Origin of the sequence: Methylobacterium sp. Leaf117, from assembly GCF_001422985.1 — a bacterium.
Taxonomy (GTDB): Bacteria; Pseudomonadota; Alphaproteobacteria; order Rhizobiales; family Beijerinckiaceae; genus Methylobacterium.
Window position 1 is genome coordinate 673,497 of record NZ_LMNL01000034.1, and the last position, 56,050, is coordinate 729,546.

48 protein-coding genes (1 of these 48 running past the window's edge) are annotated in these 56,050 nt (G+C 70.8%); 16 read left to right on the forward strand and 32 right to left on the reverse strand.

From position 1 onward, the window contains the following. The 8 genes from ASF57_RS17765 to ASF57_RS17800 all read right to left on the reverse strand — a co-directional run. On the reverse strand, positions 1-1,850 hold the 5' portion of the coding sequence (locus ASF57_RS17765; RefSeq protein WP_082504103.1) for an NADP-dependent malic enzyme. The gene continues 421 nt to the left of window position 1, outside the view; only the first 1,850 of its 2,271 coding nucleotides appear in the window; it begins with the start codon at positions 1,848-1,850; its stop codon lies off the left edge, out of view. 164 nt (positions 1,851-2,014) lie between these two features. Continuing rightward, entirely contained in the window at positions 2,015-3,865 is a 1,851-nt protein-coding gene (gene lpdA, locus ASF57_RS17770) for a dihydrolipoyl dehydrogenase (protein ID WP_056485516.1), read from the reverse strand. 43 nt (positions 3,866-3,908) lie between these two features. Beyond that, a complete protein-coding gene (gene aceF / locus ASF57_RS17775; protein ID WP_244477021.1) occupies positions 3,909-5,387 on the reverse strand; it encodes a dihydrolipoyllysine-residue acetyltransferase in 1,479 nt (492 codons plus the stop codon). After that, a complete protein-coding gene (gene aceE, locus ASF57_RS17780; RefSeq protein ID WP_056485523.1) occupies positions 5,375-8,038 on the reverse strand; it encodes a pyruvate dehydrogenase (acetyl-transferring), homodimeric type in 2,664 nt (887 codons plus the stop codon). The genes aceF and aceE overlap by 13 nt, the downstream gene beginning before the upstream one ends. Positions 8,039-8,470: 432 nt before the next feature. Continuing rightward, complete coding sequence (locus ASF57_RS17785) at positions 8,471-9,199, reverse strand: amino acid ABC transporter ATP-binding protein (protein WP_056187987.1); 729 nt, start codon at positions 9,197-9,199, stop codon at positions 8,471-8,473. Positions 9,200-9,291: 92 nt separating this feature from the next. Continuing rightward, positions 9,292-9,984: an ABC transporter permease subunit gene (locus ASF57_RS17790; RefSeq protein ID WP_056187403.1), complete on the reverse strand. Its 693-nt coding sequence runs from the start codon at positions 9,982-9,984 to the stop codon at positions 9,292-9,294. Positions 9,985-10,025: 41 nt separating this feature from the next. Then, complete coding sequence (locus ASF57_RS17795) at positions 10,026-10,748, reverse strand: amino acid ABC transporter permease (RefSeq protein WP_056187406.1); 723 nt, start codon at positions 10,746-10,748, stop codon at positions 10,026-10,028. Positions 10,749-11,220: 472 nt separating this feature from the next. Next, positions 11,221-12,579, reverse strand: coding sequence for an MFS transporter (locus ASF57_RS17800; RefSeq protein WP_056485526.1), 1,359 nt, complete (start codon positions 12,577-12,579; stop codon positions 11,221-11,223). Between the two features lie 98 nt (positions 12,580-12,677). Here ASF57_RS17800 and ASF57_RS17805 point away from each other — a divergent pair, with 98 nt between their 5' ends. Then, positions 12,678-13,106 carry a MarR family winged helix-turn-helix transcriptional regulator gene (locus tag ASF57_RS17805; protein WP_056187412.1) on the forward strand — a complete coding sequence of 143 codons (429 nt, stop codon included), beginning with the start codon at positions 12,678-12,680 and terminating at the stop codon, positions 13,104-13,106. 208 nt (positions 13,107-13,314) lie between these two features. On the opposite strand, the gene ASF57_RS17810 is transcribed toward ASF57_RS17805, so the two are convergent. Further along, positions 13,315-14,046 carry a YggS family pyridoxal phosphate-dependent enzyme gene (locus ASF57_RS17810; protein WP_056485528.1) on the reverse strand — a complete coding sequence of 244 codons (732 nt, stop codon included), beginning with the start codon at positions 14,044-14,046 and terminating at the stop codon, positions 13,315-13,317. A 306-nt stretch (positions 14,047-14,352) separates the two neighbouring features. Between ASF57_RS17810 and leuS the strand changes: the two genes are divergently transcribed. The 3 genes from leuS to holA all read left to right on the forward strand — a co-directional run bounded on the left by leuS (position 14,353) and on the right by holA (position 18,697). After that, positions 14,353-16,959: a leucine--tRNA ligase gene (gene leuS / locus ASF57_RS17815; protein ID WP_056485531.1), complete on the forward strand. Its 2,607-nt coding sequence runs from the start codon at positions 14,353-14,355 to the stop codon at positions 16,957-16,959. Between the two features lie 120 nt (positions 16,960-17,079). Then, positions 17,080-17,655, forward strand: coding sequence for an LPS assembly lipoprotein LptE (gene lptE / locus ASF57_RS17820; RefSeq protein WP_244476993.1), 576 nt, complete (start codon positions 17,080-17,082; stop codon positions 17,653-17,655). Between the two features lie 13 nt (positions 17,656-17,668). Then, on the forward strand, positions 17,669-18,697 hold the full coding sequence (gene holA, locus ASF57_RS17825) for a DNA polymerase III subunit delta (RefSeq protein WP_056485533.1): 1,029 nt from the start codon (positions 17,669-17,671) through the stop codon (positions 18,695-18,697). A 37-nt stretch (positions 18,698-18,734) separates the two neighbouring features. Here holA and ASF57_RS17830 read toward each other — a convergent pair whose 3' ends face one another. From ASF57_RS17830 to ASF57_RS17870, 9 genes are all read right to left on the reverse strand, one after another. Further along, positions 18,735-19,634 carry a ParB/RepB/Spo0J family partition protein gene (locus ASF57_RS17830; protein WP_056486133.1) on the reverse strand — a complete coding sequence of 300 codons (900 nt, stop codon included), beginning with the start codon at positions 19,632-19,634 and terminating at the stop codon, positions 18,735-18,737. A 69-nt stretch (positions 19,635-19,703) separates the two neighbouring features. Continuing rightward, a complete protein-coding gene (locus tag ASF57_RS17835; RefSeq protein WP_056187421.1) occupies positions 19,704-20,552 on the reverse strand; it encodes a ParA family protein in 849 nt (282 codons plus the stop codon). Continuing rightward, positions 20,549-21,184 (reverse strand): 16S rRNA (guanine(527)-N(7))-methyltransferase RsmG, encoded by a 636-nt coding sequence (gene rsmG, locus ASF57_RS17840; protein WP_056486134.1) that lies wholly within the window; start codon positions 21,182-21,184, stop codon positions 20,549-20,551. The genes ASF57_RS17835 and rsmG overlap by 4 nt, the downstream gene beginning before the upstream one ends. Next, positions 21,177-23,057, reverse strand: a complete 1,881-nt coding sequence (gene mnmG, locus ASF57_RS17845; RefSeq protein ID WP_056485536.1) for a tRNA uridine-5-carboxymethylaminomethyl(34) synthesis enzyme MnmG — start codon at positions 23,055-23,057, stop codon at positions 21,177-21,179. Before mnmG ends, rsmG begins: the two co-directional genes overlap by 8 nt. 127 nt (positions 23,058-23,184) lie before the next feature. Continuing rightward, complete coding sequence (mnmE, locus tag ASF57_RS17850; protein ID WP_056485539.1) at positions 23,185-24,507, reverse strand: tRNA uridine-5-carboxymethylaminomethyl(34) synthesis GTPase MnmE; 1,323 nt, start codon at positions 24,505-24,507, stop codon at positions 23,185-23,187. 146 nt (positions 24,508-24,653) lie between these two features. Further along, positions 24,654-25,994 (reverse strand): transcription termination factor Rho, encoded by a 1,341-nt coding sequence (rho, locus tag ASF57_RS17855; RefSeq protein WP_056187430.1) that lies wholly within the window; start codon positions 25,992-25,994, stop codon positions 24,654-24,656. Positions 25,995-26,233: 239 nt separating this feature from the next. Beyond that, on the reverse strand, positions 26,234-26,917 hold the full coding sequence (locus tag ASF57_RS17860) for a Smr/MutS family protein (protein WP_056485542.1): 684 nt from the start codon (positions 26,915-26,917) through the stop codon (positions 26,234-26,236). Further along, entirely contained in the window at positions 26,914-28,164 is a 1,251-nt protein-coding gene (locus tag ASF57_RS17865; protein WP_244476994.1) for a murein transglycosylase A, read from the reverse strand. Before ASF57_RS17865 ends, ASF57_RS17860 begins: the two co-directional genes overlap by 4 nt. 49 nt (positions 28,165-28,213) lie before the next feature. Further along, positions 28,214-28,945 (reverse strand): Tim44/TimA family putative adaptor protein, encoded by a 732-nt coding sequence (locus ASF57_RS17870; RefSeq protein WP_056187439.1) that lies wholly within the window; start codon positions 28,943-28,945, stop codon positions 28,214-28,216. A 563-nt stretch (positions 28,946-29,508) separates the two neighbouring features. Between ASF57_RS17870 and secB the strand changes: the two genes are divergently transcribed. The 4 genes from secB to hisS all read left to right on the forward strand — a co-directional run bounded on the left by secB (position 29,509) and on the right by hisS (position 34,032). Continuing rightward, complete coding sequence (secB, locus tag ASF57_RS17875) at positions 29,509-30,018, forward strand: protein-export chaperone SecB (protein ID WP_056187442.1); 510 nt, start codon at positions 29,509-29,511, stop codon at positions 30,016-30,018. Positions 30,019-30,520: 502 nt separating this feature from the next. Next, complete coding sequence (locus ASF57_RS17880) at positions 30,521-31,780, forward strand: MFS transporter (RefSeq protein WP_056187445.1); 1,260 nt, start codon at positions 30,521-30,523, stop codon at positions 31,778-31,780. Between the two features lie 127 nt (positions 31,781-31,907). Then, a complete protein-coding gene (locus ASF57_RS17885; protein ID WP_056187998.1) occupies positions 31,908-32,399 on the forward strand; it encodes a DUF3429 domain-containing protein in 492 nt (163 codons plus the stop codon). Positions 32,400-32,493: 94 nt separating this feature from the next. Then, a complete protein-coding gene (gene hisS / locus ASF57_RS17890) occupies positions 32,494-34,032 on the forward strand; it encodes a histidine--tRNA ligase (RefSeq protein WP_056485548.1) in 1,539 nt (512 codons plus the stop codon). Positions 34,033-34,246: 214 nt separating this feature from the next. On the opposite strand, the gene ASF57_RS17895 is transcribed toward hisS, so the two are convergent. Next, positions 34,247-34,669 (reverse strand): organic hydroperoxide resistance protein, encoded by a 423-nt coding sequence (locus ASF57_RS17895; RefSeq protein WP_056187450.1) that lies wholly within the window; start codon positions 34,667-34,669, stop codon positions 34,247-34,249. A gap of 181 nt (positions 34,670-34,850) precedes the next feature. On the opposite strand from ASF57_RS17895, the gene ASF57_RS17900 reads away from it, so the two are divergent. Beyond that, positions 34,851-35,381, forward strand: coding sequence for a MarR family transcriptional regulator (locus ASF57_RS17900; RefSeq protein WP_082504156.1), 531 nt, complete (start codon positions 34,851-34,853; stop codon positions 35,379-35,381). A 106-nt stretch (positions 35,382-35,487) separates the two neighbouring features. Here ASF57_RS17900 and ASF57_RS17905 read toward each other — a convergent pair whose 3' ends face one another. Further along, positions 35,488-35,853 carry a cytochrome c family protein gene (locus ASF57_RS17905; RefSeq protein WP_056187453.1) on the reverse strand — a complete coding sequence of 122 codons (366 nt, stop codon included), beginning with the start codon at positions 35,851-35,853 and terminating at the stop codon, positions 35,488-35,490. A 297-nt stretch (positions 35,854-36,150) separates the two neighbouring features. Between ASF57_RS17905 and ASF57_RS17910 the strand changes: the two genes are divergently transcribed. Next, a complete protein-coding gene (locus ASF57_RS17910) occupies positions 36,151-37,584 on the forward strand; it encodes an FAD-linked oxidase C-terminal domain-containing protein (protein WP_056485551.1) in 1,434 nt (477 codons plus the stop codon). A gap of 12 nt (positions 37,585-37,596) precedes the next feature. On the opposite strand, the gene rlmJ is transcribed toward ASF57_RS17910, so the two are convergent. The 4 genes from rlmJ to ASF57_RS17930 form a co-directional block, all read right to left on the reverse strand. Then, positions 37,597-38,442, reverse strand: a complete 846-nt coding sequence (gene rlmJ, locus ASF57_RS17915; RefSeq protein WP_056485554.1) for a 23S rRNA (adenine(2030)-N(6))-methyltransferase RlmJ — start codon at positions 38,440-38,442, stop codon at positions 37,597-37,599. A gap of 63 nt (positions 38,443-38,505) precedes the next feature. Next, positions 38,506-39,126, reverse strand: coding sequence for a ribonuclease T2 (locus ASF57_RS17920; protein WP_056486137.1), 621 nt, complete (start codon positions 39,124-39,126; stop codon positions 38,506-38,508). Between the two features lie 62 nt (positions 39,127-39,188). Next, positions 39,189-39,656 (reverse strand): hypothetical protein, encoded by a 468-nt coding sequence (locus ASF57_RS17925; protein ID WP_056485557.1) that lies wholly within the window; start codon positions 39,654-39,656, stop codon positions 39,189-39,191. Positions 39,657-39,830: 174 nt separating this feature from the next. Further along, on the reverse strand, positions 39,831-40,883 hold the full coding sequence (locus ASF57_RS17930; RefSeq protein WP_056187462.1) for an extensin family protein: 1,053 nt from the start codon (positions 40,881-40,883) through the stop codon (positions 39,831-39,833). Between the two features lie 111 nt (positions 40,884-40,994). Here ASF57_RS17930 and ASF57_RS17935 point away from each other — a divergent pair, with 111 nt between their 5' ends. Together ASF57_RS17935 and ASF57_RS17940 are read left to right on the forward strand one after the other, a co-directional pair. Next, on the forward strand, positions 40,995-42,227 hold the full coding sequence (locus tag ASF57_RS17935) for an amidase (protein ID WP_056485560.1): 1,233 nt from the start codon (positions 40,995-40,997) through the stop codon (positions 42,225-42,227). Between the two features lie 82 nt (positions 42,228-42,309). Beyond that, on the forward strand, positions 42,310-43,071 hold the full coding sequence (locus ASF57_RS17940) for a methyltransferase domain-containing protein (RefSeq protein ID WP_056485566.1): 762 nt from the start codon (positions 42,310-42,312) through the stop codon (positions 43,069-43,071). Between the two features lie 62 nt (positions 43,072-43,133). Here ASF57_RS17940 and metW read toward each other — a convergent pair whose 3' ends face one another. Continuing rightward, on the reverse strand, positions 43,134-43,820 hold the full coding sequence (metW, locus tag ASF57_RS17945) for a methionine biosynthesis protein MetW (protein WP_056188009.1): 687 nt from the start codon (positions 43,818-43,820) through the stop codon (positions 43,134-43,136). A gap of 11 nt (positions 43,821-43,831) precedes the next feature. Continuing rightward, positions 43,832-45,049, reverse strand: a complete 1,218-nt coding sequence (locus tag ASF57_RS17950; RefSeq protein WP_056485568.1) for a homoserine O-acetyltransferase — start codon at positions 45,047-45,049, stop codon at positions 43,832-43,834. A 271-nt stretch (positions 45,050-45,320) separates the two neighbouring features. Here ASF57_RS17950 and ASF57_RS17955 point away from each other — a divergent pair, with 271 nt between their 5' ends. The 4 genes from ASF57_RS17955 to ASF57_RS17970 all read left to right on the forward strand — a co-directional run bounded on the left by ASF57_RS17955 (position 45,321) and on the right by ASF57_RS17970 (position 49,636). Continuing rightward, a complete protein-coding gene (locus ASF57_RS17955; RefSeq protein ID WP_056485571.1) occupies positions 45,321-46,184 on the forward strand; it encodes a chorismate mutase in 864 nt (287 codons plus the stop codon). 123 nt (positions 46,185-46,307) lie between these two features. Beyond that, positions 46,308-47,297 carry an Ldh family oxidoreductase gene (locus ASF57_RS17960; RefSeq protein WP_056485574.1) on the forward strand — a complete coding sequence of 330 codons (990 nt, stop codon included), beginning with the start codon at positions 46,308-46,310 and terminating at the stop codon, positions 47,295-47,297. 226 nt (positions 47,298-47,523) lie between these two features. Then, positions 47,524-48,672, forward strand: a complete 1,149-nt coding sequence (locus ASF57_RS17965; RefSeq protein WP_156376215.1) for a histidinol-phosphate transaminase — start codon at positions 47,524-47,526, stop codon at positions 48,670-48,672. 1 nt (position 48,673) lies between these two features. After that, complete coding sequence (locus ASF57_RS17970) at positions 48,674-49,636, forward strand: prephenate/arogenate dehydrogenase family protein (protein WP_244477022.1); 963 nt, start codon at positions 48,674-48,676, stop codon at positions 49,634-49,636. 27 nt (positions 49,637-49,663) lie between these two features. Here the strand turns inward: ASF57_RS17970 and ASF57_RS17975 are convergent, their stop codons facing one another. From ASF57_RS17975 to rlmN, 6 genes are all read right to left on the reverse strand, one after another. Then, positions 49,664-50,746, reverse strand: coding sequence for a DUF2125 domain-containing protein (locus ASF57_RS17975; RefSeq protein ID WP_056485577.1), 1,083 nt, complete (start codon positions 50,744-50,746; stop codon positions 49,664-49,666). Between the two features lie 190 nt (positions 50,747-50,936). Further along, positions 50,937-51,383, reverse strand: coding sequence for a hypothetical protein (locus ASF57_RS17980; RefSeq protein ID WP_056187485.1), 447 nt, complete (start codon positions 51,381-51,383; stop codon positions 50,937-50,939). 112 nt (positions 51,384-51,495) lie between these two features. Next, positions 51,496-52,305: a lysophospholipid acyltransferase family protein gene (locus ASF57_RS17985; protein ID WP_056485580.1), complete on the reverse strand. Its 810-nt coding sequence runs from the start codon at positions 52,303-52,305 to the stop codon at positions 51,496-51,498. A gap of 109 nt (positions 52,306-52,414) precedes the next feature. Further along, positions 52,415-54,196 (reverse strand): gamma-glutamyltransferase, encoded by a 1,782-nt coding sequence (gene ggt, locus ASF57_RS17990; protein WP_082504106.1) that lies wholly within the window; start codon positions 54,194-54,196, stop codon positions 52,415-52,417. Position 54,197: 1 nt separating this feature from the next. Further along, the gene (locus ASF57_RS17995; RefSeq protein ID WP_056485585.1) at positions 54,198-54,728 is read right to left on the reverse strand and encodes a hypothetical protein; all 531 of its coding nucleotides are present in this window, start codon (positions 54,726-54,728) and stop codon (positions 54,198-54,200) included. A gap of 3 nt (positions 54,729-54,731) precedes the next feature. After that, positions 54,732-56,021, reverse strand: coding sequence for a 23S rRNA (adenine(2503)-C(2))-methyltransferase RlmN (rlmN, locus tag ASF57_RS18000; RefSeq protein ID WP_056485588.1), 1,290 nt, complete (start codon positions 56,019-56,021; stop codon positions 54,732-54,734). Between the last annotated feature and the right edge of the window lie 29 nt (positions 56,022-56,050).

Sequence of the window (56,050 nt, forward strand, 5' to 3'; positions counted from 1 at the left end):
TCCGCAGCGGCCTGCACCGTCATGTCGGCGATCTCCGCGGCGCTCGGGTCGCGGTGGATGTAGGGATCGCAGATGAACAGCGTGTGCCGGGGCAGTTGCAGCAGGCCCATGGCGGCGAGCCCCTGCGCGCCCGGCTTCAGGCCGATCGCCCCGGCCACCTCCGCGAGGTGGGCCGGATAGGTGCCGGTGGTGCCGCAGAGCAGGCCGTCGACCGCGCCGGCGGCGAGGAGCCGGGCCGCTTGAACGGTGGCGCGGGCCTCAGACGCCGTCTCGGGCGCTGTCTCGGGCGCGGTCTCGGCGACGTGCACGTCGGTGCCGATGCGGATGCGCAGGCCGAGACCGGCGATCTTCCGGGCGATGGTCTCGGCCCGTCCGACCAGGACCGGGGTGGCGAGGCGCTCGTCGACCACCACCTGGGCGGCGCGGAGCACGCGGTCCTCCTCGCCCTCCGCATAGGCGATCCGTTTCAGGCCCGTCTCGGAGGCCGCGGCGAAGACCGGCTGCATCACCGTGCCGGAGGTGTAGACCAGGCGCTCCAGGGAGCGGCGGTAGGACTCGACGTCCTGGAACGGCCGGGTGGCGACGCCGCTGTCGATGGCGGCCTGGGCCACCGCCGGGGCGACGGTGGTGATCAGGCGCGGGTCGAACGGGCGCGGGATCAGGTAGTCGGGCCCGAAGCGCAGCTCGTGGCCGCCATAGGCCGCCGCGACCACATCCGACGGCTCGGCATGGACGAGGTCGGCGATGGCGCGCACGGCGGCGCGCTTCATCGCCTCGTTGATCTCGGTGGCGCCGACGTCGAGGGCGCCCCGGAAGATGAAGGGGAAGCACAGGACGTTGTTGACCTGATTCGGGTAGTCCGAGCGTCCGGTGGCGATGAGGCAATCCGGACGCACCTGCTTGGCCAGCGCCGGCAGGATCTCCGGGTCGGGGTTGGCGAGCGCCAGGATGATCGGCCTGTCGGCCATGCTGGCGACCATCTCGGGCTTGAGCACGCCGCCCTGGGAGACGCCGAGGAAGATGTCGGCATCCTTGACCGCATCGCCGAGGGTGCGTGCCTCGGTCTCGCGGGCATAGGCGCGCTTCTGCGCGTCGAGGGAGGCCATCCGGTCGGTGGAGACCACGCCGCGGGAATCGCAGACGACGATGTTCTCCTTGCTCAGGCCGAGGCCCACCAGGATGTTGAGGCAGGCGATGGCGGCGGCGCCCGCGCCCGAGCAGACGAGGCGGGCCGTCTCGATCGGCTTGCCCACCACCTGGAGGGCGTTGATCAGGGCGGCGGCGGCGACGATGGCGGTGCCGTGCTGGTCGTCGTGGAAGACCGGGATCTTCATGCGCTTGCGCAGCTTCGTCTCGATGACGAAGCATTCGGGGGCCTTGATGTCCTCGAGGTTGATGCCGCCGAAGGTCGGCTCCAGGCGGGCGACGGTCTCGATGAACTTCTCCGGGTCGGTCTCGTCGATCTCGATGTCGAACACGTCGATGCCGGCGAACTTCTTGAACAGGCAGCCCTTGCCCTCCATCACGGGCTTGCCGGCGAGCGCGCCGATATTGCCGAGGCCCAGCACCGCCGTGCCGTTGGTGATGACGGCGACGAGGTTGCCGCGCGAGGTCAGGCTGTAGGCCTCGTCGGGCGCGTGGTGGATGGCCATGCAGGCGGCCGCGACGCCGGGGGAATAGGCGAGCGCGAGATCGCGCTGGGTGCTCATGTCCTTGGTCGGCTGGACCGCGATCTTCCCCGGGGTCGGAAAGCGGTGATAGTCGAGGGCGGCCCGGGTCAGGGCGGCCTCGGTGCCGGCATCGGCGTTGGCGGCGGCGCCCGCGGTGCGCAGGTCGGTGTCCTTGCTCATGGTGTTCGTTCCACAGATCGGTTGCTAAGGGGTCCGCGACGGGGCCGGCGCGTGCCTCGTCCGGGCATCGGCCGGCCGTTCCCGGTCCGCGTGGCCCGGGGTCGGGTCGTCGCCTGGGCGGTCCCCGGAGACGGGGCCGCGCGGTTCGCAGGCGGTCAGCGAGCCTATTTCGGCCCGTCCTTTTTCGGCCCGTCCTTTTTCGGCATGTAGAGGTCGGTGATGGTGCCTTCGAAGGCCTCCGCCGCCAGCCCGATCGTCTCCGACAGGGTCGGGTGCGGGTGGATGGTCAGGCCGATATCCTCGGCATCCGCCCCCAGCTCGATGGCCAGCGCCGCCTCCGCGATGAGGTCGCCGGCCGAGGGGCCGACGATGCCGCAGCCGAGAATGCGGTCGGTCTCGGGATCGAACAGCACCTTGGTCAGGCCCTCCTCGCGCCCGAGCGCCAGCGAACGCCCGGAGGCCGCCCACGGGAAGACGCCCTTGCCGAGCGTGATCCCCTTCGCCCGGGCCTCGTTCTCGGTCAGGCCGACCCAGGCCACCTCGGGGTCGGTATAGGCCACCGAGGGGATGACCTTGGCATCGAAGGCGCTGGGCTTGCCGGCGGCGACTTCCGCCGCGACCTTGCCCTCGTGGGTCGCCTTGTGGGCCAGCATCGGCTGGCCGACCACGTCGCCGATGGCGAAGATGTGGGGCACGTTGGTCCGCATCTGCCGGTCCACCCCGATGAAGCCGCGCGCGTCGACGGCGACCCCCGCCGCCTCGGCGCCGATGCGATGGCCGTTGGGGCGCCGCCCGACCGAGACCAGCACCTTGTCGAAGGTGTCGGTCGCCGGCGCGCTGCCGCCCTCGAACGAGACCTTCAGGCCCTCGGACGTGGCCTCGACGGCGGTGACCTTGGCCTTGAGGTGGATCGCCTCGTATTGTTTCTGGATGCGCTTCATCAGCGGCGTGACCAGGTCCCGGTCGGCGCCGGGGATGATCTGGTCCATCAGCTCGACGATGGTCACCTGGGAGCCGAGGGCGTGATAGACGGTCGCCATCTCCAGCCCGATGATGCCGCCGCCGATCACCAGCAGGCGGGCCGGGACGCCGTCGAGTTCGAGCGCCCCCGTCGAGTCGATGACCCGCGGGTCGTCATGCGGGATGAAGGGCATCTGCACCGGCTCGGAGCCGGCCGCGATGATGGCGTGGTCGAAACCGATCACGCGGGTCCGGCCCTCGTGCTCCACCGCGACCTGATGCGGTGAGACGAAGCGGGCCTCGCCCATCACCACCGTGACCTTGCGCTGCTTGGCGAGGCCCGAGAGGCCCCCGGTGAGGCGCTTGACCACCCCGTCCTTCCAGGCCCGCAGCTTGTCGATGTCGATCTGCGGCGCCGTGAAGCTGATGCCGTGCGCCGCCATGGCGTGACTCTCGTCGATGACCTTGGCGGCGTGCAGCAGGGCCTTCGACGGGATGCAGCCGACATTGAGGCAGACGCCGCCGAGATTCGGCCAGCGCTCGACCAGCACCACCGACTGGCCGAGATCGGCCGCCCGGAAGGCGGCGGTGTAGCCGCCGGGACCCGCGCCGATGACGAGCACCTGGGCCCGCATCTCCTCGCCGGACACGGGGGCCGCGCCCTTCGGAGCCGGAGCGGGCGCCGCCCCGCCGGTCGCGGTGGCCGAGGAGCCGTAGCCGGCCTGACCCTCGCCCGGGGCGTGGCCGCCCGGGGAGGCGGATGCGGCACCGGATGTCGTCGTGTCGGTCACCGTGGGCTTCGGCGTGCCGGTGCCGGCCGCCTCGGCCATCACCAGGATCAGGTCGCCCTGGCTGACGCTGTCGCCGGGCTTGATCCGCACCTCGGCCACCGTGCCGGCCACCGGAGACGGGATGTCCATGGTGGCCTTGTCGGATTCCAGCACGATGATCACGTCGTCGACCGCGATCACGTCGCCGGGGCCGACGCTGACCTCGATCACGGGCACGTTCTGGAAGTCGCCGATATCCGGCAGGTGGACGTCGTTGCTGCTCATCAGGTCACCTCACTCGTTGGGTCGCGCGGGCCGGGCTCCGTCGTCAGACGACGAGGCGGCGGACGTCCTCCAGGACGTGGGCGAGGTGGCGGGCGAAGCGCGCGGCGAGCGCGCCGTCGATGACGCGGTGATCGTAGGAGAGCGAGAGCGGCACGATCAGGCGCGGCTCGAACGCGGTGCCGTTCCAGACCGGGCTCATCTTGGCGCGGGCGACGCCCAGGATCGCGACCTCGGGGGCGTTGACCAGCGGCGTGAAGGACGTGCCGCCGATGCCGCCGAGGCTGGAGATCGAGAAGGTGGCGCCCTGCATGTCGGCCGCCCCGAGCTTGCCGTCGCGGGCTTTCGCCGAAATCGCCCCGAGGTCGCGGCTGATCTCGATGATCCCCTTGCGGTCGGCCTCCTTGATCACCGGCACCACGAGGCCGTCCGGCGTGTCGACCGCCACGCCGATGTTGTAGTAGCGCTTGAGGATCAGCGCGTCCTTCTCGGGGCTGAGCGAGGCGTTGAATTCGGGGTGCTTGCGCAGGGCCGAGACGGCGGCCTTGATCAGGAAGGCCAGCAGGGTGACGCGGTAGCCGTTGTCCTTCAGCGCCTTGCCCGCGTTGTCGAGCTCCTTGCGGTAGGCGTCGGTCTCGGTGATGTCCGACTCGTCCTGGTGGGTGACCAGCGGCACGTTGAGCCAGGACCGGTGCAGGTGCGCGCCGGAGATCTTCTTGATCCGCGACAGCGGCTGGGTCTCGATCGGGCCGAACTTGGAAAAGTCCACCGCCGGGATCTCCGGGATGCCCATGCCGCCGCCGGCAAACGCGGCCGTGCCGGAGGCGCCGGCGGCCGGCGCGGCCGCGCGGGTGAGATGCCCCTTCACGTCCTCCTTGGTGATCCGGCCCTTCTCGCCGGTGCCCTTCACGGCGGTCAGGTCGAGGCCGAGTTCGCGGGCGAGGCGGCGCACGCCGGGGCTGGCATGGACCTGCGAGAAATCGGGGAGGGTGCCGACCGGCGCCGCAGGCGCAGTCGGGGCGCTCGGGCGGGAACTCGAGGCAGAACTCGGGGCTTGCTCCTGCTTGGCCAGGAGCGCGGCGCTGTCGGCGCCGGCCGGGGCCTCGGCGGCCTTGGCTGGGCCGCTGGAGGCCTTGGCGGGGCTGGTGGCCGCCTCGCCCTTGAACACCAGGAGCGGCGAGCCTTCGCTGACCTTGTCGCCCAGCTTGACCAGGATTTTTTCGACGACGCCGGCGCTCGGCGAGGGCACGTCCATGGTCGCCTTGTCGGATTCCAGCGAGACCAGCGGGTCGTCGGGTCCGATCGTGTCGCCCTCCTTCACGTGGATCTCGATGATCGGGATCTCCTTGAAGTCGCCGATATCCGGAATCTGGATCTCGATGCCCATTGCGCATTCTCCCTGGCTTGAGTCGGAGCCTCTCGCGGGCTCCCTCGTCCGGTGATGTGTTCGGTGAAAGGTCGGGGATTCGGGGGCGCCGGCCGCCCGGATCGGGCCGCCGGCGCCGGGCCGGATCAGACGGTCCAGGGTGCCGGCCGGTCCGTATCGATGCCGTACTTGGCGATGGCGTCGGCCACCGTCCGGGCGGGGATCACGCCGTCCTCGGCGAGGCTGTGCAGGGCCGCCACCACGACCCAGTGCCGGTTGACCTCGAAGAAGTCGCGCAGGCGGGCGCGGTAGTCGGAACGGCCGAAGCCGTCCGTCCCGAGCACGCGGTAACGGCCCGGCACCCAGGTGCGGATCTGGTCGGCGAACAGGCGCATGTAATCGGTGGCGGCCACCACCGGGCCGGTGCGCCCGGTCAGGCAGGTCTCCACATGGGAGAGGCGCCGGCCCTCGAGCGGGTGCAGCAGGTTCCAGCGCTCCGCCGCCATGGCGTCGCGACGCAATTCGGTGAAGCTCGGGCAGCTCCAGATGTCGGCGCTGATCCCGAAATCCTGCGCCAGCAGGTCGGCGGCGGCGATGACCTCGCGCAGGATGGTGCCCGAGCCGAGGAGCTGCACGCGCAGACCCTCGGTCGTTTCCTTCGGGCCTTCCTTGAAGAGGTACATGCCCTTGATGATGTCGGCCTCGGCGCCCTCGGGCATGCCGGGGTGCTCGTAGTTCTCGTTCATCACGGTGATGTAGTAGAACACGTCCTCCTGCTCGGCATACATCCGGCGCAGGCCGTCCTGCACGATCACCGCCACTTCGTACGAGAAGGTCGGGTCGTAGGAGACGCAGTTCGGGATGGTCGACGCGATCAGGTGGCTGTGGCCGTCCTCGTGCTGCAGGCCCTCGCCGTTGAGGGTGGTGCGCCCGGCGGTGCCGCCGATGAGGAAGCCGCGCGCCCGCATGTCGCCCGCCGCCCAGGCGAGGTCGCCGACCCGCTGGAAGCCGAACATCGAGTAGTAGACGTAGAACGGAATCGTCGGCGCGTCGGAATGCGAGTAGGAGGTCGCGGCCGCGATCCAGGACGACATCGCGCCCGGCTCGTTGATGCCCTCCTGGAGCATCTGACCGTTCTTGTCCTCCTTGTAATACATGAGCTGGTTCGCATCCTCCGGCCGGTAGAGCTGGCCGACCTGCGAGAAGATGCCGAACTGGCGGAACATGCCCTCCATGCCGAAGGTGCGGCTCTCGTCGGGCACGATCGGCACGATGCGGTGGCCGATGGTCTTGTCGCGCAGCAGCGTGTTGAGGATGCGCACGAAGGCCATGGTGGTGGAGATCTCGCGACCCGCGGTCTCCTTGAGCTGGGCCGAGAAGGCCGAGAGCGGCGGGATTTCGAGAGCCTGCGACTTGCGCCGGCGCGCGGGCAGCGGTCCGCCCAGGGCTTCCCGCCGCGCCATCAGGTAGCGGTGCTCGGGGCTGCCCTCGGGGAACTTGATGAAGGGGATCTCCTTCAGCTGGTCGTCGGTCAGGTCGATCTGGAAGCGGTCGCGGAACTGGCGCAGCACCGCCTCGCCCATCTTCTTCTGCTGATGGGTGATGTTCTGGCCCTCGCCGGACTCGCCCATGCCGTAGCCCTTGACGGTCTTGGCCAGGATGAGGGTCGGCTGGCCCTTGTGCCGGGAGGCGGCGCTGTAGGCGGCGAAGACCTTGCGCGGGTCGTGTCCGCCGCGGGTGAGGCGCCAGATGTCGTCGTCGCTCATGTCGGCCACCAGGGCCGCGGTCTCGGGGTAGCGCCCGAAGAAGTGCTCGCGGATATAGGCGCCGTTCTTCGACTTGAAGTCCTGGTACTCGCCGTCGACGCATTCCTCCATCAGGCGCGCCAGCATACCGGTGCTATCCTTCTGGATCAGGGCGTCCCAGCCCGACCCCCACAGCACCTTGATGACGTTCCAGCCGGCGCCCCGGAAATCGGCCTCCAGCTCCTGGACGATCTTGCCGTTGCCGCGCACCGGCCCGTCGAGGCGCTGGAGGTTGCAGTTGATGACGAAGACGAGGTTGTCGAGTTTTTCGCGCGCCGCGAGCGCGATGGCGCCGAGGCTTTCCGGCTCGTCCATCTCGCCGTCGCCCATGAAGGCCCAGACCTTGCGGCCATCCGTCTGCGCCAGGTTGCGGTGGTGCAGGTAGCGCAGGAAGCGGGCCTGATAGATCGCCATCAGGGGGCCGAGGCCCATGGAGACGGTGGGGAACTGCCAGAAATCCGGCATCAGCCAGGGATGCGGATAGGACGACAGGCCCTTGCCGCCGACCTCCTGGCGGAAGCCGAGGAGCTGGTCCTCGGTGAGGCGCCCCTCCAGGAAGGCGCGGGCATAGATGCCGGGCGAGGAATGGCCCTGCACGTAGATGAGGTCGCCGCCGTGGTGGGCGTCGGCCGCGCGCCAGAAATGCATGAAGCCGGTGTCGTAGAGGGTCGCGGCCGACTGGAAGCTGGCGATGTGCCCGCCGAGTTCCGACGAATCCTTGTTGGCCCGCAGGATGATCGCGATGGCGTTCCAGCGGATGGCCGAGCGGATGCGGTGCTCGATGATCCGGTCGCCGGGATGCGGGTCCTGCTTCTCGGGCAGGATCGTGTTCAGGTAGGCGGTGTTGGCCGAGTAGGGGACCGGAGCGCCCTTCTTGCGGGCCCCGTCGATGACCTGCTCGATCAGGTAATGCGCCCGCTCCGGCCCATCGACGTCGAGGACGCCGTCCAGCGAATCGAGCCATTCCTGCGTCTCGACGGGATCGAGGTCGCGGCTACGCTCCATGGCATCCTCCTGAAGGCTTTTTCTGCGGGCCTTGGGACCCGCTTATGTGGCTGATCCCCGCTGAGCAGCGTTCGTGCCACCTGCAACCAAGCCCGGTTCTCCTTTCGCCGCAATGGCTTCGGGGAATCACCCCGTATTTGGTCTGCGAATTTTGTTACGGGTTTCAGTTTTTTTGTCTGGGTTTCCGGACATGCGGCGGTCTGGTGCGAGGCCCCCCCGCGAGCTGACGCACCCGCCATCGCCGGCCGCACCCCCTCCCCCCGACAGTCCCGATCCCGGCGACCGCCGGGGCGAGGCCGTGGGACGAGGCGAGCGTCGCACGAGAGATTCTGGAGCGAGGGGCTTCTGAACGCGAAAGAGCCGGTTCCGTCGCGACGGAACCGGCTCTCATGAAGGCGCCAGAACGGGTGGACCAGGCTCAATGCACCAGGCTCAGTGCACCAAAATCTTGGACAGGAAGTTCTGCGCCCGCTCGGAGCGGGCGTTGCCGAAGAAGTCGTCCTTGGTGGCGTCCTCGACGATCTCGCCCTTGTCCATGAAGATGACCCGGTTGGCGACCTTGCGGGCGAAGCCCATCTCGTGGGTCACGCACATCATGGTCATGCCTTCGCGGGCGAGCTGGACCATGACGTCGAGCACCTCGCCGACCATCTCGGGGTCGAGGGCCGAAGTCGGTTCGTCGAACAGCATCACCACCGGGTTCATGGCGAGCGCGCGGGCGATGGCCACGCGCTGCTGCTGGCCGCCCGAGAGCTGGCCCGGATACTTCTTGGCATGGGCCGAGAGGCCGACCCGGTCGAGGAGCTTCAGGCCGGTATCCAGGGCGGCGCCCGGATCGCGCTTGAGCACCTTCATCTGGGCCAGGGTCAGGTTCTCGGTGATCGACAGGTGCGGGAACAGCTCGAAATGCTGGAACACCATGCCGACCCGGGCGCGCAGCTTCGGCAGGTTGGTCTTCTTGTCGTGCACGGCGGTGCCGTCGACCACGATCTCACCCTTCTGGAAGGGCTCCAGGGCGTTGACGCACTTGATCAGGGTCGACTTGCCGGAGCCCGAGGGGCCGCACACCACCACGACCTCGCCCTTGTTCACGGCGGTGGTGCAGTCGGTGAGGACCTGGAAGTCGCCGTACCATTTGCTGACGGACTTCATGGTGATCATGGGGCCCGCGGTGCCGGGGGCCTGCGACGTGTTCAGCGGAGTGCGCATGGGAGGAATCCTCAAGGCTCGGGATGCGGCGGGACGCTCGGGCGTCAGCGGATGATGGCGATCTTCTTCTGGAGATGGCGCACCGCCATCGAGGCGATGAAGCAGACCGCGAAGTAGACCACGGCCGCGAACAGATACATTTCCACGAGGCGGCCATCGCGCTGGGCGATCTTCGAGGCCGCGCCGAGGAAGTCGGTGATCGAGAGCACGTAGACCAGCGAGGTGTCCTGGAAGAGCACAATGGTCTGGGTCAGCAGGATCGGGGTCATGTTGCGGAAGACCTGGGGCAGGATCACCGTGCGCATGGCCGAGAAGTAGGTCAGGCCCAGGGCCGAGGCCGCCGCCGCCTGGCCCTTGGGGATCGACTGGATGCCCGCGCGCATGATCTCGGAGAAGTAGGCCGCCTCGAACAGCGTGAAGGTCACCAGCGAGGAGGTGAAGGCGCCCACCGTCATCGGCCGGTCGGCCCCGGTCACCCACTGCCCGAGATAGGGCACCAGGAAGTAGAACCAGAAGATCACCAGCACGAGGGGCAGCGACCGCATCAGGTTGACGTAGCTCTTGGCCACCAGCGGCACCACCGGGATGCTGGAGAGCCGCATCATGGCGATGAGGGTGCCGAGGACGATGCCCCCGAGGGCGGCCAGCGCCGTCAGGGTCAGGGTGAAGCGCATGCCGTCGAAGAACAGGTACGGCAGCGCGGAGGTGATGACGGAGACGTCGAAATTCGCGAGCATCGCGGCGATCCTTGAAGAACGTGGCGGCGGGGGACGGGCCTTCAGCGATGGCCCGGGACGGCGACGCGACGCTCGATCCAGCCGGAGATGAAGATCACCACGACGTTGATGAGCACGTACAGGATGGTGGCGGCGGTGAAGGCCTCGAACACCTGGAACGAGAATTCCTGCATGGCGCGGGCCCGCGCGGTGAGTTCGAGCAGGCCGATGGTCAGCGCCACGGAGGTGTTCTTGAGGTTGTTCAGGAATTCCGAGGTCAGCGGCGGCAGGATCATCCGGTAGGCGCTCGGCAGGAGCACGTAGCGGTAGGTCTGGTACACCGTCAGGCCCATGGCGGTGCCGGCCATCTTCTGCCCGCGCGGCAGGGCCTGGATGCCGGCGCGCACCTGCTCGGCGACGCGGGAGGCGGTGAAGAAGCCCAGGCACACCACGGCGGTGTAGAACGGCGCGTTGGGGAGCTGCTTGACCCAGCTACCCCAGGATTCTGGCAGCACCTCCGGCAGGACGAAGTACCAGAGGAACATCTGCACCAGCAGCGGGATGTTGCGGAACAGCTCGACATAGACCGTGCCGACGGTGTTGGCGGTCTTCGACGGCAGGGTCCGCATCACGCCGACGACCGAGCCGAGGAAGAAGGCGATGACCCAGGCGCAGAGCGCCGTCACCACCGTCCACATCAGGCCCGAGAGCAGCATGTCCGCGTAGGTCCCGGTGCCTTCCGGGGAGGCCTCGAAGAAGATGCCCCAGTTCCAGTTGTAGTTCATCGCGTCGTCGTCCCCTGTGATCGGGCATCCGGGCGAGCGCCCGTGGCGAGAAGGCGGGCGCGCGCCCGTGAATGTGGCGGTGCTGTGTCGGACAGTGCCGAGACCTTGAGCGGAAGGTCCAGGGCCTTGACGGCCATGGCCGGGTCCCACGCTGACATTTCCAGAGATTTGCCGCTTTTCCGGGCAGGTGCAGCTTTACGGCACGCAGGCGCCCACGCTCCGCGCCGAGGGGGCGGAGCGTGGGGCACGGGTCGATTCGGATCGGGTCGGGGGAAAACGGGATTCGGGCGCGGCATCGGTGGCCGGCCCCCAAGCATCATCCGGACCAGAGCGCGGGACTTGGCGCACCCTCGAGAAGCGTGCGCGTTTGATCGCGGGCGTTGCGAGCCCCCTCGCGGGGCTTGGCTCACCCGCGCGGGGCTTGGCTCACCCTCGCGGGGCTTGGCTCACCCTCGCGGGGCGTGCACGCCGCTCAGGCGTGGGCCGGATTGGCCACCGGGGCAGCGTCCCGGGCCGGACGGCCGAGGGTGAGGATCAGCCCGGCGGCGACGAGGCAGAGAGCCCCGGCGGCGAAGAAGGCCGGCAGGTAGCTCGCGAGTTCGGTGCGCGAGAGGCCGGCCCCGTACGCGATGGTCGCCGCCCCGAGCTGGTGCCCGGCGAAGACCCAGCCGAAGACCAGGTTGGCGCGCTCGCGCCCGAACCGCGCCGCCGTCAGCCGGACGGTGGGCGGCACCGTGGCGATCCAGTCGAGGCCGTAGAACACCGCGAACAGCGACAGGCCGACGAAGGAGAAATCCGAGAACGGCAGGAACATCAGCGAGAGGCCGCGCAGGCCGTAGTACCAGAACAGGAGCCAGCGGTTGTCGTAGCGGTCGGAGAGCCAGCCCGAGGCCACGGTGCCGACGAAATCGAACACCCCCATGGCGGCGAGCACGCTGGCGCCCTGCACCGGCCCGATGCCGTAATCGGCGCAGAGCGGGATGAAGTGGGTCTGGATCAGCCCGTTGGTGCTGGCCCCGCAGATGAAGAAGGTGGCGAACAGCACCCAGAACACCCGGGTGGCGGCGGCGTCCCGCAGGGCCGCGACGGCCCCGCCGGCGCTCGGCCCGGGCGGGATCTTGTCCGCCACCGGCGGAATCTTGCCCGCCACCGGCGGGATCTTGTCCATCGCTGGCGGGGTCTCGCCGTAAGGGGCCAACCCCAGATCTTCCGGGCGGTCGCGCATCAGGGCGAGCACGCCGAGGCCGGCCGCCAGGAGGAGCCCGCAGATCACCAGCAGCGCGGCGCGCCAGCCCAGGGCCTCGGTCAGGGCGGCCAGCAGGGGCAGCACCACCAACTGTCCGGTGGCGGAACTCGCGGTGAGCAGCCCGACGACGAGGCCGCGCCGGTGCGAGAACCAGCGGGTCGCCACCGTGGCCCCCAGCACCAGCGCGGTCAGCCCCGTGCCGATGCCAACCACCACGCCCCAGAGCAGGACGAGCTGCCAGACCTGGGTCATCCCCAGGGAGGCCAGCAGCCCGCCGGCGATGAGCAGGAGGGCCAGGAGCACGATCCGGCGCGGGCCGTAGCGGTTCATCAGGGCGGCGGCGAACGGCCCCATCAGGCCGAACAGGACCAGGCGCACGGCCAAAGCCGAGCCGATCGTCGCCGTGTCCCAGCCGAATTCCTTCTGCAGCGGCAGGATCAGCACGCCGGGCGCCCCGACCGCGCCGGCCGTCACCAGCATGGTCAGGAAGGTCACGCCGGCCACCGCCCAGCCATAATGCAGGCCGCGACGGGCCAACCCGGCCGCGACGGCATCGGAGAGGCGGAGGGTGGGATCGGTGGCCATGGCGCGTCGCTCCGAGGCGCCGGCTGCCGGGGCGCTGCGCCTTGCATAGGCGCATATGCACGTATTAGACAAGCGATCCGTGCCCGCCGGAGTGCCCCGTGGACGAGTTCCAGCCTCGCGCCGTGATCTGCCACTGCAACGCGATCCGCCAGGGCGCCCGTCAGGTGACGCAGTTCTACGACCGGCACCTCGCCGCCATGGGCCTGCGCACCTCGCAATATTCCATGCTGATCGGCCTGCGGCGGCTCGGGCCGATCTCGATCAACGGGCTCGCCGACGCGATGGCGATGGACCGGACGACCCTGGGCCGCGCCCTCAAGCCCCTGGAGCGGGACGGCCTCGTGGGCGTCGGCCCGGGTCCGAACGGGCGGACGCGCGCCCTGCACCTCACCGAGGCCGGGCGGCAGCGCCTCGCCGAGGCCGAACCCCTCTGGCGCGTGGCCCAGGCGGATTTTGAGGCCCGCTACGGCGCGTCCGAGGCGGCGGACCTGTGCACCGCCCTGGCGCGGGTGGTCCAGATTCTGTGATGCGGGTTCCGCAGCATGAGGGTCGCTCAACCCCCCACCTCCAACGCCTCCCCGCAGGAGGGAGGAGGGCTGCGTCACAGGTCCGAAAACCTGGATGCAGGAATCCAACGGCCTGTCGAAGGAAGCGTAGCGGGCTCGACGTCTCGGCACGATCAGCACGTGAGGCGGAGGGCCCGAGCGTCGCTCCCCCGTTGCGCGCCCCCTCGCCTCACCCCTTGCGCGGGCGAGCGCCGAAGATCGCGGTGCCGACGCGGACATGGGTGGCGCCCATCTGGATCGCGGCCGGGTAATCCGCGCTCATGCCCATCGAGAGGATCGGCAGGTTGTGACGCGCGGCGATGCGGGCCAGCAGCGCGAAATGGGCGGAGGGCGGGGCCTCGGCCGGAGGGATGCACATCAGGCCCTGGATCGCCAGGCCGTGGGTCTCGCGGCATTCGGAGAGCAGAGTGTCGACGGCGGCGGGCGAGACGCCGCCCTTCTGAGGCTCGTCGCCGGTATTGACCTGGATCAGCAGCTTCGGCGTCCGCCCGGTCCGTGCGATCTCCTTGGCGAGCGAAGCGGCCAGGGACAGCCGGTCGAGGCCGTGGATCACGTCGAACAGCTCCACCGCCTCGCGGGCCTTGTTCGATTGCAGCGGCCCGACGAGGTGGAGTTCGACATCCGGGTAGCGCTCGCGCAACGCCGGCCACTTGGCCTTCGATTCCTGCACGTAGTTCTCGCCGAACAGGCGCTGCCCGGCCTCCAGGGCGGGCAGGATGCCCTCCGCCGGGATCGTCTTCGACACCGCCACCAGGGCGACCGAGGCCGGATCGCGCTCGGCATCCTCCGCCGCCTGGGCGATCTGGTGGCGCACCGCCGCGAGCCCGGCCACCACGTCGGCGGCGCTCGGGGGAGAGGGGCTGTCGCCAGCGAGAGGGGCGTCGGGAGCGGCGTCGGCCATGGTGCCTCGGAAATGCGTCGGGGGAACGGGTCCGGCGGGGACTGTCTGCCAGGGGGACTATCATTCCGAACGCAGGCCGCAAGACGGAAGCTCCCATCCGGGACGCTTCACGCAGGCCGCAAGACGGAAGCTCCCATCCGGGAGGCTTCACGCAGGCCGCAAGACGGAAGCTCCCATCCGGGAGGCTTCCGCGCAGGCTCGTGTTGACCCCTCCCCTCCCCGTGGTAGTCCGACCGTCAAACCTCCCGGCGGCCCCGCGACGATGCGCGGGCGGCCCCTCGCTTCCCGAACCCCGGCGCCCGGCCCATGACGACCACCCCCGCGACCACCCCGACGCCCGAGCGCTACAACGCCAAGGAGACCGAGCCGCATTGGCAGCAGGCCTGGACCGAGGCCGGCATCTACGCCACGAAGAACGACGACGACCGGCCGAAATACTACGTGCTGGAGATGTTCCCCTATCCGTCGGGGCGCATCCACATGGGCCACGTGCGCAACTACGCCATGGGCGACGTGGTGGCGCGCTACAAGCGGGCGCGCGGCTTCAACGTGCTGCACCCGATGGGCTGGGACGCGTTCGGCCTGCCGGCCGAGAACGCCGCCATGGAGCGCAAGGTCAACCCGCGCGACTGGACCTACGCCAACATCGCGACGATGCGGGGCCAGCTCCAGAGCATGGGCCTGTCGCTCGACTGGAGCCGGGAGATCGCCACCTGCGATCCCGATTACTACAAGCATCAGCAGCGCATGTTCCTCGACTTCCTCGACAAGGGGCTGGTGACGCGCCGCACGGCGAAAGTGAACTGGGACCCGGTGGACCACACCGTGCTGGCCAATGAGCAGGTCATCGACGGGCGCGGCTGGCGCTCCGGCGCCCTGGTCGAGCAGCGCGAGCTGACCCAGTGGTTCTTCAAGATCACCGACTTCGCCCAGGACCTGTACGACGCCCTCGACGGCCTGGAGCGCTGGCCCGAGAAGGTGCGGGTGATGCAGAAGAACTGGATCGGCCGCTCGGAAGGGTTGGAGGTCCGCTTCGCCCTTGCGGCGCCACCCGCGCATGGGGCGCCGGAGATCACGGTCTACACCACGCGGCCCGACACCCTGTTCGGCGCGAAGTTCCTGGCCATCGCCGCCGATCACCCGATCGCCGCGGCCCTGGCTCCGGCCCATCCGGCGCTCCAGAGCTTCATCGAGGAATGCCGCCGCACCGGCACGGCCCAGGCGGCGATCGATACGGCGGAGAAGCTCGGCTACGACACCGGGCTCACGGTGCGCCACCCCCTCGATCCGTCCTGGCTGCTGCCGGTCTACGTCGCGAACTTCGTGCTGATGGAGTACGGCACCGGCGCCGTGTTCGGCTGCCCGGCCCATGACCAGCGCGATCTCGACTTCGCCAACAAGTATGGCCTCGGCAACACCCCCGTGGTCTGCCCGGAGGACCAGGCGGCGGCCACGTTCGTGGTGACCGACACCGCCTATGACGGCGACGGGCGGATGATCAACTCGCGCTTCCTCGACGACATGACCACCGACGAGGCCTTCCACGCCGTGGCCAACCGGCTGGAGGCCGAGATCCTGGACGGCGCCCCGGTGGCGCAGCGCAAGGTGCAGTTCCGCCTGCGCGACTGGGGCGTCTCGCGCCAGCGCTACTGGGGCTGCCCGATCCCGATCATCCATTGCGACACCTGCGGCCCCGTCCCGGTGCCGGTGGCCGACCTGCCGGTGAAGCTTCCCGACGAGGTCTCCTTCGACGTGCCCGGCAATCCGCTGGAGCGCGACCACGCCTGGCGCACCGTCCCCTGCCCCACCTGCGGCAAGCCGGCCCGGCGCGAGACCGACACCATGGACACCTTCGTGGATTCGTCCTGGTACTATGCCCGCTTCACCGCGCCCTGGCTCCAGGACGCGCCGACCGACCGCAAGGCGGTCGACCAGTGGCTCGCGGTCGACCAGTATATCGGCGGCATCGAGCACGCGATCCTGCACCTGCTCTACGCCCGCTTCTTCATGCGGGCGATGAAGGCCACCGGCTGGTCCGGCGTCTCCGAGCCGTTCGACGGCCTGTTCACGCAAGGCATGGTGGTCCACGAGACCTACAAGGATGCGGCCGGGGCCTGGGTGCCGCCCGCCGACATCCGGATCTCGGGCGAGACCGGCGCCCGCGAGGCGTTTCACGTGAAAACGGCGGAGCCGATCACCATCGGCGCCATCGAGAAGATGTCGAAATCGAAGAAGAACGTGGTCGACCCGGACGACATCATCGCCAGCTACGGCGCCGACACCGCGCGCTGGTTCATGCTCTCCGATTCGCCCCCCGAGCGCGACGTGATCTGGACCGAGGATGGGGTCCAGGGCGCCGCCCGCTTCGTCCAGCGCGTCTGGCGTCTGGTCTCTCTCGCGGCCGCCGGGGACGCCGCATCGGGCTCCCACGACGCCGCCCTGCGCAAGGCCGCCCACAAGGCCCTGGCCGCCGTGGAGGAGGACGTCGAGCGCCTGCGCTTCAATCGCTGCGTCGCCCACATCTACACCCTGGCCAATGCCCTCGACGAGGCGCTGCGGGGCGGTGTCTCGGGCCCCGTCGCGGGCGAAGCCGCCGGCATCCTGACGCAGCTCATCGCCCCGATGATGCCGCACCTCGCCGAGGCCTGCTGGCAGGCGCTCGGGCGTGACGGGATGGTGGCGCAGGCGGCTTGGCCGGAGGTCGAGCGCAGCCTGCTGGTCGAGGACACGGTCACCCTGCCGGTGCAGATCAACGGCAAGAAGCGGGCCGACGTCACCGTCCCGCGCGCCGCCGACGTGGCGGCCGTCGAGGCCCTCGTCCTGGCCGACGAGGCCGTGCAGAAGGCCCTCGAGGGGCGTGCCCCGAAGAAGGTCATCGTGGTGCCGGGCCGGATCGTGAACCTCGTGGTCTGACACGGTCGCCGACCATGATCCTGCCGGATAGGAAACGTAAAGCTTGCAGCGAATAGGCTGTCGTCGGACCCCGGTTCGCCGTACAGACGGACGGGACGAGACAGCGGGACGACGGCAGGCATGATGCGCTTGGCAAACGGCACTGGGGCGGTTCGGACGCGGGCGACCGGCACGATCGGGCGTGCCGCGCGGGTCGTGGCCGTCGCCGCCCTGGCGCTCAACCTGTCGGCCTGCTTTCGCCCGCTCTACGGCCCCACGGCCTCGGGCGAACCGATGTCGGCCCTGCTCGCCTCCGTTCAGGTCGACGACGTCGCCATGGCCCAGGGCCAGGAGCGCCTGGGCCATTACCTGCGCAGCGAGCTGATCTTCGATCTCGACGGGTCGGGCCAGACCGCGCCGAAGCGCTACCGCCTGAAGATGCAGGGCAGCGAATCGGTACAGACCCCGATCGTCTCGTCGCTGACCGGGCGCGCCGAGGCCGGCACCATCGTGGGCACCGTGAAATACGCCCTGGAAGATCTCAGCGGCACCAAGATCATCAGCGAGGGCGTGGCGACGTCGACGGCGACCTACGACCGCTCGATTCAGCGCTTCGCCAGCCTGCGCGCCGCCCGCGACGCCGAGATCCGACTGGCCAAGGTGCTGGCCGAGCAGATCAAGACCCGCATCGCCTCCGTGCTGGTGACGAAGCCCTGAGCGGGACGCGCGCGTGACCGCCGTCAAGGCCGGCGACGTCGATGGCCTGATCCGGCGCGGGCCCGATCCGCGTATCGCGGTGCTGCTCGTCTACGGCCCCGATACCGGTCTCGTCTTCACCCGCGCCAAGACCCTGGCCGAAGCCTTCGTCAGCGATCCGGGCGACCCCTTCGCCATGGTCAAGATCGACGGCGACGTGCTGGCGCAGGACCCCGGCCGCCTCCTCGACGAGGCCGGCACGGTCGGGCTGTTCGGCGGCACCCGCACGATCTGGGTCCGGGCCGGCAGCCGCAACTACGCCCCGGCCGTGGACGCCGCCCTGAAGGCGGAGATCCACAACGCCCGGATCGTGGTCGAGGGCGGCGATCTCGGCAAGTCCGCTCCCCTCCGGACGCTCTGCGAAAAGTCGCCGAAGGCCCTCGCCCTGCCCTGCTACCCGGATGACGAGCGGGCGCTCGGCGACCTGATCGACCGGACGCTGCAGGATCAGGGCCTGCGCATCGCACGCGACGCCCGGGACATCCTCGCCACCAGCCTCGGAGGCGACCGGGGCGCCAGCCTGTCGGAAATCGAGAAGCTGGCGCTCTACGCCCGCGGGCAGAGCCAGGTGAGCCTGGACGATGTCGAGGCGGTGGTCAGCGACGTCGCCGGCAGCGTGCTCAACACCCTGATCGACGCGGCTTTCGCCGGCCGTACCGGAGAGGTCGAGCGCGACTATCGCCGCTTCCGCCACGAGGGCATGGACCCGTCGGTGATGCTAGGCTCGGCCCTCCGCCATGCCCTGACCCTGCTGGCGACGCGCCTCGCCGGAGAGGGTTCGAGCGCCAGCCAGATGGTGGCGAACTGGCGCGGCCTGCATTTCCGGCGGAAAGCCCTGGTGGAGACGCAGCTCGCGCGCTGGTCGCCCCCTGCCCTGCGGCACGCGATCCAGCTGTTGCAGGACTCGGTCCTGGCCTGCCGCCGGGCTGCCCCGGAGCTGGCCCACGCCCACGCGTCGAGCACGCTCCTGCGCATCGCCGGCGAGGCGGCTCGGCGCCGCTGACCGGGCGGCCCCGGCGCGGGGCCTCAGGGGCGTGGCCTCAGGCTTCGGGCAGCGTCACCCGGAAGCGCCGGCACAGACCGTCGAGTTCGTCGGCGGTCTCGTAGCGGATGCGGATCTCACCGGCGCCGGCGACCTTCGACTTCACCGCCACGCTGACGCCGAGCGCCCGCGCCATCGCCTGTTCGAGGGTGCGGATCTCCGCATCCTTGCCGGCGGCACGACGGGGCCGGCCGGGGCGGGGGCCGTCGCCCTCGGGCACCTCGGCGGAGGCCAGGGCCTCGACCTCGCGGACCGACAAGCCCTCCTCCACGATCCGCCGCGCCACGCCCTCGGGGTCGCGCACCGCCAGCAGGGCACGGGCATGGCCGGCGGTGATCTCGCCGGCGACGACCCGGTCCTGGATCGACGGCGACAATTGCAGCAGCCGCAGGGTGTTGGCGAGATGGCTGCGGCTCTTGCCGAGGATCTCGGCCAATTCGCTCTGGCTGTACTGGAACTCGCTCATCAGCCGCTCGTAGCCGGCCGCCTCCTCAATGGCATTGAGGTCGGTGCGCTGGACGTTCTCCAGGATGGCGAATTCGAGCGAGGTCCGGTCGTCGATCTCGACGGTGACCACCGGCACGTCGTGGAGGCCGGCCCGCTGCGCGGCGCGCCAGCGGCGCTCGCCCGCCACGATCTCGTAGGTGTCGGGCACGCCCGCCAGCGCCCGGACCACGATCGGCTGAATGATGCCCCGCACCTTGATCGAGGCGGCCAGCTCTTCGAGATCCGACTCGTGGAAGCGGCGGCGCGGGTTACGTGGGTTCGGGCGCAGGAACTCCACCGCGACCTTGCGTTGCGCCTGGGATTTGCTCGCCTCGGCGTTGTCGTCGCCGAAATCCCCGATCAAGGCCGCGAGGCCGCGCCCGAGCCGGGGCCGCACCACATCATCCGCCATCGCCACCTGCTTCAACTCCGAACGCACTGGGTCATGTCATGGGGTGAGGGCAGGGCACCCCCACCCGTCTCAGGCCGCGACGGGCAGGCGCCCCTCGCGTTGGATGATCTCGGAGGCGAGCCGCAGATAAGCCTGCGAGCCCGCGCATTTGAGATCGTAGAGCAGCACCGGCTTGCCGTGCGAGGGCGCCTCGGACACGCGCACGTTGCGGGGGATCATGGTCTCGTAGACCTTCTCGCCCATGAAGCTGCGCACATCGGCCACCACCTGCGCCGACAGGTTGTTGCGGGGATCGAACATGGTCAGGACGATGCCCTGGATGGTGAGGCGCGGATTGAGCGCGCCCCGCACCTGCTCCACCGTGCGCAGCAGCTGGCTCAGGCCTTCGAGGGCGAAGAACTCGCACTGGAGCGGCACCAGCACGGCGTCCGAGGCCGCCAGGGCGTTGATGGTGAGGAGGTTCAGCGAGGGCGGGCAATCGATCAGCACGTAGGTGATGCCGGCCGTGCTGCCGGTCTCGCCGATGCCCTTGAGGACATTGCGGAGCCGGTGGGCGCGGTCGGGCGCGCTGGCCATCTCCAGCTCCAGGCCGAGCAGATCCATGGTCGAGGGCGCCACCATCAGGCGCGGTACCGCCGTGGGGATGCAGGCCTGGGCCAGGGACGCCTCGCCCGCGAGCACGTGGTAGGTCGAGACCTTGCGTTGGCGCCGGTCGATGCCGAGCCCCGTCGAGGCGTTGCCCTGGGGATCGAGATCGATCACCAGCACACTCTCGCCGATGGCCGCCAGGGCGGTGCCGAGATTGATCGCCGTCGTGGTCTTGCCGACGCCGCCCTTCTGGTTGGCCAGGGCCAGGATGCGCAGCGGCCGATCCGGATGGGCTCCGGCCGTCGGTACGGGAGTCGGATCGCTTGTCATGAATCCACGCGAGATAGGGTCGTGACGCGGACGATCCGCGCTTCCGACTCGGTTCGGCTCGGCACGAGATCGTAAACGAATCTCCACCGTTGCGCGGCCTCGGTCAATTCCGACTGGACGTCACGTCCTTTCGGAAACAGGCCGACCGTGCCGGTTGTCAACAGGGGCTCGGCCCAGGCGAGAAGCTGGGTGAGGGGGGCGACCGCCCGGGCACACACCACGGCGACGCCCTGATGGGCCGCGATAGCCTGCTCGATGCGGGCGTTGTGAACCCGGGCCGGCGCCCCGGTGAGGCGGGCCGTCTCGGTGAGGAAGGCGCATTTCCGCGCGTTGCTCTCGATCAGGTCGACCCGGAAATCCGGGCGCTCGTGTCCGGCGATGGCCAGGACCAGACCGGGCAGGCCGGCCCCTGCCCCGAGATCGAGCCAGGTCGCGGCGTCCGGTGCAAGGTCCAGGAGTTGCAGCCCATCGGCGATGTGGCGACTCCAAACCTCGGACAGGGTACCGGGTCCGACGAGATTTTTGATGGTCTGCCAGCGCCGCAACTGCTCGACATAGATGTCGAGGCGCCGCGCTGTTTCACGTGAAACAAGCGCCTCGGCCAGGACCCAGTCGCGGTCGCGCTCAATCATGGGCCGCGACACCCCGACCGGCCCGGCGCGCATGAGCGGCCAGCAGGGTCAGCGCCGCCGGCGTCACCCCCTCGATTCGGGCCGCCTGCCCCAGCGTCCCGGGCCGCACCGCTTCGAGCTTCAACCGCATCTCGTTCGAGAGCCCGGCGATGCCGGAATAATCCAGGCGCACCGGCAAGGCGACGGCCTCGTCCCGGCGGAACGCGGTGATGTCGGCCTGCTGCCGGTCGAGGTAGACCGCATAGGTCGCATCGGTGCAGAGGCGGTCGGCCACCCGTGCCGGCACGGCCTGCAATTCGGGCCAGACGGCGCCGAGGCGGTCCCAGTCGATCCCCGGATAGGACAGGAGTTGGAAAGCGCTCCGGCGAATCCCGTCCTGCTTCAGGGCGATCCCGACGGCTTGCGCCTGGTTCGGGGTCAGGCTCAGGGCATCGAGCTGCGCCCGCGCGGCGTCGAGCGCCGTCTGCGAGGCCGCGAAATGTTCGGCCCTGTGGCGACCGACGCAGCCCAGGGCGGCCCCCCTCGGGGTCAGCCGCTCGTCGGCATTGTCGATGCGCAGCGAGAGGCGATACTCGGAGCGCGAGGTGAACATGCGATACGGCTCGCTCACCCCGTGGGTGACGAGATCGTCGATCATCACGCCGAGATAGGATTCGGCCCGGTCGAAGATCGCCGGGGCCGAGCCGCCGACGAGGCGTGCGGCATTGATGCCGGCGACGAGCCCCTGCCCCGCCGCCTCCTCGTAGCCGGTGGTGCCGTTGATCTGTCCGGCGAGGAACAGGCCGGGCAGGCGCTTGGCCTGCAGGGTGGCATCGAGTTCGCGCGGATCGACGTAGTCGTACTCGATGGCGTAGCCCGGTCGCAGGATCGTGGCGCGCTCAAGACCCGGGATCAGCGCGATGACATCGCGCTGGACGCTCTCGGGCAGGGCCGTGGAGATGCCGTTGGGATAGACGGTCGGATCGTCCAGGCCCTCCGGTTCGAGGAAGATCTGGTGTCCCTCGCGGTCGCCGAAGCGCACGACCTTGTCCTCGATCGAGGGGCAGTAGCGCGGCCCCCGGCTGGCGATGCCGCCGGAATACATCGGCGAGCGATGCAGGTTGGCCCGGATGAGATCATGCACCGCCTGCGTGGTGCGGGTGATGCCGCATTCGATCTGCGGCGTGGTGATCCGGTCGGTGAGGGTCGAGAATGGAACCGGATCGTCGTCCGCCGCCTGCATCTCCAGGCGCGACCAGGCGATGGTGCGGCCGTCGAGGCGGGCCGGCGTCCCGGTCTTGAGGCGTCCCAAGGCGAAGCCGGCGCGATCGAGCGTCAGGGCCAGACCCACCGAGGGCGCCTCGCCGACACGACCGGCCGGGATCTGGGTTTCGCCGATATGGATCAAGCCGCGCAGGAAGGTGCCGGTGGTGAGCACCACGGCGCCGCAGGGGAGGGCGCGGCCGTCGTTCAACAGGACCGCCGCGACACGTCCCTGCGTGATGGTGAGGTCGGCGACCTCCGCCTCGATCACCGTCAGGTTCGTGGTCTCGGCGATGGCGGCCTGCATGGCGCGGGCGTAGAGCTTGCGGTCGGCCTGGGTGCGGGGGCCGCGCACGGCCGGTCCCTTACGCCGGTTGAGCAGGCGAAACTGGATGCCGGCCGCATCGGCGACGCGGCCCATCAGGCCGTCGAGGGCGTCGACTTCGCGAACCAGATGGCCCTTGCCGAGGCCGCCAATGGCCGGATTGCAGGACATGGCGCCGATGGTGGCGGCCTGATGGGTCACGAGGGCCGTACGCGCGCCGATCCGGGCCGCGGCGGCCGCAGCCTCGACGCCGGCATGGCCCCCGCCGACGACGATCACGTCGTAGGAATCAGGTGTGTGGTGCATGGGATCGATTAAGCGTCTGGCGCGTGGATGGTCAACGCGCGCCGAGCGAAGATTGCGGTTTCCACGTGAAACAAGAGGCTTGTGCGCCCGCAGGACAACAGGGTGCTGCGTCTTACGCCGGTCCTCGTCACTTGCCGATGCAGAAGCCCGCAAACAGCCGGTCCAGCATCTCCTCGACGCCGACATGCCCGGCCACTTCCCCCAGTGCACGGACGGCGAGGCGCAGATCCTCCGCCGCTAATTCGGGCAGCGCGGCGCCGGCGAGCAGGCGGTCGAGATGGTCCCGGCATCGGCTGAGCCCGAGGCGGTGGCGTTCACGGGTGATCAGCGCATCGCCGCTTCCGATCGCCTGCGCGGCCCGGGCTTCGATGGCGGCGAGCAGGCGATCGAGTCCGGCCCCCGTCAGAGCCGAGATGGCGATGCAATCGGTGTCGTTCGAGGCATCGCCGAGACCGAGATCGCACTTGGTCCGGACGTGGAGCACCGGACCGCCGGGATCGGGCGTGGGTGTCGAGTCCCACTCGGCGTCCGGCCCGTCCAGCATCACGATCAGGTCCGCCTGGGCCATGCGGGCCCGGGTTCGCCGGATGCCCTCCGCCTCGATGGCGTCCGTCGCCGCGCGCAGACCGGCCGTGTCGACCAGGATCACCGGCAGCCCGCCGAGGTCGCAGCGGACCTCGATGACATCGCGCGTCGTGCCCGGAAGATCCGAAACGATCGCCGCCTCGCGCCGGCTCAAGGCGTTCAGCAGCGTCGACTTGCCGGCATTGGGCGGACCGGCCAGCACCACGGTGAAACCGTCGCGCAGGCGCTCGCCCCGGTGACCATCGGCCAGGACGGCGGCGATCTGGTCGCGAATTGCCCGCGCCCGCTGGCTCAGCGCCGCATCGAGCGCAGCGTCGTCGACATCGCCCTCATCGGAGAAATCAAGCGCCGCCTCGACGCCGGCCAGGAGATCGATGAGCCGGGTGCGCCAATCGGCGACCTGACGGCCGAGGGCGCCATCGAGCTGGCGCAGGGCTTGGCGCCGCTGCGCCTCAGTCTCGGCATCGATGAGGTCGGCGATACCCTCGGCCTCGGTCAGGTCGAGGCGCCCGTTGAGGAAGGCCCGGCGGGTGAAGGCACCGGGCTCGGCCGGTTGGCATCCGGGGATCTCCGCCAGCGCCCGCAGAACGGCCGTACGGACCGCAAGACCCCCATGCAGATGGAGTTCCGCCATATCCTCGCCGGTGAAGCTGGCGGGACCCGGCATCCAGGCGACCAGCGCCTCATCCAGCGGGTCGCCGTCCGGCATCCGCAAGGTGCGCAGCGACAGGCGCCTGGGAACCGGCAGGGGAGGGGCGAGGGCGCGGATCACCGCGGCCGCGTTCGGCCCGCTGATCCGGATCACGCTGACGGCGGCCCGGGCTGGCCCGGTCGCAGGCGCGAAGAGGGTGGTGGTTTCAATCATCCGTGCGGTGCCCCGCAACCCGACAATTCCGGCCTCGGAATATCGTTATGCCGGCAAACCAAAATGGTTTCTTGCGGAAAGTTTTTGGAAATCGGGCCCGACGATGCCTGTCCCCGGGGCGGCGCACGCCCCGGGGTCACCCCGTCTCACGTGTTCATCGAGTCGAAGAAATCGTTGTTGCTCTTGGTCTGGCGCAGCTTGTCCATCAGGAACTCGATCGCGTCGGTGACGCCCATCGGGTTGAGGATGCGGCGCAGGACGTAGGTCTTCTTGAGCGCGTCCGGCGGCACCAGGAGCTCTTCCTTGCGGGTGCCCGAGCGCGTGATGTCGATGGCCGGGAAGATGCGCTTGTCCGAGACCTTGCGGTCGAGAATGATCTCGGAGTTGCCGGTGCCCTTGAACTCCTCGAAGATCACCTCGTCCATGCGCGAACCGGTGTCGATGAGCGCCGTGGCGATGATCGAGAGCGAACCGCCCTCCTCGATGTTGCGGGCGGCACCGAAGAAGCGCTTCGGGCGCTGCAGAGCGTTGGCGTCGACGCCGCCGGTCAGCACCTTGCCGGAGGACGGCACGACGGTGTTGTAGGCCCGGCCCAGGCGGGTGATCGAGTCCAGCAGGATCACCACGTCGCGGCCGTGCTCGACCAAGCGCTTGGCCTTCTCGATCACCATCTCGGCGACCTGCACGTGGCGGGTGGCCGGCTCGTCGAAGGTCGAGGCGATGACCTCGCCCTTCACCGAGCGGATCATGTCGGTCACTTCCTCGGGGCGCTCGTCGATGAGCAGCACGATGAGGTAGCATTCCGGGTGATTGATGGTGATCGACTGCGCGATGTTCTGCATCAGCACGGTCTTGCCGGTGCGCGGCGGCGCCACGATCAGGGCGCGCTGGCCCTTGCCGATCGGGGCCACGATGTCGATGATCCGCGGCGAGAAATCCTTCTTCGGCGGATTGTCCAGTTCGAGCTTGAAGCGCTGCGTCGGGAACAGCGGGGTCAGGTTGTCGAAATGGACTTTGTGCTTGATCTTCTCCGGGTTCTCGAAGTTGATCGTGTTGACCTTCAGCAGCGCGAAATAGCGCTCGCCGTCCTTGGGACCGCGGATCGGCCCCTCGACGGTGTCGCCGGTGCGCAGGCCGAAGCGACGGATCTGCGTCGGCGAGATGTAGATGTCGTCGGGACCCGGCAAGTAGTTCGATTCCGACGAGCGCAGGAAGCCGAACCCGTCCTGCAGCACCTCGCAGGTGCCGGCGCCGATGATCTCGACCTCCTTGGCCGCGAGTTGCTTCAGGATCGCGAACATCAGTTCGGCTTTGCGCATGGTCGAGGCGTTCTCGACCTCGACCTCTTCGGCGAACGCGATCAGGTCGGTCGGCGTCTTGGACTTGAGGTCCTGAAGCTTGACCTCGCGCATGCCGTCGAGATCGGCGGCGACGATTCCGCCCTCGACCGGGCTTTCCTCGGGGAGGGCATCGTACTGTGACGTCATGGGGATTCAGAACCGGCGGGAAGGGCGAGGCGGGGCAGGGAAACAGGAACTGGCAGGTGGGGAGTTTGGTCGCCGGGCGCCGTTTCGGCACCGATCAGGCGGTCCGCTTCCAGGGGAAACGGCCCCGCGCATCGTCTTAGCGGAGCCTTGGGCTCACGGATGCAACACGGCGTAACGAGGAGAGGCCCTATCGGTAGCGCGTTTCCCGGGTTTTTGCAAGATCGCCGCGACGGGGCCTCTCAGCGGCGGCGCAGGCGCACGTAGAGGGCTCCGGCGCCGCCATGGTGGCGCGCCGCCTCCTCGAAGCCGAGCACCACGTGGCGCAGGTCCGGCGCGCGCAGCCAGTGCGGCACGCTGCGGCGGAGCACCCCGCGCTCGGAGAAGGCATCGTCGTAGGTGGGGCCGCCTTTGCCGGTGACCACGAGCACATGGGTGTGCCCGGAGGCGCGTGCCCGCATCAGGAAGCCGATCAGCGCGCCGTGCGCCTGGGCCTGATACATCCCGTGCAGGTCGATCCGGGCATCGACCTGCAGCGCGCCCCGGCGCAGGGCGAGGCGCACGCGGCGCTCCAGGCCGGGCGCCGGGGCCGGGCTCGGCGCGATCACGGGGGCCGGCGCCGCCGGCGGCGGGCTCGGTTTCAGGGCGGCGCGCTTGGCCAGCGTCCGGGGCATCGGCTTCGGAGGCATCGGCTTGGGCGGCGCGGGTTTCGGAGGCTCGGATGTGGCGCCGGCAGCCTTCGCCGCAGCCTTCATCGCAGGAGGCTTCGCAGCGACAGGGGTGCCCACTTCGGTGGCCTCGGCGGCGTTCGCGGCCTTGGGCCGCCCCGGCCCGCGTCCGCGCAAGGGAGTGATCAGCCGGGCGATCTCACCCCACAGATAGGCGTCCTCGCCGGACAGGCCGCGCGGGCGTCGGGGCGTCTTCATGGCGCGCGGCGGGTCTCGGGGCTGGGCTTCGGGTTGGTTTCGGGTTTGGGCAGCAGCACCACGAACCCGACGGGATCGCGCAGGTTCCCGGCGGCGATGCCGGCCTCGGCGCCGGTGCCGAGATAGAGGTCGCCGCGGGCCGGGCCGACGATGGCCGAGCCGGTATCGGCGGCGACGACGAGACGCCCCGGATCGGGGGAGCCGGCGATCCGGCCCTCGAGCCAGAACGGCAGGCCGTAGCGCCACAGGGTGGCGTCGACGGCGAGGTTGCGCCCGGGGCTCAGGGGCACGCCGGCCCCGCCCGGCGGCCCCAGCGCCGGGTCGTCGATCTCCGCCAGACGGAAGAAGATGTAGGAGGCGTTGGCTCGCATCAGGCGCTTGGCCTGCGCGGGGTTCGCCCGCAGCCACCCGGTCCAGCGCGCCAGGGTGAGCCCGTCGAGGGGCAGGTGCCCCTCCGCCACGATGAGCTTGCCGATGGAGGTGTAGGGGCGGCCGTTGCGGCCGTCATAGAGCACCCGGACCGAGCGCCCGTCGGTCAGGCGGACCCGACCCGAGCCCTGGACCTGGAGCACGAACAGGTCGACGGCGTCGCGCAGGTAGAGGAGGGCCCGCGCGCGGTCGCCCAGTACCCCGTCCTCGATCGCGGCCCGGTCGGGATAGGCCTCGAACCCGTCGCCGACCCGGCGCGCGGCGCGCAGGGCGGGATCCAGGCCGGGCCGCGTCTCGCCGGGCTCGAGCCCGACGAGGTCGTCGGGGCGGGCCAGCACCGCGGCGGTGAAATCCGGGCTCGGGGTGGCGGAGCCGACGAGTTCCGGCTCGAAGTAGCCGGTGAGAAAGCCCGTTCGCCGCTCCGGGTTGCCGCCGGCGGCCGGGCGGACGATGCGGTAGGCCGCGAAGGCTTCGGAAAAGAACCGCGCCGCCTCGGCCTCGGCCACCGTCTTGGTCTCGGGCATGGTCTCGGCCCTGGCACAGGCCGCCGCCAGGGCCTCGGCCGAGCCCGTGACGGTGGCGGGCTGGGGCGTCGCCGGGCGGGTCCGGCAGGTCCGCCGGAAGGCCGCGAGGGTCGCGGCCGGATCGGCACCGGGAAAGCCCGGCAGGGCGGCGGTGTCGACCGGCTCCAGAAGGGCATCGCCCACCCGAGACGACTCGCCCACGCGAAACGGCTCGGCCGCGGGGGCGGCCGAGCCGGGGGAGGGGAGGCTGAGGGCGGCGAGGACAGCCGCCGCTGGACGGGAGAACCGGGTCACGCGCGCTCGGGTACCTTGGACACCTTGGGCACCTTGGCGACCGGGCGGCTCAGGCGCCGGCTTCCGTGGCGACGAGCTGCCAGTTCGGGTCGCGGGCGCCGAGCGTCCGGGCGAAGGTCCAGACGTCGGGCACCTCCACCACCGCTTCGGCGCTGCCATCCGTCACCTGGCCCTGCGCGTCGCGGGTGGCGGTGATGAGGTGCGAGAGGAAGCGCACGGTGACCTGGGCCACGCGGTTCTTGACGTCGACGGCCACGATCTCGGCCTTGTCGAGGGAGACGAAGGTGGTTTCCACGGTCTCGCGGCGCGCCTCGCGGGCATCGATCTCGCGCTCGAAGCCCTCGCAGACCTCCCGGGAGAGCAGGCTGCGCAGGGTCTTGCGGTCGCCCTTCGCGAAGGCGATCACGATGGCCTCGTAGGCGCTGCGGGCGCCCTCCACGAAGGCGCGCGGATCGAAGGCGGGCTCGACTTGGACGATGGCTTCGAGGCCGTGGGCGATGGCCGAGCCGGGCTCGGCGATGCCGCGCCAGTCGCGCACATCGGTCTTCACCGCACTCTGGCCGCGATCGGCCTGCGGCTGGGCCCGGTCGGCGCCCGGCAGCCGCACCACGTTGTCGGCCTCGCCGCGCGCGGCCGGCGGCTCGGTGCGGCTGCGGTCCACCGGCTTGAACGGCGAGCGCTCGGTGCCGGTCTTCTGACCCAGCACCGAGCGCAGGCGCCAGATGACGAAGACCGCCAGGGCGAGAAAGATCAGGGTCGTCAAGTCGAAGGAGTCCTGCATTACCGATCCGATCGTGGCCGTGGCACGAATACGTTACTTCCCGGGGCTCTGGAAACCCGGCCCGGCTCCTCGGCTGACGTGTCTGTCCGAGTCGCGCTCGACCGGAACGCGCCGAACCGAGCCGCATCCCGCCGAGATCCGTTCAGCCGGAAGACGCTCGACCCCGGTCGCGCATATCCGCCCATGTCGCGCATTCGCCGGGTCTCGCGCAAGCCGCGGGCCGGCTCGGCGCCTCTCGATGCGGAGATATGGATATCCGGTGCGCCGATTCCAGGTGAGGGCGCGCGCCTGCGCCGCCTTGACCCGGCCGGGCTGTCCCGAGGGGTTCGGACGGTCGGGTTGTCCAGGGTCAGGTCGTCCGAGCCGGGCCGAACCCGCCTTCGCCTTGTCCCCTGCGAGCGCGCGTGATAGCGCGCTATCGCGCCAGCCGGGCGGCGAGGGCGTGCCGGTGCGCAGGCCGGTCGACCCGGTTCCGGGGGCCGGGAGCACCGCTGTCCGAGGCCTCGCCCCCTCAAGATATCGCCCCGCCGCGGACCGAAGACCCAGGAAGAGGACAGAACGCCATGGCCGACACTCCGAACCCGAACGGCAACAGTGGCGCCACGGCGCAGCCCGACGACGGAACGCCGACGATCAACGCGCTCGCGCAGTACAGCAAGGATCTCTCCTTCGAGAATCCGAATGCGCCGCGTTCGCTGCAGCCGCAGGAGACCGGCCCGCAGATCAACATCCAGGTGAACGTCAACGCCAAGCAGATCGCCGAGTTCGACTTCGAGGTCGACCTGACGCTGGAGGGCGATGCCAAGATCGCCGGTGAGGTGCTGTTCGCCTTCGAGCTGACCTATTCGGGCATCTTCCGCATGCGCAACATCCCGGAGGATCAGTTGCATCCGGCCGTGATGATCGAATGCCCGCGCCTGCTCTTCCCCTTCGCACGCCAGATCGTCGCCGAGGCCGTGCGCAACGGCGGCTTCCCGCCCCTGTACATCGATCCGATCGACTTCGTCGGCCTCTACCGCCAGAAGGCGATGGAATCGCAGGCCCAGGGCGCGACCGGCCCGCTCGCCTCCTGAGGATCTGATCGTCCCGCATCCGCCGGCCCCTTGGCCGGCCCCTTGGCCGGTCGATGCGGGCGGCTGCCACACGTTGCATCGTCGCCGCATCGAACACCCCTGGATCGCTATAGCGACCGTCGCGCCGCGCCCATTCGGCGTGGCGGCCCGGGACGGAACCGGCGCGGGCCCGCTCCACTGCCGGACTCGCGGGACCCGCGGAGGATGCGATCGCGCGCAGGGCTTCGGCCGCCGGCTCGCCGCAAGTCCCCGCACTCCGGTGGGCGGCCGCGCGGCCGGGCCGAACCACGACCGGACCCCGCGGCGGCACCAAGCCTGAAACGGTACCAAGCCTGAAACGGCACGAGGCCTGAATCAGGACGAGATCGGAATTGGATCGAAGAACGGGCTTGGCCGTTACTCACGTCCCGTTTCGTCGCGGCCGCCATGACGGCCGGCCGATCTGCGCCGTGGCGCGTTCGGACCCCGAGGCGCCGGCGGATCGCCCCAGCCCCGGACGCGTATGCTCGCCACCCAGCACCTCGCCCTGATCAACGTCTTCACCGGCGACATCCAGGGCGGGCTCGGCCCGTTCCTCGGCACCTGGCTCGCGGAATCCGCCGCCTGGAGTCCTTCCCGGATCGGCTTCGTCACCACCCTGGCGGGGATCGGCTCGCTCCTCCTCAGCGGCCCCTTCGGCGCCCTGGTCGACCGCCTCGGCCGGCCCCGGCTGCTGATCGCCCTGGCCTGCGGAGCCATCCTGTGCGGCACCCTGCTGCTGCTGCCGGCGCGGGGCGTCCTCCCGGTCTTCGCCGCGCAGATGATGGCGGCGGCGGGCGGCACCCTGCTGCTCCCGGCCGTCACGGCCCTGACTCTCGGCATCGTCGGCAAGGACCGCTTCCCGAAGCAGCAGGGCCGCAACCAAGCCTTCAACCACCTCGGCATCCTGCTGGCAGCCGGCGGCATCAGCCTCGGCACCGGCTGGTTCGGCCCCGCCATCGCCTTCTGGGTGCTCGGCGGCATGGCGGTGCTGGCCATCGCGGCGACGCTGACGACGCCGGGCCATTGCTACAGCGAGCGCCGGGCCGTGGGCTGGCAGGAGGATGCGGACGACACACCGGAGCGCGCCGGCCTGCGCAGCATCGTGGCCAACCGCAAGCTCCTGGTGCTGGCCGTGGCGCTGGCGCTGTTCAACCTCGGCAACGGCGGCATGCTCTCGCTGCTCGGGCAGAAGCTGGTGGCCACCGCGGTCGACGCCACGAGCTGGACCGCCCGCTACGTCATGGTGGCGCAGCTGGTGATGATCCCCGTGGCGCTCTTCGCCGGATCGCTCGCCGACCGGCGCGGCCGGCGCCAGCTCCTCATCGCCGCCTGCGCGGTGCTGCCGGTCCGCGCCGTGCTCTCGGCCTTCATCGACGATCCCCTGTGGCTGATCTCCGCCGAGATCCTCGACGGCGTCGCCTCGGGCATCATCGGCGTCGCGGTGCCGGTGGTGGTCGCCGACCTGACCTGGGGTTCCGGACGGACCCAGACGGCGCTCGGGTCCCTCAACGCCCTCCAGGGCATCGGCGGCGCCCTCTCGGCCTGGTACGGCGGCCTCGCCCAGGCGGTGCTGGGCTGGACCGGCGCATTCCTGGCGCTGGGGGCACCCGCCCTCGTCGCCCTCGGCCTCGTTCTGTGGCTCGACACCACCAGCGAGGGCCGGGGCCGCGCGGCGAAGGGCGGAGCGAAGGCAGCCGAGAAGACCGGGATCGAGCCGGACGCCGACCGGCACGGCGCCTGAACGCCGCGTCGCTCCGGCGCCGATCGCCACCCGGCGGAACGGCGCCGGTCCGCTTCCGTTGGGCGAGGAGGCCCTGGCGGCGCGCAGGCTCCGGGCGGCGCGGACTCAGCTCTGGAGCGAAGACACGATGGACGATCGACCCGACGGCCGAACCTTCCAGGTCACCGAATCGCGCGCCGTGCCCTGGCTCAGCATCGTGTTCGGCTACGGCCCGATGCTGCCCTTCGTGGTCGGCGCCGCCATCGCCTGGGTCCGGCCCGGCGACACCCTGGGCGAGGCCGCCCTGCTCCTGACCCTCCTGTGGGGCTGCGCCATCCTGCTGTTCCTGTCGGGCGTGCGCCGCGGACTCAGCTTCCGCACCGAGGGCGGGCCGACCCTCACCCAGATGGCCACCATGATCGGGCTGTTCAGTCTCGGCTTCGTCGCCCTGGCGCTGGCGATCCTGGACGAGGCGGTGGCCGCGCTGGTCCTGCTCCTCGTCGGATTCGGGGCGATCGCGGTGCTCGACCCGATCGCGGCCCGACGGGGCGAGGCGCCCCTGTTCTTCGCCCGCCTGCGCCCGGTCCAGATCCCGATCGCGCTCCTCAGCCTCGCGGCCCTCCTGGCCCTGAAACTCTGACGCGCATCCCTGCCGGGGCCTGCGCGCTTGCCGCTCCCCGCCGCCCGCGATAGAGCCCCCGGGACCCCGAACAGCCCCGACGGACACGCATCCCATGGCCAAGGCCGATTCCAACAAGGCCGATTCCAACCAGGCCGACTCGAACAAGGCCGACACCCTGAAGCCGCGCCTGCCGCGCGGTTTCGTCGACCGGCGCGCGGACGAGATCGCCGCCCAGCACCGCATGCTGGAGACGATCCGCCGGAGCTTCGAGCTCTATGGCTTCGAGGCGCTGGAGACGCCGTTCGTGGAGTACACCGAGGCGCTGGGCAAGTTCCTGCCCGACCTCGACCGGCCGAACGAGGGCGTGTTCTCGTTCCAGGACGACGACGAATCCTGGCTGTCGCTGCGCTACGACCTGACTGCGCCGCTGGCCCGCCACGTGGCCGAGCACTTCGACGCGATCCCCAAGCCCTACCGGAGCTTTCGCGCCGGCTACGTCTTCCGCAACGAGAAGCCGGGTCCGGGCCGCTTCCGCCAGTTCATGCAGTTCGATGCCGACATCGTCGGGGCCGGCTCGGTGGCGGCCGATGCAGAGATCTGCATGCTGATGGCCGACACCCTGGAGAAGCTCGGGCTCACCGGGCAGTACGTGGTCAAGGTCAACAACCGGAAGGTGCTCGACGGGCTGATGGAGTCGATCGGGCTCAGCGGTCCCGACAAGGCCGGGCAGCGCCTGACCGTGCTGCGCGCCATCGACAAGCTGGATCGCCTCGGCGATGCCGGCGTGCGCGAATTGCTGGGCGCCGGCCGCAAGGACGAGAGCGGCGACTTCACCAAGGGGGCCGGGCTGGCCGATGAGGCGATCGGCCGGGTGCTCGCCTTCACCGGCTGGACCGGCCCCGGATCGGCCCCGGCCGAGACCGCCACCACGCTGGCGAATTTCGAAACCTCCCTGGCGGGCAGCGCCATCGGGCTGGAGGGCGTGCGCGAACTCGCCGACATGGCCGCCCTGTTCGCCGCGGCCGGCTACGATGCCCGCATCCGCATCGACCCTTCCGTCGTGCGCGGGCTCGAATACTACACCGGCCCGGTCTACGAGGCGGAGCTGACCTTCCCGGTCACCAACGACGAAGGCCAGGTGGTGCGCTTCGGCTCGGTCTCGGGCGGCGGCCGCTACGACGGCCTCGTGGGGCGTTTCCGCAGTGAGCCGGTGCCGGCGACCGGCTTCTCCATCGGCGTCTCGCGCCTGTTCTCGGCCCTGCAACTGGTGAAGAGCCCGCTCCTGGACGGCCTTGCCAAGCCCGGCCCGGTGGTGGTGCTGGTGCTCGATCGGGACAACATCGCCGATTACCAGCGCCTCGTCGCGTCCCTGCGGGAGGCCGGCATCCGGGCCGAGCTCTATCTCGGCGGCTCGGGCATGAAGGCGCAGATGAAATATGCCGACCGGCGCGGCAGCCCGTGCGCCATCATCCAGGGCTCGAACGAGCGCGAGGCCGGCGAGGTCCAGATCAAGGACCTGATCGAGGGGGCCAAGGCCGCGGCCGCCATCACCAGCAACGCCGAGTGGAAGGCCGCGCGCCCGGCCCAGTTCTCGGTGCCGGTGGCCGAGATGGTCGAGCGGGTGCGCGAGGTCCTGGGGCGCCACTTCTGAGGCCCCGGGCTTCGCCTATCCAGGGTCGCGACATCGCCGCGTGTCCCCCCTCCGCCCTGTGGGGGGGGGCAGCGGTGGGAGCGGTTGGGTGACCCATTGCCGGCTGAGGCGCGCGGAACCACCCCCACCTCCAAACTCCTCCCCACGAGGGGGGGGGGGAGGAGAGCCGCGCCGAGCCTGCACGCTTGAACAGGAGGGCCACCCGGACCGGCGATCAGGCGACCGAGATGTCGACCTGGATGTTGCCGCGGGTGGCGTGCGAGTACGGGCACACCACGTCGGCGCGCTTCACCAGATCCTCGGCCACCGCCCGGTCGAGGCCCGGCAGGGTCGCCTTCAGGGCCACCACGAGGCCGAAGCCGGTGCCGTCGTCGCGCGGGCCGATACCGACGCTGGACTCGATCTTGGACTCCTCCGAGACCTGGATCTTGTCCTTGCCGGCCACGAACTTGATCGCGCCGAGGAAGCAGGCGGCGTAGCCGGCCGCGAAGAGCTGCTCCGGGTTGGTGCCGGCGCCACCGCCGCCGCCAAGCTCCTTCGGCGTCGAGAGCTTGACGTCCACCTTGGAATCGTCGGTCGCGGCGGAGCCTTCACGGCCGCCGGTGGCATGGGCGTGGGCGGTGTAGAGTGCCTTCATGGGTATCTCTCCTGAAGCTCGGACGAACGGATCGGGCGCGGTCCCGCTTCGACGTTTTCGATTGCGCGCAATCTAGTTATTTCCTCGCATAGGACTTGATTGTGCGCAATATGAAATTTGCATAAGACCATGATATCGCGTCGGCTTCGGTGCGATGCGCAGCGCGAAGGAAAGCCTCATCATGTCGGGACGGCAGACCCGCACGCTCCCGGAGCCCATCCCGGCTTCGGACACGACGGATGCCCTCAGCCTGGACAGCCAGCTCTGCTTCGCCGTCTATGCGACGGCCCATGCCTTCGGGCGCGCCTACCGCACGCTGCTGAGCGGCCACGACCTGACCTACCCGCAATATCTCGTGCTGCTGGTTTTGTGGGAGGAGGAGGGACTGACGGTCAAGGAGATCGGGCAGCGCCTGTTCCTCGATTCCGGCACCCTGACGCCGCTGCTGAAGCGCCTGGAGGGGGCCGGCCATGTCCGGCGCGCCCGCGATCGGGCCGACGAGCGCCAGGTCAGCATCTTCCTGACGGCGACCGGCCGGGCCCTGCGCGCCCGCATGGAATGCGTGCCGGGCCTCGCCGGCGGCATGACCGGCCTCGATGTCGACGGGCGCCGCGCCCTCCTCGACACCCTGGTCCAGCTTCGGGCCTCGCTGCACGACGCGCTCGCGACCGAGAGGGCGACCGACGCCCCCGGTGCCAGCCCGGCGCCCTGATCCGACGACACGGTCCCCGAGACGAAGAAAGCCGGTCCCGCGTTCCAGCGGGACCGGCTCTCCGGAGCATTCGGGTGGCCCGGCCTCGAGGCCGGGTCCGGGGTGCTTACTTCTGGGTACCGAGGTAGGCGATCACATCGGCGAGCTTCTTGTCGTCCTTGAGGCCCGGATAGACCATCTTGTTGCCCGGCACCTTGGCCTTGGGGTCCTTCAGCCACTCCTTGAGGTTGGCCTCGTCCCAGGTGATGCCCGAGCCCTTGAGGGCGGCCGAGTAGTTGTAGCCCTCGTGCGTGCCGGCCTTGCGGCCCACGACGCCCTTGAGATCCGGACCGACACCGTTCTTGCCGAAGGCGTGGCAGGCCTTGCACGGCGCGAAGGCCTTCTCGCCGGCAGCGGCGTCGCCGGCCTCCTGGGCCTGGGCCGACAGCGGCAGCAGAAGCGCGAGCGCGGCGCCGAGGATGAGGTGACGCATGGTTGTTTTCCTCCGTTGGGCGGCAGAAGCCGCCTTGCTTATGGCAGAGCTTGACGATTTAGAACAGATTGAGACTGGAAACGTGCGGACTCCGCCGAGGGTGTCTGCGACGAAACGAAGCTTCACGGCAGAGTTTTCGTTCCCCCGGTTCTCGAAGAGCCGATCCCCGGGTGCGGTTGTCGTTCCGTTGCCTTAAGATCCCGGACAATCGTCGCGGCTCTCCGCGTTCCGGATGATCGGTCTAGACCGACGCACCTGAGCGCAGGCTGAAGACGAATCCATCGCGAGGAGCGCCCCATGTCGATCGCCTTTCCCGTGCCCGACGCCGCCATCGTCGCCCGCCGCGACGCGATCATCGCCGGCCTCCGGCCCCTGGTGGCGCCCGAGGCGCTGGTGACGACCGAGGACGAGCGCCGCGCCTTCGAGACCGACGGGCTCACCGCCTACCGCAAGATGCCGCTCGCCGTGGTGCTGCCCTCGACCACCGCGGAGGTCTCGGCCGTGATGGCGTTCTGCCACGCCAACGGCGTCCGGGTGGTGCCGCGCGGCGCCGGCACGTCGCTGGCCGGCGGCGCCATCGCGCAGGAGGACGCGGTGATCCTCGGCGTCTCGAAGATGAACCGCATCGTGGCGATCGATTTCGAGAACCGCACCGCCCGCGTCGAGGCCGGCATCACCAACCTGGCCATCTCGGGCGCCGTCAGCCACGAGGGCTTCTTCTACGCGCCCGACCCGTCGAGCCAGCTCGCCTGCACCATCGCGGGCAATATCGCGATGAATTCCGGCGGCGCGCACTGCCTCAAATACGGGGTCACCACCAACAACCTGCTCGGCGTCACCCTGGTGATGAACGACGGCACCGTGGTGGAGATCGGCGGCGCCCATCTCGACGCGCCCGGCTACGACCTGCTCGGCCTCGTCTGCGGCTCGGAGGGGCAGCTCGGCATCGTCACCGAGGCCACCGTGCGCATCCTGCGGGCGGCGGAGGGCGCGCGCCCGGCCCTCGTCGGCTTCGGCTCGGTGGAGGATGCGGGCGCCTGCACGGCGGCGATCATCGGCGCCGGCATCATCCCGGTGGCGATCGAGTACATGGACCGCGAGGCGATCCTGATCACCGAGGATTTCGCCCAGGCCGGCTATCCGCGCGACGCCGAGGCCATGCTGATCATCGAGGTCGAGGGCTCCGATACCGAGTGCACGGCGATGCTGGCTCGCATCGAGGCCATCGCCCGCGACTACAACCCGACCAGCATCCGGGTCTCGACATCCGAGGCCGAGAGCGCCGCCATCTGGAAGGGCCGCAAGTCCGCCTTCGGCGCCACCGGCCGGATCTCGGACTACATCTGCATGGACGGCACCATCCCCACCGGCCAGCTCCCCGGCGTGCTGGAGCGGATCGGGGCGATCTGCGCCGAGAAGGGCCTGCGGGTCGCCAACGTGTTCCACGCCGGCGACGGCAACCTGCACCCGCTGATCCTGTTCGACATCAACACGCCGGGCGAGATGGAGAAGGCGGAGGCGGCGGGCGACGCGATTCTGAAGCTCTGCGTCGAGGTCGGCGGCTGCCTCACGGGCGAGCACGGCGTCGGCATCGAGAAGCGTGAGCTGATGCGCTTCCAGTATGCCCAGGAAGACCTGGAGCAGCAGATGCGGGTGAAGAACGTCTTCGACCCGCACTGGCTGATGAACCCCGCCAAGGTGTTCCCGCTGGAGGGGCGCCTGCTCGCCTGAAGCGCCGGGCCTTCAGGCCGCGGCGCCGAAGGCCTCGCACCGGAAGGCGCCGTAATCGGTGCGGGCGAGGCGTTCGGCCAGAGCCGGCAGGAACAACGTCGCCTCCTCGGCGAGCCGCCACGGCGGGTTGATGACGATGAGGCCGTTGCCGTTGAGCCGAGCCGGATCGGGCTCGGACACCAGGAGGTCGAGGCGCAGGGCCGGGCGGGTCAGAACCCGGTCGAGCTGCGCCACCATGTGGTCGACCTTGGCCACATCCTTGATCGGGTACCAGCCGAGATAGATGCCGGTGGGCCACTTGGCGACCGCCCGGGCCAATGCGGTCCCGAGGCGGTCGATCTCGCCCAGCTCCTCGTAGGGCGGGTCGATCAGGACCACGCCACGGCGCTCGGGGGGCGGGATCAGCGCGTTGAGCGCCGTCCAGCCGTCGAGATGCATCACCTTCGACAGGGAATCCTGGTTGAAGCGCAGCCGCAGGGTCTCGGCATCGGCCGGATGCAATTCCACGAACACGCCCTGGTCGGTGGGGCGCAGGAACTCCCGGATCAGGGCGGGCGAGCCCGGATAGGTGTCGGCCCCGTGCCGCTCCCGCACCGCCGCCACAGCCGCGCGGTAGGGCGCGAGCAGGGCTTCCACGGCCTCGGGGAAGGGCGTGTCGAGGCGACCCCAGCCGTCACGCCACTCGCCGGTGCGGCCGGCCTCGTCGGCGGTGAGGTCGTAGAAGCCGAGGCCCGCATGGGTGTCGATCGCCCGGAAGCCCGTCGGCTTCAGGCAGAGATGCGCCAGCACCCGGCTCAGCACGAGATGCTTCAGGACATCGGCGAAATTGCCGGCGTGGAAGGCGTGGCGGTAATTCATGGGGTCCGGGTCTGTCTCACCCCGCCCCCGGCGCTCCGGCGCGGGGTGGGATCGCGCCATCCTCTAGCGCGCGGCGTCGATGGCAACCTCGTCCGAGCGGCAATTCTGGCGGGCCACCTCGGGGCAGGGGGTGAAGCCGCGCAGATCCTTGGAGAAGCAGATCCGCACCTCCTGGAGCTGGCCGCTCCGGCAGGTGACCGACATCATGTCGGGGCGCAGGCCACGGTTGGCCGCGACGAACTGCCGGGCGATCTCGATCGGCGCCAGCCGCGTATCGCGCTCCGGCGCCTGGAAGGCATCCGGAATGGTCACCGCCGCGCGGGCGTCGCGCGCCGCCTGGAAATAGGAGACCGGGTCGAGCCCCGAACAGGTGCCGTGGGTGCGCCACTCGTGCCGAGCCAGGCCCTCGCTCGGATAGACCTCGCCCGCCACCGCGATCGCCTGTCGGGTCGGCGAGCGCTCGACGGAGGAGCAGTTGGCCGGATAGCCGCGGGTGTATTGCGGCCACAGGCCGTGGACGACGAAGCCGAGGCCGCGTCCCGGCCGGCACTGGCCCTGCGCCTCGCGCCGGGCGCCCGGCCCCTCGCAATAGGTCGGCGACCAGGACAGGGCCAGGACGTAGAAGTCGAAGGAGCCCGGCGTGGCGCCGCGCTCGAAGCCCTGGGCCAGCGCGGGCGACGCCATCAGCGCCAGGGTCAGGCCCGCCAAGGCGCCGCGTGCGCGCGCCCCAGGCCCGGCGACAGGCCTCACGGACGGGCTTCGCGGCAGGCCGAGGAATAGGCGTAGGAGAGGTTGCGATCGAGGCCGTGGACGCAGAACTCGATGCCCCAATCGGCGCCGATGATCCCGAGACCGTCGCGCACGGAGTAATCGACCTTGCGGCGGATGCCATCCGAGGTGGTGGCGACCGCGCTGCAGAAGCGGCGCGGAACGTAGTCGAGGCCCCAGGGCCGCCACGCCGTGCGCTCGATGTGCTCGTAGCGCAGGATGGTCAGGGACGAGTTCCAGAACTTCGTCTCCTTCTCGGCGAAGTGCGACGAGAGTCGCTCCAGCACCTCGGGGGCCTGGCAGCCGGGGATGTCGGCCTCGTAGTTGAACTCGCGCTCCTCGGCGGGCGTGATCTCCTCGCGGCCGGAACGGGCGAGCGCCGGCTGAAGGCTGCCCGCCAGGACGAGGCCGAGGGCGAGGGCGGTGGAGAGGGGGTTCGGGCGCATGCCGGCGTCTTTGTTCCGCTGGAGTCCGTGAAGCTTGCCCGGACGATGGCGCCTGGCTCGGCGCTGTCAAGCACGGCGCCGGCCGCGCCGTCGTTTTCCGGGCGCCCTGGGGTTCGCCGGGCACACCTGATCAGGAGGGAGAGATCCCCCCGCGTCACACGACGTTTCGAGCCGTCAGTAGATCGGTTCGGCGAGGCCGGGACCGGCCGAACCCGGGGCGGCGAGCGAGAGCGGCTCGGCCTCGAATTCATGCGGCGGCAGGGCGGCCGCGACGCGGGAGCCCGGGACGCGCGCAACCGCCGGGCGCGACGCGGCGGCAACAGCCGCCGGGGGCGAGCGCATCGGCGCGGCCGGCGCCCGGGCGAGCTGCGAGGCGGCCGAAGAGGCCGGCGAAGAGGTTGGCGCCCGGGCGGGTTGGCGGGCCGACATCGGCGTCACGCCGTAGGGATCGTCCTCCTCCACGTCGATCGGGGCCTGCGGCGGGGCCGGCAGCCGCTCCGGCGGACGCGGCCGGGCGGTGGCGCGCGGCACGCCGTCGCCGCCGAGCTGGGGCACGAACTTGATCAGCGGCTGGCAGATGCGGCGCAGGCCGCGCGGATCGTGGCGGGCGAGGTCGACGTGGATGTGGTCGTAGTGGAACACGTTCGAGCCCGGCGCCAGCACGGTGGAGAACCGGGCGCAGGCCCCGAGGAAGACCTCGCGCAGGAAGCCCTGCTCGGCCTCGGTGCCGCGCCAGCCGCCCTTCACCGTGATGACGTAGCCGTCGGCGAGCTTGAACGACATGATGTCGACGGCATTGCCGAAGGAATGCTCGGAGAGCTTGGCACCGGCCTGGTTGTTGCGGCCCCGGCAGGCATAGGTGCCGGCATTGATCTCGGCCACGGGCTGGCCGAAATACAGGTTGGCCGCCGGCTGGATCGTGTCGGCGAGCCAGGCCTCGGCCTCGGCCAGCGCCGGGCAGGCCAGGGTCACGCGCTGCTTGAGGGCCACGGTGCCCTTGCCGAGGCGGGTGACGCGGTAGGGCTGCAGCATCCCGCAGACGCCCGGCCCGCTGATCTCCTTGGACGGGGTGACGAACTCCGTCGTCTCCACGAGACGCTTGGCGTTGCAGGCCTGCTCGGTCTGGTCACGCCAGGGCTCGCGCTGCTCAAACTTGTTGAGTGCACAGCCGGTGAGGCCCGCGCCGAACAGCGTCAGGGCCGAGAACGCGAATACGCTACGCCACATGATGCGGACGATGCGCAGCGTTGCGTAAACGATGCGTCAACGATGCGGCGCGGAACCCGTGGGCTGTGGACGGGTGTTGACAGCGGCGCTTCGAGACGGGACCAAGCCTCCATGCTGTCCCTCGTCGATCTCCGCACCCGCATCGCCGCCGGTCATCTCGATCCCGCCGGCGCCATCCGTCTCGCCGAAGCCGCCATCGCGGCCCACGACCCCGGCATCGGGGCGATCGTGAGCCGAAATCCCACGCCGAAGGTCTCCGAAGCGGGACCGCTGGCCGGCATCGCCGTGGGCATCAAGGACATCATCGACACGGCCGACCTGCCGACCCAGATGGGGTCGCCGATCTATGCCGGCTGGCAGCCGAAGGCGGACGCCGCCATCGTGGCGCGGCTGCGGGCGCTCGGGGCTGTGCCGCTGGTCAAGACCACCACCTCGCCCTTCGCGAGCCACGACCCGACCGCGACGGTGAACCCGCGCGATCGCGGCCACACTCCCGGCGGCTCCTCGGCCGGCTCGGCCGCGGCCGTCGCGGCCGGGATGGTTCCCCTGGCGCTCGGCACCCAGACCGGCGGCTCGGTCATTCGTCCGGCGGCCTTCTGCGGCGTCGCGGCGATCAAGCCCTCGTTCCGCCTCCTGCCGACGGTGGGGGTGAAGACCTTCTCGTGGGCGCTGGACACCCTCGGGCTGTTCGGCGCCGGCATCGCCGACATCGCCCAGGCCCTGAGCCTGATCGCGGATCGGCCGGCCCTGGATCTCGGCGACGACGCGCCCGCCCCGCGCATCGGCCTGTGCCTGCAGGGCTTCGCCGCGGCCCCCGACGCGGCGGCGCTGGCCGCGCTCGACCGCGCCGCCCGCGCGGCCGAGGCCGCCGGGGCCCGGGTCGCGGACCTGACCCTGCCGGCGCCGCTGCCCGAGGCCTGGGCCCGCCATCCCGTCATCCAGGATTACGAGGCGCGCCAGGCCCTGGCCTGGGAATACGCCCATCACCGCGCGCATCTCAGCCCGGAGCTCGGCGAACAGCTCGACGCGGCGCAGACCCTCGTCGCCGCCCAGTACGACGAGGCCCGCCGCAGCGCGCACCGCGCCCGGCGCGTCCTCAAGGACCTGTTCGGCGAGATCGACGTCATCCTGACCCTGTCCGCCCCGGGCCGGGCCCCGGCCGGCCTCGGCACCACGGGCGACGCCCGCTTCAACCGGCTCTGGACCCTGATGGGCGTCCCCTGCGTGACCGTCCCGGTCCCCGGCGACGGCCTACCGCTGGGCGTCCAGATCGTCGCCCGCTTCGGCGACGACGGACGCGCCCTCGCGGTGGCCCGGATGATCGAGCGGGCGCTGGCAGCTTAGCTCCGGAAAGAACGCCGTGAGTCGAACCCGTCCCGGCGCCAGCGCCGGCCTTTCCCCGCCCGGCCTCTCACCGATCGCCCCGATGCGTTCCTGGAAGCAGGCTGTGGCCCGGGCCTTCGACGGGGCCGAGGGCTATGACGGCGCGGCGGCGATCCAGGCCCTGGTCGCTGACCGGCTGGCGGCGCGCATCGCGGCCGCGCCGCTGGCGCCCGCGCCACGCATCCTCGAGGTCGGCTGCGGCACCGGATTGCTGACCGGCGCCCTGCACCGGGCCTTCCCGGACGGGTCCCTCCTCGCCACCGATCTCGCGCCCGCCATGATCCTGCGCTGCCGCACGCGGCTCAGCCGCGCGCAGGCCCTTCGCCTCTGCGTGATGGATGCCGAGCGGCCCTGCCTGGCACCCGGCTTCGATCTCATCGCCTCCAGCCTGGCGGCGCAATGGTTCGAGGACCTCGCCGGCACGCTGGCCCGCCTCGCCGGCCTGCTGGCACCCGGCGGCCTGCTGGCGGTGGCGACTCTGGCCTCGGGCACCTTCGCCGAGTGGCGGGCGGCCCACGCCGCCCTCGGCCTGGAGGCGGCGACGCCGCGCTATCCCACCCGGGCGGATCTGGCGGCACTCACCATTCCCGGCTGTACCCTCGCGGTCTCGACCGAGCCCCTCGGCGAATCCCACGCCGATGGCTGCGCCTTCCTGGGGGCCTTGCGGGCCATCGGGGCCGGCACGCCGGGAGTGGGGACGCCGCTCTCTCCGGGCGCCCTGCGGCGGGTGCTGCGGCGGTTCGAGGCCGGTGGGGCGCAGGTGACCTACGAGGTCGCGACCCTGATCATCCGGCGTGAGCCCTGAGACTCCCGGACGAGCCGGGGGTTTTCACGTGCAACAGGGAGTCCAACAGGGACTCGCGCGTTTCAGGCCGCCGGAGGTCCGGCACCGGCCTCGCGGCGGCGCAGCAGGAACACGCCCTGCGCGCCCATCAGGTTCCAAACCCACCAGGGCATCGAGAACCGCATCGGCCGGCCCCGCGCGTCGAGGGCGGTCGCCTTCTCGATCTCGGCATTGACCGTCCGGCACAGGCCGACGAAGTCCCGGATGGTGCAGTGGTGGATGTTCGGGGTCTCGTACCATTCCTCGGGCATCAGGGCCGTGACCGGCATCCGCCCCCGCAGCGCCAGTTCCGAGCGCACCCGCCAATGGCCGAAATTCGGGAACGAGATGATCACCTGGCGCCCGATGCGCAGGAGGTGCTCCAGCACGATGCGGGGATTGCGCGTCGCCTGGATGGTCTGGGACAGGACCACCACGTCGAAGGCGTCGTCGGGGTAGTTCGCCAGATCCGTGTCCGCATCGCCCTGGATCACCGGCAGGCCCTGGGCGAGGCAGGCATTCACGCCCTCGCGCGAGAGTTCGATGCCGCGCCCGTCGACGCCGCGCCGGTCGCGCAGCAGAGCCAGCAGGGCTCCGTCGCCGCAGCCGATGTCGAGCACCCGGGCATTCGGAGGCACCAGATCGAGCACCACCAGGTGATCGACGCGGGTGCTGCCGGCTTCCGCCCGCGGCAGCGTCTGCGCCGTCTCCCAGGGCCGGGGGGCGGACATGTCCGGCCGCGTCACAGGCCGCGGGCCCGGGCGGCGGCGTCGATGAAGCCGCGCGCGGCGGCGAACATCACTGGTTCGTCGAGCAGGAAGGCGTCGTGGCCCTTGTCGCTCTCCACCTCGACGAAGGCGACGGGGGCCGAGGCGGCGTTCAGCGCGTGCACGATGGCGCGGGATTCCGAGGTCGGGAACAGCCAGTCGGAGGTGAAGGACATCACGCAGAACCGCGTCTTCGTCCCCTTGAAGGCGTTGGCGAGCACGCCGCCCGTGTCGGCAGCGAGGTCGAAGTAATCCATCGCCCGGGTGAGGTAGAGATAGGCGTTGGCGTCGAAGCGCTCGACGAAGCTGAGGCCCTGGTGGCGCAGGTAGCTCTCGATCTGGAAATCGGCGTTGAACGAGAAGGTCGGCGCCGAGCCGCCCTGAAAGCGCCGGCCGAACTTCCGGTGCAGGGCCGGCTCGGACAGATAGGTGATGTGGGCGCCCATGCGGGCGACGCCGAGGCCCTTGGCGGGGCGGCTGCCGACTTCGAGGTAGCGCCCCTCCGCCCAGGCGGGATCGGCCATGATCGCCTGGCGCCCGACCTCGTGGAAGGCGATGTTCTGCGCCGAATGGCGCGGACCCGTGGCGATCGGCATCGCGGCGAAGACCCGCTCGGGGTAGCTCGCCGCCCATTGCAGCACCTGCATCCCGCCCATGGAGCCGCCGATGCAGAGGAACAGGTCGCGGATGCCGAGCCGGTCGAGCAGCATCGCCTGGGCGCGGACCATGTCGCGGATGGTCACCAGGGGAAAGTCGAGCCCGTAGGCCCGGCCGGTGTCCGGGTCGAGGGAGGCCGGGCCGGTGGAGCCCATGCAGGAGCCGATGACGTTCGAGCAGACGACGAAGTAGCGGTCGGTGTCGACGGGCTTGCCCGGCCCCACCAGGGTCTCCCACCAGCCGCGCTTGCCCGTCACCGGATGGGTGTGGGCGAAATGCTGGTCGCCGGTCAGCGCATGGCAGATCAGGACGGCGTTGGAGCGGTCGGCGTTCAGGGTGCCGGCGGTCCGGTAGGCGATCTGGAACGGCGCCAACTGCACGCCGGCATCCATCGCCAGGGGCTCGTCCCGGCCGAACTGCGCCACGAGGCCCTGCGGTTCGCGGGCCTGCGACCCCTCCGCACCCGTGCCATCGGCGCGCGCCGGTTCGTCTTCCGGCGTGCCTGGCTTGATGGCGGTATCCAGCGACATGGGCATGAACGGGTTAGGGCATGAACGGGTTGGAGGAGGCGGCGCGGCGATCCCTGAGGGCAGGAGCGGCGAAGGCCGGTATGGCATTCGCGCAGGGACCATGCGACTCGTGGCTTTGAGGTAGTGTGCGGCCCCTCACGCGTCAACGAAAGGGCTCTGCTGCAACGCTCGGCTCTGGCCCTTCGGCCCGCGCGATCGTAGACCGGGCGGCGGTGACGGGGCGGCGAGACCCCGCCGCCGGTCGTTTCCTTCACCTCCGCACCCGCGCGAGCCCCGCATGCGCTTCACCACCAGACCCGCGCCGCCCCTCGACAACCTCGGCGACCTGCGTGCCGAGATCGACCGGATCGACGCCGAGATGCATGCCCTGCTGATCCAGCGCGGATCGATCATCGACCGGCTGATCACGGTCAAGCGCACCTCGGCCAGCGGCTCAGCCTTCCGGCCGGGACGCGAGGCCTCGATGATGCGGCGGGTGGCCGAGCGCCATCGCGGGCTGCTGCCGCTCGACACCGTGGAGGGCATCTGGCGGGTCATTATCGCCACCTTCACCTACGTGCAGGCGCCGTTCTCGGTGCATGCCGACATCTCCGGCGGGGACGCGCCGATGCGCGATTCCGCCCGCTTCCACTTCGGCTTCACGGTGCCCTATCGGCCGCACCCGACCTGCCTCGCGGTGATCGAGGCGGTGGCGGCCTCGCGCGGCGACCTCGGCATCTTCCGCCTCGATCCCGACGGCTCGGGCGCCCCCTCCGACGCGGCGCCCTGGTGGGAGGGCCTCGTCGGGGAGGGCCGCCCCAAGGTCATCGCCCGCCTGCCCTTCATCGAGCGCCCCACCCACCCGGCCGGCACCCCGGTCTTCGTGGTGTCGAACCCCCTCGACGACCCGGCCGCGGCCCAGCGCGACTGGGTCCTGCACGCCACCCGCGTCGCAGCCTGGGAGCCGGACGCCGCCCGAGCCCTGCAGGATCTCTACGGCGAGGTCGTCGCCCGCGCCCCGCGCGGCGACGGACACGGCCTGCTCCTGGCCGTCCCGGGCGGCGTCGGCGCCCGCCAGCTGCACGAGGCGCTCACCCGCGCCGGGGCCGCGCCGGAAGCCCTCGACGAGATCGGCAGCCACGCCGCGCGTTTCCGGGTCTGAGGCGTTTTTCGGGTCCGAAGCGTTTTTCGGGTCCGAGGCGTTTTTCGGATCCGAGGCGTTTTTCGGATCCGAAGCGTTTTCCAACAGTCGCCGCCCCCCGCACCGACGGAGACCGTCACGGCCATGCCGATCCTCACCCTGGAGAACGCCCACGCCTGCGTGACGGAGGCGCTGGTCCGCTGCGGCACCGGTCCGGCGGCGGCGGAGAGCACCGCCCGCGCCCTGGTGGGGGCCGAGGCCGACGGTCTGGCGGGGCACGGCCTGTCGCGGGTGCCGGCCTATGCCGCGCAGGTCCGCGCCGGCAAGGTCGCGGGGCGGGCCGAGGTCGCGGTCGAGACCCCCCGGCCCGGCCTCCTCGCGGTGGATGCCGCGCACGGCTTTGCCTATCCGGCCCTCGATGCCGCCATCGCCCATCTGCCCGCGATGGCACGCGCCCAGGGTATCGCCGCCGCCGGCATCCGGCGCTCGCACCATTGCGGCGCGGCCGGCCGCCCGGTGGAGGCCCTGGCCGAACAGGGCCTCGTCGCCCTCCTGTTCGCCAACACGCCCGCCGCGATGGCGCCGTGGGGCGGTGCGCGCGCCGTCTTCGGCACCAACCCGATCGCCTTCGCGGCCCCGGTGCCGGGCCGGGCCCCGATCGTCATCGACCTGTCCCTCTCGAAGGTGGCGCGGGGCGCCATCGTGACCGCCCGCCGGCGCGGCGAGACGCTTCCCGAGGGCTGGGCCCTCGACGCCGAGGGCCGGCCCACCACCGATCCCGACGAGGCCCTGGCCGGCACCATGGTGCCCCTGGGCGAGGCCAAGGGCACCGCCCTGGCGCTGATGGTCGAGATCCTGGCGGCCGGGCTGGTGGGGGCGCGCTTTGCCGGCGAAGCCTCCTCGTTCCTCGACGCGGCCGGCGACCCGCCCGGCACGGGCCAGCTCCTCATCGCCCTCGATGCCGGCGCCTTCTCGGCTGAGGCGGGATCGCGGTTCGCCCTGCTGGCCGAATCGATCGAGGCGCAGGACGGCGCCCGCCTGCCCGGAAGCCGGCGCCTCGCCCTGCGGGCGCGGGCGCGAACTGAGGGGCTCACCGTGTCCGAGGCGCTGCTCGCCGAGATCGCGGCCGCCTGAGGCGGCTCCGGCGCGCGTGAAACCCGGGATCGCCCTCCCGCCGGGATTCGACCGGGCAAGGATTTGGTGGGCAGGGATTTGGTGGGGCAAGGATTTGGCGGGGCAAGGATTTGACGGGGCCGGGATGGAACGCCCGATGCTCGCAAAGCCGGGCAAGCTTTGTTAGACGGACGCCAGCCCAGCCCCAGCGGCCTTCAGGTCTTCTGCTCCGATGTCCTCTGACACGATGTCTTCCGACACACTGTCTTCCACCTCACCGTCATCCGCCGCGCCATCGCGTCCGGTGCCGCGTCCGGGCGTGCTCGCCATCGAGGCCTACGTGCCGGGCAAGAGTGGCGCGCCGGGCCTCGGCACGGTGCACAAGCTCTCCTCCAACGAGACGCCGCTGGGTCCGAGCCCGAAGGCGGTGGCGGCGATGCGGGCGGAAGCGGCCAAGCTCGAACTCTATCCGGAGGGCACGTCGCGGGTGCTGCGCGAGGCGATCGCCGCCCGCTACGGCCTCGATCCGGCCCGCATCGTCTGCGGCGCGGGCTCGGACGAGCTCCTGTCGTTCCTGGCCTACGCCTATCTCGGCGCCGGCGACGAGGGCGTGTTCACCGAGCACGGCTTCCTGGTCTACCGGATCGCCATCCTGGCCGCCGGCGGCACGCCCGTGGTGGTGAAGGAGCGCGACCTGCGGGCCGATGTCGACGCCCTGCTGGCGGCCGTGACGCCGCGCACCCGGATCGTCTACCTCGCCAACCCCAACAACCCGACCGGCACCTACCTGCCCTTCGACGCGGTCCGGCGCCTGCATGCGGGCCTGCCGCCGAACGTCCTCCTGGTCCTCGACGGGGCCTATGCCGAGTACGTGCGGGCGAACGATTACAGTGCCGGCCTCGACCTCGTGCTCGAGGCCAACAACGTCGTGATGACCCGGACCTTCTCGAAGATCCACGGCCTGGCGGCGCTCCGCATCGGCTGGATGGTGGGTCCCGCCGAGGTGGTCGACGCGGTCAACCGCATCCGGGGGCCGTTCAACCTGTCGGGCGCCGGCATCGCCGCGGGGGCGGCCGCCATCGCCGACGACGTGCACGTGGCGGCGGCTGTCGCCCACAACGACACCTGGCTCGCCCGGATGACGGAGGCAGTGCAGGGGCTCGGCCTCACGGTGACGCCGAGCGTGGCGAACTTCATCCTGATCCATTTCCCCGACGAGCCGGGGCGCAGCGCGGAGGCGGCCGATGCCTTCCTGTCCGCCCGGGGCGTCATCACCCGCCGGGTCTCGTCCTACGGGCTGCCGCACGCCCTGCGGGTCACCATCGGGGGCGAGGCCGGCAACGCCGCCTTCCTCGACGCCCTGACGGCCTTCGTGCGGGGCGAGACCGGTGCCTGACATCACGACGCCTGAGATCGACACGCCCGACGTCCATACGCCCGGCATCGACACCCTGGCCATCGTCGGACTCGGGCTGATCGGCTCCTCGATCGCCCGCGGCGCCCGGCATTACGGCCTGGCCCGGCGCATCGTCGCCATCGACCGCGATCCCGGCGTGCTGGAGCGGGTGCGGGCGCTCGCCCTCGCCGACGCGGTCGCGGACGACCTCGCGACCGGCGTGGCCGAGGCCGACCTCGTCATCCTGTGCGTGCCGGTGGGCGCCGTCGGCGCGGTCGCCGAAATCATGGGACCCCACCTGAAGCCCGGCGCCATCGTGTCGGATGTGGGCTCGGTCAAGGCCTCGGTGGTCGCGGCCGTGGCGCCGCACCTGCCGGAGGGCGTCCATTTCGTGCCGGCGCATCCCGTGGCCGGCACTGAGTATTCCGGTCCCGATGCGGGGTTCTCGACCCTGTTCTCCGGGCGCTGGTGCATCCTCACGCCGGCCGAGGACACCGATCCGGCGGCGACCGCCCGGGTCCAGCGCTTCTGGGAGGGCCTGCGCGCCATCGTCGAGACGATGACGCCGGAGCATCACGACCTCGTCCTGGCGATCACCAGCCACGTGCCGCACCTCATCGCCTACAACATCGTCGGCACCGCCGCCGACCTGGAGGCGGTGACCCAGTCCGAGGTGATCAAGTTCTCGGCCGGCGGCTTCCGCGATTTCACCCGCATCGCCGCCTCCGACCCGACCATGTGGCGGGACGTGTTCCTGACCAACAAGGACGCGGTGCTGGAGATGCTGGGGCGCTTCAACGAGGATCTGGCAGCGCTGGCCCGTGCGATCCGCTGGGGCGATGGCGAGGCCCTGCACGACCTGTTCACCCGCACCCGCGCCATCCGCCGCGGCATCGTCGCCATGGGCCAGGAGACGGCGGAGGCCGATTTCGGCCGCGGTCGGCCGAACGACCCGGCGGCCTGAAGCGCCGCCGGCCCGGAATCCGGCCTCTCAGTAAAGAGGCGCCAGCTGCACGCCGGGGATCGGGAACGGGCCGAGCGTCACCCGCCCGTCACCGAGCCGCAGGGGCGGCAGGGGCTTGAGGGCATCGTCGGCCGAAGCCGCCACACCCGCCTCGGCGCTGGGTGGCGTGCGCCGGCCCATGAGCTGGCCCACGAGGCTGCCGATGAGCGCGCCCTTTTCCGCGCCGAAGCGTTGTCCCATGACCTGACCGACCAGGGCCTCGACGCCGGCCGCGCGCAGGTCGAGCTGGCCCTGCGGCCGGTGCTGCGCGTCGAGGTCGAGCCGTCCCTTGGCCTGGAGCCGGCGGTCGCCCTTGGCCAGCGACAGCAGAGCGAGGTCCAGGCTGCCGCCGGCCGCACGCCAATCCTCGAGTTCCCGGGCCACGGTGCCGGTACCGAGGGCGGTGGCGCGGTTGACGGTGGCGTCGAGGGCGAGATCGGCCGGATCGACGTTGCCGAGCGCCGCGTCGGCCAGGGGCAGGCGGATGCGGTTCACCCGCAGGCTGGTGTCGACGGCCCCCTCGGAGGCGAAGCGGCCCGGCGTCGGGCGGGCGTGGAATTCCAAGTGCCCGGTGTCGAAGTCGATCGGGTCCGCCCCGGCGCCGCGCACGGAGCCCTTGGCGTCGTTCGCCACCAGGGACGCCCGCACGAAGCCATCCGAGGCGCCGTGGAAGCTGCCCTCCAGGGAGGTCCAGGTGGCATCCGCCGTCAGGTCGCCCTGTTCCACGTGGAACGGGCCGCCGACCTCGAGGATGCCCTGGCGCGGCTGGTAGACCTGCACCACGGCGGTGACCGGCCCCAGGGTGAAGCGGCTGTCGGAGCGATCGAAGGCCAGGGAGGAGCAGCGCAGCTCGATCCGGAACGGATAGCCCGTGATGCTGCGATCGGCGCAGGTCCAGTTCCGTCCGTCGGCGGCTTCCCGGGCGAGCCACGCGTCCATCTCGGTCGTGGCCCGGTGGCGGATGTAGAACCAGCCGAGCGACCAGGCGGTCACCAGCACGGCGAGCAGGATGTAGGGGAGGAACAGCCCCTTGCGCGAGGGGGGGCGGGTCGGGGTCGGACTATGCGCCATCGCGTCTGGGTATCCTGCGCTCGCTTCACGGGATCGCGGCTCTCAGGAAGGCCGCCCGGATGCAAGGCTTGGCAGGGTTTCGGCGGCGAAAGCATGGCGGGGCCCTCATCCCGGCCCATCGGGTCTCGGCCGTCCCGCGTCGTGCGGGCCGGGCAGGCCACCCGTTTCCGGGCGACGGGCGACGCCGCGATCAGTTCGCGGCGTCGGCCCTCTGGTCGCTGCCGAGGTCGGCCACGATGGCCTCGCGCTCGGCCTCGTCCTCGGCGAGCCGATGGACATGCATCTCGGTGGCGCCCCTGTGGCGTGCCCGCGCGATCCAGTTGCGGTGCAGGCGCTCGCGCGGGCTCTGGCCGGCGGAGGCCACCGAGATCAGTTCGCCGACCCCGGACGCGTCGCGGCGCACGGCCATCACCACGGCCTCGCCCATGTCGTCGAGTTCCGGCTCCGCCAGTTCGTGGATGCCGACCACGTAGCGCCGACCGGACCGGCCGCGCCACGCGCTCAGCACCAGGGCAGGTGTCCCCCGCAGGCCGGCTGTCGTCCTCAGGCGTTCCTCGCGCACTTCCTGCCTCCGGGCTCGATCGTCCTTCAGGTCGCGAAGTGCGGCCGACCAGGACAGGGCTCTCTTGTTCGCCATTTGTTCCACATTAATCTTAACGTTTCGTTGGCGTCAAGCACGACGCCTCGACCTCCAATGAGATGGGGATGAGTGGAGTTATCCACAAGCCATACACAGGCCGGAGACGTCCTCAGGCGACGGGCGAACCCGTCCGGTCCACCCGTGTCCGAAGGTCGGGCTCGGATCCCGGACCAGCACCCGGAACGGGATGGCCGCCGGCCGCGAGTTCGGCCCGTCCGGCGGCTTCCAGCGCGTCCGAGGCCGATTCGATTCGGTCCTGCACCAGTTCGAGGAAGCGGGGCCGATCCAGGCCGGGCGGGATCGGGGCCAGGAACTCGATCACCGACGTTCCGGGGCGCCGCACCAGCCGCTGGCGGGGCCAGTGCAGGCCCGTGTTGAGGGCGACCGGCAGGCACGGCACCCCGAGGGCCGCATACAGATGGGTGATGCCGAGCTTGTAGGCAGGGGGGGCTCCGGGCGCGCGGCGCGTGCCTTCCGGGAAGATGATGAGCTGGCGGCCCGCCCGGATCGCGGCGGCGGCGGCCTCGTTCATCGTCGCCATGGCGCGGGCGCCCTTGCTGCGGTCGATGGCGACCATGCCGGCACGGGACAGGTACCAGCCGATCAGCGGAATCCAGAGCAGCTCGCGCTTGAGGATGTAGGCGAAATCCGGGAAGGCGGTGACCAGCGCCAGGGTCTCCAGGGCCGATTGATGCTTGGCCGCCACCAGGAGGGGACCGGGCGGGATGTTCTCGACGCCGCGGAACTCCACCCGGACGCCGCCGAGCACGCGCAGCAGCCACAGGGTGACGCGGCCCCAGACCTGCGCCAGCCGGATCACCGCCCGACGGGAGACGAGGGTCGGCAGGCCGGCGATCGCGATGATCGTGGTGGCGACGTAGAAGGCGAGGTTGAACGCGAGCGAACGAACGAGAAGCATCGGGAACCCGGATGAGACACCCCGGAACGGGGCGCGGCCCGACTCTCCTGTAGCGCGCAGTGCGGCCGCAGGCCAACCGAGGCTGGGTGGTCCCAGGTCGCCCCGGTGCTCAGTAGCCGTCGGCCAGGGTGCCGCGCTGGCGTGGATCGGCGGCGCCGGCGAGGAGGCCGTCGGCGGCCTGGATCGAATTGGCCGAGCCGGAGGTGGCCCCGACCTTGATCCGGTGTCCGCGCGCCCGCAGGAGCGCCAGGGTGTCGGGCGACAGGCCCTCCTCGGCCATCAGCACGTCCGGCTGCCACTGGTGGTGGATGCGCGGGGCGGCGACCGCCTCGGCGAGGTTCATGCGGAAGTCGAGGACGTTGACGATGACCTGCAGCACCGTCGAGATGATGCGGCTGCCGCCGGGACTGCCGGTCACCAGCACGAGGCGGCCGTCCCGGAACACGAAGGCGGGGGTCATGGAGGAGAGCGGCCGGGCGCCGGGCGCCACCGCGTTGGCGACGCTGCCGACGAGGCCGTAGGCGTTGCGGGCGCCGGGCTTGGCTGAAAAGTCGTCCATCTCGTTGTTCAGGAGCACGCCGGTGCCCTCGGCCACCAGGCCGATCCCGTAGGAGAAGTTCAGCGTGGTGGTGTTCGAAACCGCGTTGCCGGCTCCGTCCACCACCGAGAAATGGGTGGTCTGGTCGGATTCGTAGGGCAGGGGATCGCCGGCCTTCACCGCGTCGGCGGGCCGGGCCCGGGCCGGGTCAATGCCGGCCCGCAGGCCCGCCGCATAGGGCTTGGCGATCAGCCCCTCCACCGGGACCTGGGTGCGGGCCGGATCGCCGAGCCAGGTGGCGCGGTCGGCATAGGCCGGCTTCATCGCCTCGGCCAGGACGTGGAGGGCGTCGGCGCTGCCCGCGCCCATGCGGGCGAGGTCGAAGCCCTCCAGCACGTTGAGGATTTCGATCAGGTGTATGCCGCCCGAGCTCGGCGGCGGCATCGACGCGATGGCGTAGCCCCGGTAGGTGCCGCGCACCGGCTCCCGGAGGACGGGGCGATAGGCGGCGAGGTCCTCGGCCGTCATCACGCCGCCGGCCGCCTGCACGGAGGCGGCGATGCGGGCGGCGATGGGGCCGGTGTGGAACGCGTCCGGGCCGGAAGCCGCGATGGCCGCGAGGGTGTCGGCGAGATCGGTCTGGACCAGACGGTCGCCGCGCTGGAGGGGTTTGTCGCCGGCAAAGAAGATTTTTCGCGAGGACGGCCAGCGGCCGAGCAGCCCGGCGGCGCGGGGCAGCGAATCGGCGAGACCCGACTCCACCGGAATGCCCTCGCGGGCGAGTTTCTCCGCCGGGGCGATCAGCGCGGCCAGGGTGAAGCGGCCCGAACCGTAGAGACGATGCGCCTCAGCCAAGCCCCGCACGGTGCCGGGCACGCCCACCGCCTTGCCGGTGCGGGTGGAGGCGGCGCGGTCGGGCTCGCCCCCGGCATCGAGGAACATGTCCGAGCGGGCCGCGGCCGGAGCGGTCTCGCGATAATCGAGGGCGATGGTCTCGTCGCCCTCCGCCCGGTGAATCATCATGAAGCCGCCGCCGCCGAGATTGCCGGCGCGCGGCAGGGTGACGGCGAGGGCGAAGCCCACCGCCACGGCGGCGTCGACGGCATTGCCGCCGGCCTTCAGGATCTCGACGCCGACGCGGGTGGCCCGCGCCTCCTGCGACGCGACCATGCCGTGGGCGCCCAGCACCGGCAACAGGCGGGCGTCGTCGGACTGGATCGGCGGCGGCTCGGGTGCGGCCTGCGCGGCGCCGGACTCCCCAACGGTCCCCTGCGCCAAACCCTGTTGCACCGCGCCAGGCCCCGAAGCGGCGAGGACCAGGGCGAGGCCGAGGCGCGAAGGGGTGAGCCGCATGTCAGGCAAGTCCGTTGTCGCGGTCGGAAGGGGCGCCGGAAAGGACGCCGGAAGGGACGCCGGAATGCCGGCCGGCGATCAGCCAGTACACGAGGCCGGAGGCGGCGCCGGTGAGGAACAGCACGGCGGTGATGCGGCCCTCCAGGGCCAGCGCCTCGGAGCCCGTCCCCGGCCGCGACAGGCCGCGGGCCAGCCAGGGCAGGCAGGCGGTGAGGAGGCCGGTGCCGGCGCCGTACCAGGTGGCGGCGCGCCAGTGGAGGACGGTGCCGAGGATCGCCACCAGCACGGGCGGCACCACGAGGAGCACGAACAGCGCGCGGGCGATGGCGGCCAACGCGAACAGCAGGGTCTCGGGGCCGATGCCCGAGGCGAGGTCGGTCAGGCCCGCGAAGAGGCCGACGAGGCCGAGGCGCGACAGGGCCGCGCTGGTCTCCGGGTCGAGCATCGCTCCGAGGGCCAGGATGGCGGCCCCGCACGGGATCGCCAGCACCAGCGCCAAAGCGGCGACGAAGAGCTGCCCGAGGAGACGCACCCGTCAGTCGTCGTCGCCGTCGTCGGCTCCCGCATAGACGCCCTCGGCGCCGATGCCATCCTCCAGCATCATGCGGGCGCGGGCCCGCAGCTTCTCGGTCTCGCTCTTGAGCTGCCCGCAGGCGGCGAGGATGTCCCGGCCGCGCGGCGTGCGGACCGGCGACGCGTAGCCGGCTTCGTAGACGATCTCGGAGAAGCGCTCGATGCGCTCCCAGTCCGAGCATTCGTAGATGCTGCCCGGCCAGGGATTGAACGGAATCAGGTTGATCTTGGCCGGGATGCCCTTGAGCAGGCGCACCAGCTCGCGCGCATCCGCGTCGGTGTCGTTGATGCCCTTCAGCATCACGTATTCGAAGGTGATGCGGCGGGCGTTGTTCAGGCCCGGATACGACCGGCAGGCGGCCAGCAGCTCGGCCAGGGGATATTTCCGGTTCAGCGGCACCAGGGTGTCGCGCAGGTCGTCGCGCACCGCGTGGAGCGAGATCGCCAGCATGGCATGGGCCTCGTCGCCGAGGCGCTGCATCTGCGGCACGACGCCGGAGGTCGAAACGGTGATGCGCCGGCGCGAGAGCCCGAGGCCCTCCTGGTCGGCCATGACGCCGACGGCATCGACGACGTTGTCGAGATTGTACAGGGGCTCGCCCATGCCCATGAAGACGATGTTGGTGACCTTGCGCCGGGTCTCGTCCTCGCCGGGGGCGGTGGGGTTCTGCCCGGCCCAGTCGTTGAGATGGTCGCGGGCCACGACGAGTTGCGCCGTGATCTCGGCCGCCGTCAGGTTGCGCACGAGGCGCTGGGTGCCGGTGTGGCAGAACGAGCAGGTGAGCGTGCAGCCGACCTGGCTCGAGACGCAGAGGGTGCCGCGCCCGCGCCCCGGGATGTAGACGCACTCGATCTCGGCGCCGCGATTGTGGTCGTGCTTGCCGGTGGGCGCCATCCGCATCAGCCACTTGCGGGTGCCGTCGCGCGACACCTGCTCGGTGATCACCTCCGGCCGGTCGAGGGTGTAGGCCTCGGCGAGCTGAGCCTTCAGGCCCTTGCCGACATTGGTCATGTCGTCGAAGGCCTTGGCGCCGCGCACGTTGAGCCAGTGCCAGATCTGGCCCGAGCGCATGCGCTGCTCGCGTTCGGAGACGCCGATGGCCCCGAGCCGGGCCTTCAGCTGCTCGCGGGTGAGCCCCACGAGGGAAGCCCGCCCGAGCGGGGCCGCCTGCGGCTCGAACTCGGGCAGCTTCTCGATTGCGGAAACGGCGCTCGCGTCGCGCCGGGCGGTGTCGAACGACGCCGTCGCCATGATGGACTGAACCTTCGGACTTGGAATGG

Excerpts from the sequence above, each read along its gene's own strand:
- lpdA (WP_056485516.1), bottom strand. The coding sequence starts at position 3,865 with ATGAGCAGCAACGACGTCCACCTGCCGGATATCGGCGACTTCCAGAAC.
- aceE (WP_056485523.1), bottom strand. The coding sequence starts at position 8,038 with ATGGAGCGTAGCCGCGACCTCGATCCCGTCGAGACGCAGGAATGGCTC.
- ASF57_RS17785 (WP_056187987.1), bottom strand. The coding sequence starts at position 9,199 with ATGATCACCATGAAGTCCGTCAGCAAATGGTACGGCGACTTCCAGGTC.
- ASF57_RS17790 (WP_056187403.1), bottom strand. The coding sequence starts at position 9,984 with ATGCTCGCGAATTTCGACGTCTCCGTCATCACCTCCGCGCTGCCGTAC.
- ASF57_RS17795 (WP_056187406.1), bottom strand. The coding sequence starts at position 10,748 with ATGAACTACAACTGGAACTGGGGCATCTTCTTCGAGGCCTCCCCGGAA.
- ASF57_RS17800 (WP_056485526.1), bottom strand. The coding sequence starts at position 12,579 with ATGGCCACCGATCCCACCCTCCGCCTCTCCGATGCCGTCGCGGCCGGG.
- ASF57_RS17810 (WP_056485528.1), bottom strand. The coding sequence starts at position 14,046 with ATGGCCGACGCCGCTCCCGACGCCCCTCTCGCTGGCGACAGCCCCTCT.
- leuS (WP_056485531.1), top strand. The coding sequence starts at position 14,353 with ATGACGACCACCCCCGCGACCACCCCGACGCCCGAGCGCTACAACGCC.
- lptE (WP_244476993.1), top strand. The coding sequence starts at position 17,080 with ATGATGCGCTTGGCAAACGGCACTGGGGCGGTTCGGACGCGGGCGACC.
- ASF57_RS17830 (WP_056486133.1), bottom strand. The coding sequence starts at position 19,634 with ATGGCGGATGATGTGGTGCGGCCCCGGCTCGGGCGCGGCCTCGCGGCC.
- ASF57_RS17835 (WP_056187421.1), bottom strand. The coding sequence starts at position 20,552 with ATGACAAGCGATCCGACTCCCGTACCGACGGCCGGAGCCCATCCGGAT.
- rsmG (WP_056486134.1), bottom strand. The coding sequence starts at position 21,184 with ATGATTGAGCGCGACCGCGACTGGGTCCTGGCCGAGGCGCTTGTTTCA.
- mnmG (WP_056485536.1), bottom strand. The coding sequence starts at position 23,057 with ATGCACCACACACCTGATTCCTACGACGTGATCGTCGTCGGCGGGGGC.
- mnmE (WP_056485539.1), bottom strand. The coding sequence starts at position 24,507 with ATGATTGAAACCACCACCCTCTTCGCGCCTGCGACCGGGCCAGCCCGG.
- rho (WP_056187430.1), bottom strand. The coding sequence starts at position 25,994 with ATGACGTCACAGTACGATGCCCTCCCCGAGGAAAGCCCGGTCGAGGGC.
- ASF57_RS17860 (WP_056485542.1), bottom strand. The coding sequence starts at position 26,917 with ATGAAGACGCCCCGACGCCCGCGCGGCCTGTCCGGCGAGGACGCCTAT.
- ASF57_RS17870 (WP_056187439.1), bottom strand. The coding sequence starts at position 28,945 with ATGCAGGACTCCTTCGACTTGACGACCCTGATCTTTCTCGCCCTGGCG.
- secB (WP_056187442.1), top strand. The coding sequence starts at position 29,509 with ATGGCCGACACTCCGAACCCGAACGGCAACAGTGGCGCCACGGCGCAG.
- ASF57_RS17880 (WP_056187445.1), top strand. The coding sequence starts at position 30,521 with ATGCTCGCCACCCAGCACCTCGCCCTGATCAACGTCTTCACCGGCGAC.
- ASF57_RS17885 (WP_056187998.1), top strand. The coding sequence starts at position 31,908 with ATGGACGATCGACCCGACGGCCGAACCTTCCAGGTCACCGAATCGCGC.
- hisS (WP_056485548.1), top strand. The coding sequence starts at position 32,494 with ATGGCCAAGGCCGATTCCAACAAGGCCGATTCCAACCAGGCCGACTCG.
- ASF57_RS17895 (WP_056187450.1), bottom strand. The coding sequence starts at position 34,669 with ATGAAGGCACTCTACACCGCCCACGCCCATGCCACCGGCGGCCGTGAA.
- ASF57_RS17900 (WP_082504156.1), top strand. The coding sequence starts at position 34,851 with ATGTCGGGACGGCAGACCCGCACGCTCCCGGAGCCCATCCCGGCTTCG.
- ASF57_RS17905 (WP_056187453.1), bottom strand. The coding sequence starts at position 35,853 with ATGCGTCACCTCATCCTCGGCGCCGCGCTCGCGCTTCTGCTGCCGCTG.
- ASF57_RS17910 (WP_056485551.1), top strand. The coding sequence starts at position 36,151 with ATGTCGATCGCCTTTCCCGTGCCCGACGCCGCCATCGTCGCCCGCCGC.
- rlmJ (WP_056485554.1), bottom strand. The coding sequence starts at position 38,442 with ATGAATTACCGCCACGCCTTCCACGCCGGCAATTTCGCCGATGTCCTG.
- ASF57_RS17920 (WP_056486137.1), bottom strand. The coding sequence starts at position 39,126 with ATGGCGTCGCCCGCGCTGGCCCAGGGCTTCGAGCGCGGCGCCACGCCG.
- ASF57_RS17925 (WP_056485557.1), bottom strand. The coding sequence starts at position 39,656 with ATGCGCCCGAACCCCCTCTCCACCGCCCTCGCCCTCGGCCTCGTCCTG.
- ASF57_RS17930 (WP_056187462.1), bottom strand. The coding sequence starts at position 40,883 with ATGTGGCGTAGCGTATTCGCGTTCTCGGCCCTGACGCTGTTCGGCGCG.
- ASF57_RS17935 (WP_056485560.1), top strand. The coding sequence starts at position 40,995 with ATGCTGTCCCTCGTCGATCTCCGCACCCGCATCGCCGCCGGTCATCTC.
- ASF57_RS17940 (WP_056485566.1), top strand. The coding sequence starts at position 42,310 with ATGCGTTCCTGGAAGCAGGCTGTGGCCCGGGCCTTCGACGGGGCCGAG.
- metW (WP_056188009.1), bottom strand. The coding sequence starts at position 43,820 with ATGTCCGCCCCCCGGCCCTGGGAGACGGCGCAGACGCTGCCGCGGGCG.
- ASF57_RS17950 (WP_056485568.1), bottom strand. The coding sequence starts at position 45,049 with ATGCCCATGTCGCTGGATACCGCCATCAAGCCAGGCACGCCGGAAGAC.
- ASF57_RS17955 (WP_056485571.1), top strand. The coding sequence starts at position 45,321 with ATGCGCTTCACCACCAGACCCGCGCCGCCCCTCGACAACCTCGGCGAC.
- ASF57_RS17960 (WP_056485574.1), top strand. The coding sequence starts at position 46,308 with ATGCCGATCCTCACCCTGGAGAACGCCCACGCCTGCGTGACGGAGGCG.
- ASF57_RS17965 (WP_156376215.1), top strand. The coding sequence starts at position 47,524 with ATGTCTTCCGACACACTGTCTTCCACCTCACCGTCATCCGCCGCGCCA.
- ASF57_RS17975 (WP_056485577.1), bottom strand. The coding sequence starts at position 50,746 with ATGGCGCATAGTCCGACCCCGACCCGCCCCCCCTCGCGCAAGGGGCTG.
- ASF57_RS17980 (WP_056187485.1), bottom strand. The coding sequence starts at position 51,383 with ATGGCGAACAAGAGAGCCCTGTCCTGGTCGGCCGCACTTCGCGACCTG.
- ASF57_RS17985 (WP_056485580.1), bottom strand. The coding sequence starts at position 52,305 with ATGCTTCTCGTTCGTTCGCTCGCGTTCAACCTCGCCTTCTACGTCGCC.
- ggt (WP_082504106.1), bottom strand. The coding sequence starts at position 54,196 with ATGCGGCTCACCCCTTCGCGCCTCGGCCTCGCCCTGGTCCTCGCCGCT.
- rlmN (WP_056485588.1), bottom strand. The coding sequence starts at position 56,021 with ATGGCGACGGCGTCGTTCGACACCGCCCGGCGCGACGCGAGCGCCGTT.